Below are 57671 nucleotides of genomic sequence, written 5' to 3'. Positions count from 1 at the left end.
TATCCGCTTTCTCAATCGTCGCTTGCAGCCCATTTTAGATGTTTGCGATCGAGCGATCGACGCTCCAAATCGTTCCAGCGTACCCAAAGATGAAATTAGTCGCTTATCTGATGCTTTTTTTAGTATGGTAAACCGACAGAATTTGCTCTTAGAGGAACTGCAACGAACCAACGCCCAGCTCATAGAGTCAAATCGCCTTAAGGATAGTTTTCTTGCCAATATGAGCCACGAACTGCGGACGCCTCTCAATGCTATCTTGGGCATGACGGAGATACTGCAAGAGGAAGTCTTTGGTACGGTCAACGATCGCCAAATCAAAGCCTTAAAAACCGTCGAGCGTAGCGGCTACCATTTACTGGAATTGATTAATGACATTCTCGATATTGCCAAGATCGAATCAGGTCATCTAGATCTCGACCTCACCTCTATTTCCGTAGTTCCCCTATGTAGATCTAGCCTAGAATTGATCGAAAAACAAGCTCTCAAGAAGAACATCCAACTAGAGTTCAAACTCCCAGACAATTTGCCCAACATCTATGGGGATGAGCGCCGCATTCGCCAAGTCTTGCTCAACCTGCTCAACAATGCCGTCAAATTTACACCAGAGGAAGGACGGGTTACTCTTGAAGTTAAGCCGACGACTCTCTGCGATCGCTTAGATGGGTCAGAGAAAAAGCCAGAGAGGTCTGCCGTCCAATTTGCCATCACCGATACGGGCATTGGCATTGCACCCGAAAACATCAGCAGACTCTTTCAGCCCTTCATCCAAATCGATAGCGCCCTCAATCGCAAATATGAGGGCACTGGTTTAGGGCTGGCTTTGGTGAAACGAATCGTCGAACTCCACAGGGGGGAAGTGAGTCTGAGTAGCGAGTTGGGGGTAGGCAGTTGCTTTGCGTTCGTCCTTCCTTGCGATGCTGCGGCAACCACCATGCCAACGCAAGAAACCCAACCTAACCTCAAAGCGAGCCAACCTCAACCAGAGATATCCCCTCTGGTCTTGATAGTAGATGACAACGCCGCCATTATCAGTTCAGTTGCGAGCTATCTTACTGTCAGAGGTTATCGCATGGTTTTGGCAAAAAATGCACGGGAAGCCATTGATTTAGCGAAAACTCAGCCTCCCAACTTGGTTGTCATAGACGTGCAAACCCTAGGGAGGGATGGAATGGATGAGATCGAAGCGATCGAGCAGTTCTGTCTTGACCTCGATCTAGACAATTTCCCGATCGTTGCGCTTATAGACCCAAACAAGGAAAGCGATCGCGATCGCTGCTTAGAAGCAGGTGCTAGTGAATACCTGACAAAACCTGTAAAGTTAAGAGAACTCGCAGCCACCATTCAGAGGCTTTTAAATTTAGTCCCATAAGCGGAGGATGACGTCCCATGGCTCAAAATATTTTGGAACGGAACAACGTCAAGGTAAGCGGACAGGGAACTCAGCCCATGCTGTTTGCCCATGGCTTTGGCTGCGATCAAAACATGTGGCGGTTTGTCACGCCTGCTTTTGAGGCTGACTATCAGATCGTGCTCTTTGACTATGTGGGTTCGGGCAAATCAGATCTGCAAGCCTACGATCCTCAACGCTACACAGAACTCACGGGCTATGCCCAAGATATTCTCGATATCTGCACTGCCTTAGATTTAAAAGACACGATTTTAGTGGGGCATTCTGTCAGTAGCACGATTGGGATCTTGGCAGCGATCGCCTCGCCACAATTTTTTGAACGGCTAATTTTGGTTACCCCATCTCCCCGCTATATCAACGATCCGCCTGATTATGTCGGTGGGTTTGAGCGATCGGATATCGAGGGATTGCTGGATATTATGGAAAAAAATTACATTGGCTGGGCAAATTTTCTAGCACCTGTAATCATGAAAAACGAAGATCGCCCCGAGCTAACTCAAGAGCTAGAAACGAGCTTTTGTTCGACCGATCCAGTCATTGCCAACCGTTTTGCCAGAGCTACGTTTTATGGAGATAACCGCAGCGATTTAGCCAAAGTTACCTTGCCATCATTGATTTTACAATGTTCTGAGGATGCGATCGCCCCCACCGAGGTAGGAGAATATATGCATCGTCATTTACCTGAAAGTACTTTAAAATTAATGCAGGCAACAGGACATTGTCCGCATATGAGTCACCCTCAAGAGACGATCGCGCTAATGAAAGCATATTTAAACGTGCCCTTGCCACTGTCTTAGCAAACTGTAAACTATCTCAGTGAGCCAGCAGATCGACGAGTTACTCAACCATGCCCCCTGCGGCTTTCTCTCGTTTACGGACGATGGCGCGATCGCGCTGGTTAATTTGACCTTGTCAGAACTATTGGGATATCCACGCGATTTTCTGGCTGGCAAAATGTTGGATGTGATTTTACCGATCGCCAGTCGCATTTTTTACCAAACCCATTTTTTCCCGTTATTAAAGCTGCATGGCAAGGTCGAGGAAATTTACTTCTCATTAAGAGCAAAATCAGGGAATGATATCCCGATGCTCATTAATGCCGAGCGTCGCCAGCAGGGAGAAACCTTTGTTAACAACTGTATTTTTATTCCCATTCGCCAGCGCATTCAGTACGAAGATGAAATCTTAAAAGCCAAGAAAGCAGCCGAGGCTGCCGCTCTCGCTCAAAAGCAAGCGGAAATCGCGCTAAGAGAGCAGTACGATCGCGCCATCCTACTTTCAGGAATCACCCAACGCATCAGGGATTCCCTTAATTTAGCCACGATTTTTGAGATATCCACACAGGAAATTCGTCAGTCGATTCATGCCGATCGCGTCGGCATTTTTAAATTCCAGCCTGATTCCAATTTTAATGATGGTGAGTTTGTTTGCGAATCTGTAGCGGACGGATTTGACTCAGCGATTGCGATTAAAATTCACGATCGTTGTTTTGGCGAACAATATGCCCCATTTTATCAGCAAGGACGCATCCAAGCAGTTGATGATATTTATCACGCGGGACTAACGGAATGCCACAGGGATATTTTGCAACGATTTCAAGTTCAAGCCAATTTAGTTGTACCTTTGCTAAAAGGCGCGCATTTGTGGGGCTTACTTTGCATTCATCAATGTTCTGCGCCGCGCCAATGGCAAGCAGTTGAGATTGATTTTATTCAACAAATTGCCAATCAATTAACGATCGCGATTCAGCAAGCCAATTTGTTTAACCAGTTGCAGGCAGAATTAGTAGAACGGCAGAAGGCTGAAGATAGGATGGTAGAAGCAAATGCGCAGCTTTCAATGGCAAACCTCGAATTGCAACGAACTAGCGCTCAACTAGAAGCTACTAACCAAGAGCTAGAATCTTTTTCCTATTCTGTTTCCCATGACCTACGCGCACCATTACGGGCGATTACAGGGTTCAGTCAAATTTTGTTGGAAGACTACGGCGATCGCTTTGATGACGACTGCAAGGATTACTTCGATCGCATTAGTCGGAATATCCACCGCATGGAAGCCCTGATCGATGACCTGCTGCGCCTATCGCGGATCTCCAGAGCGGAAATTAACTATGGCAAGGTCGATCTCAGCGAAATGGTGCGGGAAATTGCAGGCGATCTCCAAGCTTCGCAACCGCAAAGAGTCGTGGAATTTCTAATTGAGCCAAAGGCAATTGCCTATACAGATAGAAATCTAACCCTTGTTGTCTTGGAAAATCTTTTGCAAAATGCTTGGAAATACACCAATCGTCATGCTACTGCCCGTATTGAGTTTGGCATGGCAACCGATATCCATCAAACCTTAGGACAAACCACCTATTTTTTGCGCGATGATGGTGCAGGGTTTAATATGGAAAATAGTTCCAAGCTGTTTGGTGCATTTCAACGATTGCATAGTGCCAGTGAGTTTCCTGGAACTGGTATTGGTTTAGCAACTGTGCAGAGGGTGATTCGCCGCCATGGGGGCAAAATTTGGGCAGAAGCAGCGATCGAACAGGGGGCTACTTTTTACTTCACCTTACCCGATCCACCTTAAAAAAACGATCGCTCGTTTCGGAAAGTAAGTTCTATTCACATCACGCCGCAAACCGTTATGTCTACAACCACAACGACACTCACTCAAACCGAGCTAACATCGGCAATCGTGCGCAACCCTTTGGTGGTGACTGCCGAAACTACTGTGATGGAAGCGATCGCCAAAATGAGCGAGACAAGGACGATCTGTGCCTCCGATCGTTCAGGCGACTCAGATAACGTCCACCTCGAAGCCAGATCGAGTTGCGTCTTAGCGATGGAAGGGGGAAAAGTTGTCGGCATTCTGACCGAACGCGATATCGTGCGTCTCAGCGCCCAGCAGCGATCGCTTGATACTGTGACCTTGCGCGAGGTGATGGCATCCCCTGTGGTGACGCTCAGGGAGGCTGACTTTACCGATCTATTCTCGGCAGTAAATCTGCTTCAGCAACGCCGCATTCGCCATATGCCTGTTTTAGATCGCAACGATCGCCTCTTGGGCATAATCACCCACGAGAGCTTGCGACAACTGGCGCGACCTGTCGATTTATTGCGCTTGCGCTTGGTGTCTGAGGTGATGACTGCCAAGGTAGTCTGTGCCGATCCATCGACATCGATGCTGGCGATCGCCCAAATCATGGCAGAGCGTCGCGTCGGCTCGGTCTTGATCGTGGAAACCCAAATCGATCCAGAGGGCAATTCCTTGCAAATCCCCTTGGGCATCACCACCGAACGCGATATCGTGCAATTTCAATCCCTAGGGCTGCAATTAGAGCGGGTGGAAGTGCAGGTGGTCATGAGTTCGCCTGTGTTTGCGGTGCGTCCTGACGACACCCTGATGGTGGTGCAGCAGGTCATGGAGCAGCGATCGATCCGTCGCTTGGTGGTGACAGGCGATCGGGGCGAACTGCTGGGCGTCGTGACCCAGACTAGCCTCTTGCAAGCCCTCAATCCTTTGGAACTCTACACCCTATCCAAGATTTTGGAGCAAAAGGTTTCGCAGCTAGAGGCAGAAAAGTTGAAGCTGATGGAAAATTACACGGCTGAATTAGAGCAGCAGGTAGCGCAGCGCACAGCCGACCTTCATGCTAAGTTCGAGCGAGAGCAATTAATCGCCAAGATTGCGGCAAAGATTGCGGCTTCGTTAAATTTGCCAGAGATTTTAGCAGCTAGCGTACAGGCGTTGAGATCGTTCCTCGGTTGCGATCGCATGTTAATTTGGCAGTTTCAACCCGATTGGACAGGGGCGATCGTAGCTGAGTCTGTGGGTGCGGGGTGGCGAGCGGCATTACATGATGTGATTGACGATCCCTGCTTTCGCGGAGATATTGCGCTGAGGTATGGCGAAGGTCGCACGATCGCGATCGCCAATATCCACACTACTGGCTATCCCGACTGTTATATCCAGTTACTTGAGACCTATCAGGTCAAAGCCAATCTCGTCGTTCCGATTCATGTCTCAGGAAAATTATGGGGATTGTCGATCGGACATCAGTGTGACGATTATCGGGAGTGGCAAGATGCCGATCTGCTCTTGTTAAATGAGATGGCAGTGCAGATTGCGATCGCGATTCAACAAGCGGCAGCTTGTCAACAGGCACAGAGCGAACTGGAAGAGAGACAGCGTGCCGAAGTTGCCCTGCGGGAGAGCGAACAGAAATTTCGGGCAATTTTTAATCATTCGTTCCAATTGCTCGGGCTGTTGTCACTGGATGGAACCCTGCTTGAAGCCAACCAAACTGCCTTGAGAATCGGCGGCATCTTGTATGAAGAGGTCGTGGGTCGTCCCTTTTGGGAAGCGTATTGGTGGCAGATTTCACCTGAGACTCAAGAGCAATTACGACAAGCGATCGCCCGTGCCGCCCAAGGAGAATTTGTGCGCTACGAAGTCGATGTCTGGGGCGTAAATCAGACGATTATCCCGATCGATTTCTCATTGCGTCCCATCTTTGATGACTCAGATCGGGTTGTACTGTTAATTCCTGAAGGTCGAGATCTCAGAGAATCAAAACGCCGCGAACTGGAACTAAAACAGAGCGAACAACGATTTGAGTCGCTGGCTGTTGCTGCGCCTGTAGGCATTTTTCGCACCGATGACTTAGGTAATTGTCTCTATGTGAACGATCGCTGGTGTGAGATTGCGGGACTTACACTTGAAGAGGCAGAAGGCTTTGGCTGGGTAGATGGCATTCATCCTAGCGATCGCGAGCTGGTCTCTACGGAATGGAATGCCTCTGTTGAGGAAAACCGCCCATTTAGTTTAGAGTATCGGTTCCAAAACAAATCTGGACTAGTTACTTGGGGATATGGTCAGGCAGTCGCCGAACGCGATGCATTGGGTGAAATCATCGGTTATGTGGGCACGATTACGGATATCAGCGATCGCAAATATGCCGAAGAACAAGCCCAGCATCGTCTGGATATTCTAGAAGCTGCAAGGGATATCATTGCCTCTACGGATAGCACAGGAAAAGTCACCTATCTCAATCGGGCGGGGAAAGAGCTATTAGGCATTGCCCTAGACGAAGACGTTTCTCAGACCCATATCCCCGACTATCATTCGCCCCAAATAGCTGATTTTATTTTGCAAGAAGCGCTCCCTCAGTGCGTACAGAATGGATTTTGGACAGGAGAAACCCGATTCCGACGGCGGGATGGTAACGAGTTTCCCGTCCTACAGACGATCGTCTGCCATCGCCAGCAAGATGGTGCTATCAGCCATTATTCTACGATCGCAAGGGATATTAGCGATCTTAAGCAAGCTGAGGTAGCTAGGTTACAGACAGAAAAGTTGCGTCTAGAGCTAACCCTGCTGGAACAGATTCTCGACAATATCTTGGCAGGCTATTGGGATTGGGATATACCCAACAACTATGAATACCTGAGTCCGGGCTTTAAGCGCATGTTTGGCTATGCAGATGATGAGATGCCCAACTCGCCTGAAAGCTGGCAAGGCATTATCTTTGCGGAAGACTTACCCCATGTATTCGACTGTTTTCATCACCATGTCCAAAGTCGCGGCGAAGTTCCCTTTTACAACGAAGTCCGATATCGTCATAAGCATGGCTCTACAGTTTGGGTGATCTGTTCGGGGCGGGTTATTGAGTGGGATGAGGGGGGTAATCCCATGCGGATGATTGGTTGCCATATCGACATTACCCAACGCAAACAATTAGAAATGCAATTAGTGCAGCAGTCTGCTGCACTACAAGCCAGCGAAGCCACCAATCGCGCCACTTTAGAGGCGATTCCCGATTTATTACTGCGACTGAGGCGCGATGGCGCCTGCGTGGAATACATCAGACCTGGAATACGAGCAGATAATTTTATACCCGTCGAGAAGCATATTTCAGAAGTTTTGCCCCCAGAATTGTTGCAGAACCAGTTGCAAATTATCGAGCAGGCAATGCTCACAAAGGAATTGCAGGTTTACGAGCATCAATTTCGCAAACGCGATCGCATGGTTCACGAAGAGATTCGGATCGTAGCCATTAACGATCGAGAGGTTTTGGCAATCGTGCGCGATATCAGCGATCGCAAGCAAGCCGAAGAAGCCTTAAGAGAAAGCGAAGAGCTTAAAAAACGGATTCTGGAAAGCAGTAGCGACTGCATTAAATTGATCGACTTAGAAGGTCGGCTCCAGTATATGAATGTGGGGGGGCAGTGCATTATGGAAATTGACGATTTTTCGCTTTGCCGCAATGCTGATTGGGTCTCTTTATGGCCAGAATCATCTCGTTTGGATATGGAGGCAGCGATCGCGGCGGCTAAGACAGGTCAAACAGGTAAATTTCAAGGCTTTTGTCCGACAGCAAAAGGAACTCCAAAATGGTGGGATGTTGTCGTTACGTCCATCCTAGACGAATCGGGACAAGTCTCACAACTTTTATCGGTTTCGCGAGATATTAGCGATCGCAAGCAAGCAGAGGTAGCAATCAAAGAAAGCGAAGCGAGATTCCGATATTTGGCAGACCATGCCCCCGTCTTAATTTGGATGTCAGGTCGAGATAAACTCTGTTTTTACTTTAACAAGCCTTGGCTAGAGTTTACTGGGCGGACGATAGAGCAGGAATCAGGTAACGGTTGGACAGAGGGGGTTCATCCCGATGACTTTGAATTTTGCGTGGATACCTATCTCAATGTTTTTGATACGCAGCAAAGTTTTTCTATGGAATATCGTCTCAAACGATTTGACGGGCAGTATCGCTGGTTGTTATCTACGGGAATACCGCGATTCGATCGAGATGACGAATTTCTCGGTTATATCGGTTCCTGCATTGATATTAGCGATCGCAAACAAGCCGAACAAGAGATTTTGGAAAACCAGCGATTTATTCAAAAAATTGCCGAAGCATCGCCCAACATCCTCTATCTCTACGACCTACAAGAACATTGCAACGTTTACAGCAATCGCGAGATTGCATCCGTGCTTGGCTATACGCCCGCAGAGATTCAAGCGATGGGATCGGCACTATTCGCAAACTTGATGCATCCCGAAGACCTTACGAGAATACCCGACCACTATCAACAAATCGAGGCTGCTCAGGAGGGAGAAATATTTGAAATTGAATATCGGATGCGTCATGCCAATGGCGAATGGCGATGGCTCTACAGCCGCGACACAGTATTTAGTCGAGACGATCGCGGAAAGATAAAGTTGACCATTGGGACTGCACAGGACATTAGCGATCGCAAACAAGCCGAACTCACCATTCAACAAACTGCCGCCCAGTTAGAAGCCTCTAATCGAGAGCTAGAAGCTTTTGCTTACTCGGTTTCTCACGATTTGCGATCGCCGTTACGCGCGATCGATGGCTTTAGCAATGCCTTGATCGAGGACTATGGCGATCGCTTTGACGATGATGCCAAAGATTACTTCGATCGCATTCGCCGTAACATACAGCGCATGGGTATGCTCATTGATGACCTGTTGCGGCTCTCCCGCGTGTCGCGATCGGAAATGCAATTTAGCCCTGTCAACCTCAGTACGTTCGTGCAAGAACAAAGGGATGAAATGCAAGCATCGGAGCCAGAACGGCAGGTTACATTTGTGATTGCCCCAAATATCGTCGTCACAGCCGACCCGACATTGATGCACGTAGTTATCAGTAATCTAGTGCAGAATGCTTGGAAATTTACCAGTCACCATGCCACTGCCCTGATCGAATTTGGAGTATTGCAACAAGATGAGCAACTAACCTATTTTGTACGCGATAATGGAGCAGGCTTTGATATGGCATTTGCCAAAATGTTATTTGGTGTCTTCCAGCGTTTACATAACACCAATGAATTTCCGGGCACGGGTATTGGTTTAGCAACTGTCCAACGAGCAATTCACCGTCATGGGGGGCAGGTTTGGGCAGAGGGAGTTGTCGAACAAGGGGCAACCATTTATTTCACAGTGCCCAATACACCAATCAGGACAGGAGCTTAGATCGTGACTCTACGTGAAATCTTACTAGTTGAAGATAACCCCGATGATGAAAGACTAACTTTGCGGGCGCTCCGAAAGGGTAAAGTCACCAATGAAATTCGCATCGCCCGTAATGGTGAAGAAGCCTTGACGATCGTGTTTAATGCCGATCCACTACCATGCGTCGTGTTACTAGACCTAAAGTTACCCAAAATCAACGGATTAGAAGTCTTGCGACAGATCAGAGACAACGAACGTACTCGTTTGTTACCAGTGGTCGTGCTGACATCATCGAGTGAAGACCGCGATATCGTTGAGAGCTATAGCTTGGGGGCAAATAGCTACGTCAGAAAACCTGTGGAGTTCGATCGCTTCACGGAGGCAGTGAGCCAACTGGGGCTTTACTGGGCGTTGATCAATCAACCATTGCCACAAGGAATGAATAAACCATGAGCGAGCCTCTACATGTCTTGATCGTTGAAGATGCTGAAGACGACGCGCTTTTAACCCTGCGAGAACTGCGGCGCGGTGGGTTTAATGTGGTCTACGAAAGGGTAGAAACGGCAGAAGCACTCCGCGTTGCCTTGGTAAGCCAACCTTGGGATGCGGTACTTTCAGATTACAACCTCCCAGGCTTTAATGCCCCTATGGCACTCCAAATCGTCAAACAAAGCCAGCCCAATCTTCCCTTTATTGTGATATCGGGCACAATTGGTGAGGCATCGGCAGTGGAGTTAATGAAATCTGGAGCCCATGACTACCTGATGAAAGGCAACCTAACTCGACTGCCAGAGATGGTGCGGCGCGAAGTTCGGGAAGCTCAGATGCGATTAGAACGTCGGCAAGCTGCGATCGAACTCGAGCAAACTCAGGAACGCCTACAACTCGCGATCGAAGGCTCTGGCATCGGCTTATGGGACTGGTCGGTTCAGACTGGAGCCATGACGATCAACCAAAGATGGGCAGAAATGCTGGGCTATACCCTAGAAGAACTGGAACCGATTGGCATTGACACTTGGCAACACAATGCCCACCCAGAGGATTTGCAGAAACTAAGCATCGATTTGGAAAGCCACTTTCGCCAAGAAACCAAAATCTACGAACGCGAGCTGCGAATGCGCCATAAATCAGACGCTTGGTTCTGGATATTATGTAAGGGAAAAGTTGTCGATTGGGATGCTGAGGGTAAACCCCTGCGGATGATCGGTACGCATCTGGATATCAACGATCGCAAGCAAGCCGAACTGCGATTGGCATTGCAAAATTCGATTTTAGAGCGCATTGCCAAAGCAGAACCTTTGCCAGATATTCTTGATGCGCTGGCGCTGGCAACGGAGGATCAAACGGAAGGGGGACTCTGTTCGATTTTATTCTGCGATCGAGAAGGAAAACTACACTATGGTGCGGCTCCCCATTTGCCCGAAGAATATAATCAAAACATTGAAGGGATAGCCATTGGCGAAGGAATTGGGCCTTGCGTGACAGCAGCTTTTCGCAAAGAGCCTGTGATTATTCCCGATATTGCTACGGCTCAACTCTCACAGGACTATAAAGATTTAGCCTTAGCCCATGGGTTGCGAGCTTGCTGGTCAGTACCCGTATTCGCCAGTGACGGTTCGGTGTTGGCAACCTTTGCCGTGCAATACCGAGAGCTTCATCATCCGCAGGAGCGAGAGTTAAAAGCGATCGCCCTCGTGACCAACCTCGTCAAAATTGCGATCGAGCAGGAACTTGCCACGCAAGCCCTAGAGCAGCTAAACCAAGAACTCGAAGATCGCGTGGCACAGCGCACCGCCGCTTTACAGCAGAGTGAAGCCAGTTTGCGCGAGGCACAACTGATTGCCCATCTCGGTAGTTGGGAATTAGACGTGCAGACCAGAAAAATTACTTGGACTGCTGAGATTTTTAGAATCTTTGGACTCGATCCCAATTCGCCAGAGCCAACTTACGAGGCACTACTCGGATATTTCCCGACCGACGATCGCAATCGTTTTATCCATCTCATAGATAGAGCAATTCAGCTTGGAGAACCCTCCGAAACAGATCTGCAAATTATTCGAGCCGATGGTTCCCTTGGGTATATTTTTGCCAAAGCAGAAGTTATCTGGAATCAGGATGCGCAGGTGACGCGATTGTTTGGCATCACCATGGATATTAGCGATCGCAAAGCCATCCAAGAAGCCCTTAAACGCAGCGAAGAACGTTCCCGTGCCACACTTTTAGCCCTGCCCGATTTAGTGTATCGGGTGAACCGTAAAGGTCAATATATCGATTTCTTGGTATCGCCCCAGGGTAGAAATTTAGTCGAGCCACAGCAGGTAATTGGCAAATATCTTCCCGAAGTCTTACCCTACGACATCGCCGAATCTCAATGCTCTTTAATTCAGCAAGCACTTGCCACTCAAACAGTTCAGATTCAAGAACAGCAAGTTCAGCTTGATGGCAAACAGATTTATGAAGAAGTTCGCGTTGCTCCCTGCGGCAATGATGAGGTTGTCTTTTTTATTCGAGATATTAGCGATCGCAAACAGGCCGAAGCCCAATTGCAACAGACAAACCAAGAACTCGCCCGCGCCACTCGCCTCAAGGACGAGTTCCTTGCCAATATGAGCCACGAGCTTCGCACTCCCCTCAATGCAATCTTGGGCATGACGGAAGGGTTAGAAGATGGCGTTTTTGGTAGTGTGAGCGATCGCCAACTCAAAGCATTTAAAACCATCGAGCGCAGTGGCAATCATTTACTAGAACTCATTACTGATATTCTCGATGTTGCCAAAATTGAATCAGGCAAGATCGAGCTAGAATGCGCTCCCATCGATATAACGCCCCTCTGTCAATCTAGTTTGACATTTATCAAACAACAAGCTCTGAAAAAAAACATCCAGATAGAGAGCAGGCTACCACCCAATTTGCCCGAATTATACGTGGACGAACGGCGCATTCGCCAAGTCTTAATCAATCTGCTCAGCAATGCCGTCAAATTCACTCCTGAAAATGGACGCATCACCCTAGAGGTCACGCGAATTACATCTTCCCCGATCGAAAAAGAATCTGGGTCTGCTCTGAGATTGGCGAAGGAGAAGAGAGCTTTTCTACAAATTGCCGTCATCGATACGGGCATTGGTATTTCCCCAGAAAACATCAAGAAGCTATTTCAGCCCTTCATTCAAATCGATAGCGCCCTCAATCGCAAATATGATGGCACTGGTTTAGGGCTTGCCCTCGTGAAGCGTCTTGTCGAACTCCACGGCGGCGAAGTGGGTCTAACCAGTGAAGTGGGTGTGGGCAGTTGCTTTACGATCGCACTTCCCTGTGTTGCCTCCGCAACCTCCTCGCTTAAACCAGAAGCTCAAACCGAACTTAGAACTGAATCTAGTCAACTCGAACCCAAAGCATCCCCCTTAATCTTGCTGGTTGATGACAATGAAGCCAATGTGATAACAGTTTCGGGCTATCTAGAAGCCAAGGGCTATCGCATCATTTCGGCGAAAAACGGAAAAGAGTCGATCGCGTTGGCACAATCGGAAGATCCCGATCTGATCCTCATGGATATTCAGATGCCTGAGATGGATGGTCTAGAGGCTATACAGCAAATTCGGCAAGTTCCCAATTTAGCCAATAAACCAATCGTGGCGCTCACGGCGCTGGCGATGGCAGGCGATCGCGAACGATGCATCGAAGCAGGAGCCACTGAATATCTCGCCAAACCTATACGCATGAAAGAGCTATCCCAGACGATCCAAACCCTTTTAGCCCAGTAGACGGGGGATTTATGAAAACTACTGCAATTCCACTCACCCAAATCGACCTCCAGACTGCGATCGCCCGCACCCCCTTTGTTGTTGCGCCCGATGTCGCCTTGCAGGAAATTATTGAGAGTCAGCCAGATCGCCTCAATGGACTGGCACTGGTGGTGGAAAACGAGCAGGTGGTCGGTATTTTGACGGAAAGGGATCTATTGTGCCTGATAGTACGCCTCAATGCCCAACAGCGATCGCTCGATACGATCGCGGTGCGCGAGGTGATGACATCGCCTGTCTTGACCATGCGCGAGGCTGATTTTACCGATTTCTTTGGTGCTATAAATCTGATGCAGCAGCATCGCATTCAGCATTTACCGATTGTGGACGCACAGGATCGTTTGGTGGGGTTAGTGACTCATGAAAGTCTGATCGAGGCGATCGACCAACTGGAGCTATCTAAACTTGCAAAGGTCTCAGATTCCCACGATCTAGCGGGTGATGTGGAAAATCTGAACGAGAGTCGCGATCGCGAACCACCAGAGTCCCTTCTCCGCAAGTACGAGCGGGTGTTTTCTGCCACCAACGATGGCATTGCCCTCGTCGATCGCAACTATGTGTATCAGTTGGTCAACCATATCTACGTGCATCGGCATGGAAAAACAGCGGAAGAGATGCTCGGATGTACGATCGCAGATCTACATGGCGAAACGATTTTTCAAAACAAGATTCGCCCCTTGGTCGATCGCTGCTTCACAGGCGAACCCCAACAATGTCAGACTTGGTTTGACTATAAGAATGGTGGACGTCAGTTTATCAGAGCCACTTTCCATCCCTATTTTGAGCTAGATGGTACGCTTACAGGGGTAGTGATTACGACCCACAACCTGACTGCAATCAAGCAGGCAGAAACCACGCTCCAAAACCTGATTGAAGGCACTGCCACCACCACTGGAGAGGACTTTTTCCCTGCCTTAGTGAAACACCTCACCAAAGCTTTGAATGTTCCCTATGCCCTTGTTTCTGAATTAGCAGATGACGAACTTCATACCCTTGCCTTTTGGGCAAACGATACCCTGCAACCCAATTTTTCTTATGCTTTTGCTAAAACACCCTGCGAACGGACATTACAGGACGGCAAGTTTTATTGCGAGTCCTTAGTTCAAGAGCAGTTCCCCGACGCTCTAAACTTGGTTGAACTGCAAGCACAGAGCTATCTGGGCATAGTTTTGAATGATATACATGGTAATGCGATCGGCAATCTATGCATCCTCAGCAAGCAACCTATCCAAAACCTACAGCAAGCTGAAAACATCCTGCGCGTTTTTGCTGCCCGTGCTGCGGCTGAACTAGAGCGAGAACGGTCAACACAGGCATTGGAAGCGTCAAATCAGGAACTGGAGAGGAAAGTAGAGAAACGCACGACTGCCTTGCAAGCCAGTGAAGAACGATGGCAACTAGTCCTAAAGGGTACAAACGATGGCATCTGGGATTGGGATCTGAGAACTAATAAAATCTTCTATTCCGATCGCTGGAAGCAAATGCGAGGTTTTAACAGCGATGAGATTGGCGATACCCCCGAGGAATGTCTGAGTCGAGTTCACCCAGATGACTACGATCGCATGATGATGGCGGTTGACGATCATTTTGCTGGGAGAACCGAATTTTTTGAAGTGGAGTATCGAGTGCGGTGCAAAGATGCCTCCTATCGATGGATTTTAGATCGCGGTAAGGCATTGCGCGATCGGGCTGGGCAGCCTATTCGTATGAGTGGTTCTGAAACGGATATCACCGAGCGCAAACGGGCAGAACAAGCTTTGCAAGAGAGCGAAAGTCGCTATGCTACCCTAGCCAATGCAGCTCCAGTGGCGATTTTCCGATTTGATGCGCCGTTAAATTGTACCTATGTCAGCGATCGCTGGAGCGAGATGACAGGCAGACCAGTGGAATCTGCCTTGGGCAGAGGGTGGATCGAGGCTTTGCACCCAGACGATCGCGATCGTCTTGTAGCCTGTTGGAGTGGAGACTACGAACGCGTAAAGCCAGGCGATCGAATTCTCGAGCATGGAGAAGGTAGACATTTACGACCAGATGGCAGCATCAACTGGTTTTACGTTCAGGTAGCACCAGAAATCGATACGAATGGTTGTGCGGTTGGCTTCATCGGTACTTTGACAGACATTACAGAGCGCAAACAAGCCGAGGCAAGATTAGGGGAATTGAATGCCGCCCTACAAAATGCAGTAGATGGGATCTCTCGCCTTGATAACGATGGATGCTATCTCTCGGTGAATCCTGCCTATGCCAATTTGTGCGGCTTTACCCCCCAAGAGATGATTGGGATGCCTTGGTCTCAAACAGTCCATCCGGACGACATCGCTCTGTTAGAAGCTGCCTATCAAGAAATGCTCGATACTAACAAGGTGGAAGTAGAGGCAAGGGGTATTCGCAAAGATGGATCGGTTTTTTATAAGCAAGTCAACATGATTTCTGCCTATGACGAAGTCGGTAACTTTACAGGGCATCACTGCTTCATGAAAGATATTAGCGATCGTAAAGCGATCGAAGCAGCATTAGCTGACAGTGAATCGAAATTTCGACGCTTGGTGGAAGGCGCTAACGATTTGATCTGGTCAGCCGACAAAGAGGGTATGCTCACTTATCTCTCACCGCAATTTAAAACGCTCTTTGGTTGGGAACCCAGTGAATGGATTGGCAAGTCGCTGATCGATCTTTTGCATCCAGACGATCGCAAATTGGTGGCTACTACGCATAGAGAGGATATCGAATCTGGCAAAAAGTCGATTAATCCTGAGTTCAGACATCGTCACCGAGATGGTCGCTACATCTGGATGAGAGCCAGCGCCACACCCATTATAAATTCGCAAGGGGAAGCGATTGGCGCGCAGGGGATTTTGTCGGATGTCAGCGATCGCAAACAGATTGAGATCGAATTAGCCGAGAGTGAAGCCAAATTCCGTCGTTTGGTAGAAGGCGGTAATGACTTAATCTGGTCGTCCGATCGCAATGCCTTATTTAACTATCTCTCGCCCCAATTTAAAACGCTTTTTGGCTTTGAGCCCGACGAATGGATCGGCAGATCCTGTATAGATCTCGTACATCCTGAGGATTTTGAGTTAAAGTTTGGAGAATATTTGGAGACGGTTCGATCTGGGCAAAAGTATAACAATCTTGAATTTCGGCATCGCCACCACGATGGCCGCTATATTTGGGTGAGTGTCAACACCACACCGATCTTAGACTCCGAAGGCATCGCGATTGGTGCTCAGGGGATTTTAACGAATATCAGCGCACGAAAACAGATTGAAGCGCAACTACAAACTGCGAACGAGCAACTAATGCAATTTTATGCCGAACTAGCTCGCACTGTTGCTAACTTACAAAGGAGCAACGCGCTGTTAATAGCTCAGCAAGAAGCCTCTTTTGATGGCATTCTCGTAATTGACGAAAATCGTCAGGTTGTTGGCTATAATCAGCGGCTTCTGAGTTTATGGAATGTTCCTGAAACCTTATTGATAGATGGAGACGATCGCCAACTCGTTCCCTTTGCTTTACAGCAACTCACCCATCCTAACGAGTTTGTAGAAAAGGTCGAATACCTGTACGAACACCCTCAGGAGGTCAGCCGAGATGAAATTAGCCTCCTTGATGGACGAACCTTCGATCGCTATTCTAGCCCCATTCATTCGGCTGACGAGTATTACGGTCGGATCTGGTTTTTTCGCGACATCAGCGATCGCAAGCAAGCTGAACTGGCTTTGCAACAAGAATTGCTGCGGCGAGATGCAATCTTTAATGCATCTTCAGATGGCATCCATATTTTAGACTTGGAAGGCAACTTGATTGAGTTTAATGACAGGTTTGCTCAAATGCTGGGCTATACATCTGCTGAAATGACTGGCTTTAATGTTACTGACTGGGATGCCCAATGGACTCGCGAAGAACTTTCCGAAATCCTTAAAGATAATTCGTTGAACGAATCTACTTTTGAAACGCTCCATCGTCGCAGAGATGGTTCCATCTTTCCTGTTGAGATTTCTCGACGAGCGATGGAATGGCAGGATGAATTGGTTCTTGTTAATATTTCGCGGGATATTAGCGAGAGGAAACGACTCGAAGCCGATCGCAAACTGGCTGAGGAAGCATTGCAAGCTTCAGAAGCTGAACTGCGCGGTTTATTTGTAGGGATGGATGATGTCGTCTTTGTGGTAGATCGAACTGGAACATACCTAAAGATTGCCCCCACAAATCCCGCAAAACTATATCGACCACCTGACATTTTGCTTGGCAGAAAAATTCAAGATTTATTCTCGCCCGAACAGGCAAATCAATTTCTATCTACGATCTGGCAGACACTCGAAACGCAACAGACACAGGAGTGTGAATATACGCTTGCAATCCAAGATACTGAATATTGGTTTGGTGCGAGGTGTTCTCCTCTGACGTCGGAATCTGTAATCTGGGTGGCACGCGATATCAGCGATCGCAAAGAATACGAGCAACGGCTAGAGCAAACCAATGCCGAGCTGATCCGAGCCACTCGCCTCAAGGATGAATTTCTCGCCAATATGAGTCACGAACTGCGTACCCCCCTCAATGCGATCTTAGGCTTGAGTGAGGCGCTGCAAGAGCAAATCTTTGGTAGCATCAACGAGCGGCAACTCAAATCCTTAAAAACCATCGAGCGTAGTGGCAATCATTTGCTAGAGCTAATTACAGACATTCTCGATGTGGCGAAAATTGAATCTGGTCAATTTAATCTAGATTGCGCTTCCGTTGCTGTCGCGAACCTCTGCCAATCGAGTCTGACATTCATCAAGCAGCAAGCCCTCAAAAAAGGCATCCAACTTGAGACGAAACTACCCCCCGACCTGCCCCATCTATATGTGGATGAGCGTCGCATCCGTCAAGTTTTAATCAACCTACTCAACAATGCTGTCAAATTTACACCAGAGGGAGGCCGCATCACCCTAGAGGTAACGCACAAACGACAGACAGAGAACTCCCCTCTCACCGAGGGAGAGGGGCTGGGGGAGAGGTCTTTCCTACGAATAGCGATCGGCGATACAGGCATTGGCATTGCCCCAGAGCATATCGACAAACTGTTTCAACCCTTCATTCAAATTGATAGCGCCCTCAATCGCAAATATGAAGGAACAGGCTTAGGGCTAGCCCTTGTCAAACGCATTGTCGAACTTCACGGTGGTGAGGTGGAGCTAACAAGTCAGGTGGGCGTGGGCAGTTGCTTCACCATTGAGCTTCCCTGTACTACGGCAACATCCATTCCTGAAATCGAACCCCCACCTGACTCTGATGCCGTAACTATCCCACTGAAACAGGAGACATCTCCCCCGATCTTGTTGGCAGAAGATAACGAAGCCAATGTGAATACAATCGTAGACTATCTGGAAGCTATGGGCTATCGCGTGATTGTGGCAAAAAACGGGCATGAAGCGATCGCTTTGGCACAGGCAGAACATCCAGCTCTGATTTTAATGGATATTCAAATGCCTGAGATGGATGGGTTAGAAGCCATGCAACAGATTCGTCGCGATTCAAGCTTGGCAAACGTGCCGATCGTGGCGCTCACCGCCCTAGCCATGGCTGAAGATCGCGATCGCTGTCTCGCGGCGGGAGCCAATGATTACATCGCAAAACCGATCAAGCTCAAGCAATTGGTGGTGACGATGCAACAGCTTTTAGCAGTAACATAATAAAACCTGAGTTCGGGTTAAGGATTTCGGAACAAAGCAAGCTAACTTGCTGGAACCGAGGGGTTTGATCCCCCTGCCCTATCGGGCATCCCCCTTGCAAAAGGGAAGTGAGTTCTCCCCCCTTTTTTCAAGGGGGGCTGGGGAGGATCCTTGGGATGTATAGCGTTTCAGGTTTTCCTATCCCGAACTGACGTTAATAAAACACAACGAGGGTTTCCTCGCACAAGAGAGTGGGCATGAACCAGTTTTCCAAACAGATATCTAGCGACACGGTGAGCGACACACTGAGCGAATTTGAACCCGTTAACCTCACCAATTGCGATCGCGAACCCATTCATATTCCCGGCTCCATCCAGCCCCACGGGTTGCTGTTGGTACTGAGCGAACCCGATCTGCAAATTTCACAAGTGAGTCAAAACACCCAAGAGATCTTAGGAATTGCACCTGCTGATTTGCTCGATCGCCCCTTAGGAGATTTTATTGCCAGCGATCGCCTTGATGCTGTTCGCGGCTGCCTCGATCTCAGTTTCGAGCATATCAACCCTCTCCCCCTTACCTTTGCGATCGGGGATAATGAACCCTTGTCGCTTAACGGCATTGTGCATCGCGCTCAGAGCGGCGAGATCGTACTAGAGCTAGAGCCCTTGGTTCCCGATGCCGAGCAAGATTTTTTTCAGTTTTACCGCCAGATCAAGGGCACGCTCGCCAAAATTCAGATGGCTGAAAATCTGACCGAGCTATGTAATCTAATCGTGCGCGAAGTCAAGCAGATCGCAGGCTTCGATCGCGTTATGGTTTACCGCTTTAACGAGCAGGGCGATGGCACTGTGATCGCCGAAGATAGGCAACCAGATTTAGAGCCTTTTCTGGGAATGCACTATCCTGACTCCGACATTCCCAAGCAAGCAAAGCACCTCTATACACTCAATTGGTTGCGCCTAGTTCCTGATGTCAACTACCAAGCGATCGGTTTACTGACTAGCGCAGCCTCGCTTTCAGAGGAGCCTCGATCGCCCTTAGACATGAGTCATTGCACCTTGCGATCGGTCTCTCCCATTCATATCGAATACCTCAAAAACATGGAAGTTGGAGCGTCCATGTCGATCTCTCTGATTCAGCAACAAAAGCTGTGGGGACTGATTGCCTGTCATCACCAAACCCCAAAATTTATTCCCTACGAAGCCCGTACTGTCTGTGAGTTTTTAGGGCAGTTAATGTCCACAGAGCTGGCAGCCAAGGAAAACAACGAAAACCTCGATTACAAACTGCAACTCAAGGACATCCAAGGGCAATTTATCGAACGCCTAAGCCGAGCCACGGACTTTGCCGCAGAGCTGACAACTGCACCTGAAATGTTATTAAATCTGACAGGTGCTCAGGGAGCCGCCGTTTGCCAAGGAGAAGATATCGAACTCATAGGGCAAACCCCGACCAAAGAAGATATCTCCACCCTGCTTGCTTGGTTGGGCGACAGTACGAATTCCGCGCTCAAGGAGGAAATAGAGAATCGCTTTGAACGCGACCTGTTTGTTACAGATGCCTTAGCCAAACTCTATCCTGAAGCAGAGGCTTACAAAAGTGTTGCTAGCGGTCTGCTGGCGGTTGCCATCTCTAAGATTCAACGTCGCTATATCCTTTGGTTCCGCCCTGAGTTTTTACAGACTGTTACTTGGGCGGGCAATCCCGACAAACCCAAGCGGATGGACGCAGATGGAAGCTTGACGATTTTTCCGCGTCAGTCCTTTGAGGCATGGCAGGAAATAGTGCAGTGCAAGTCTAGTCCTTGGTTACCCTGTGAAATTGAAGGAGCGATCGAACTGCGACAAGCGATCGTCGATATTGTTTTACGACAAGCAGACGAGCTTGCCAATATCAATTTAGAATTGGAACGCAGTAACAAAGAACTCGATGCTTTTGCCTATATTGCTTCCCACGATCTCAAGGAACCTTTGCGCGGCATTCACAACTATGCCACCTTTCTGTTGGAAGACTACGAAGATATCCTGCAAGCAGATGGGGCTGAGAAACTACATACCTTGGTGCGTCTGACCAAACGCATGGAATCCTTGATCGAAGCGCTGCTCAAGTTCTCGCGACTGGGGCGGCAAGAATTCCAAATGCAACGGATCGATCTGAACCAATTGCTCCAAGACACCAATGAGATGTTTCATATGAATCCTCAATGGGCGGAATGTACCATCCGCATTCCCAGACCCTTACCGATCGTTTGGGGCGATCGCATCTTAATCGAAGAGGTTTTTACCAACTTGATCGCCAATGCCTTTAAGTACAACGATCGTCATGAAAAATATGCAGAAATTGGCTGGATTGAGGACAGCAAGGCGGTTGATAAAATGGTCGCACTTTACGTTCGCGATAATGGCATTGGCATTCGCGAAAAACATCTGGACGCCATATTTCGCATCTTTAAACGCTTACATGCCCCTGGAAAATATGGTGGTGGCACTGGGGCGGGCTTGACCATTGTCAAAAAGATCGTCGAGCGCCACGGGGGTAAAATTCTGGTTGAATCGATTTATGGAGAAGGCACAACATTTTTGTTGACATTACCCACAGAAGCTCCCCATGCACTCGCAACCTAACTTCGCACATCTCTTATTCACCATCAGTCGTCGACATCAGTGACATGCCTAGCCTTCTAGAATCCCCATGGAATAATGATGAAACCCGCCCCATTATTGCGATCGTTGAAGATAATGATGAAGATTTTTATGCCTTTGTTCGCGCCATTCGCAGCCAAGAAGCCTTGAGGCAAATGCTCTCTAACTATACATTTCTGCGGTTCCATGATGGGGATGAGGCATTGGACTATCTGATGCGGGGCGGAAACTATGAGGGACTCAAGGCTCCCTTACCCATTTTTATCTTGCTCGATCTAAATCTTCCAGGAACCGACGGACGCGAAATCATCCGTCAGGTGAAGCAAAACCCCAATCTTCAGATTCTACCTATGATTGTGCTGACTAGTTCTGCAAGCCCTAGCGACATTCAAACTTGCTATCGCTATGGTGTAAATAGTTATTTACTGAAGCCCATGGGTGTTTCTACCATGCAGCAGACGGTTCAGACGCTTTTTCAATATTGGTTCCAATTTGCCGTCTTACCCAGCTATGGGCAAGTCCCTATTTGAGCCTCAAGGATTTAACAATTTTTCGCCAAATTGAATTACTTCATAAAAATCTCATAAAGATAAACTACGGACTTCAGAGATAAGATAAAGAGAAGCCCTTTTTTATGATTAATAAAAATTTTTTTAAACATGGGGATATATGGAGATATAGGTAAAAAGTGAAGAACGTGCAGACAACCATTCTGATTGTTGATGATTCAGAGGTCGATCGCGCCACCTATATTCGCTATCTCCATGTAGATCCAGAACCGTCCTATCGCATCCTCGAAGCTGAAACATTGGCTGAAGGGCTAGAGCTATGGCGATCGCAGCACCCCGATATCGTTCTAGTCGATTATTTGCTTCCCGATGGCGATGGATTGGACTTGCTCAAAGCGATGGGAAATGGCTCCCCAGATATTCCCCAACACGCGATCGTGTTAACTGGGCATGGTGATGAACGGGTTGCCGTGCAGGCAATGAAGTTAGGAGCAGCCGACTATCTCGTCAAGGGGGATATCACAGCGGTGTCTCTCTCGATTAGTATCGCTCGGGTACGCGATCGCCTCGCCCTTGCCCACAAGTTGCAGCGATCGCGACAGCAGGAGGCGATGATTGCGGAAATTGCACTTCAAACCAGAAAATATATCGATGTCAGCTCAGTTCTGAAGGCGAGCGTCTGGGAAGTGCGTGAATTTTTGGATGTCGATCGCGTCATTATCTACCAATTTAACCCCGACATGAGCGGGACAGTCGTAGCCGAGGCGATCGCCTCTCCTTGGTCTCCCTGTCTAAATGCTGAGATTACCGACACTTGCTTTCAGACGCATCTCACTGGGGACTATCAAGAGGGTAGAGTCTTTGCTGCCGCCGATATCTATGCGGCGAACCTCACCCCCTGCCACATTCAACTGCTCGAACAGTTTCAAGTGCGGGCAAATTTGGTAATACCCATCGGCGAGCTGCAATTTCTCTGGGGATTTCTGATTTTGCATCAATGTTCTGGCACAAGACAATGGGAAGTGTCAGATATCCAGCTATTGCAACGGTTATCGATCCAGTTGGCAATCTCTATTCAACAGGCAGAGCTATTTCAATCGCTCCAAGTTCTCAACAAATCTCTAACACGAAAAGTTAAGGAACGCACGCGGTCGCTCAAATTTAGCGAAAAACGCTTTCGTTCCATTTTCGATCGGATGTTCCAGTTTGTAGGATTGTTGGCGATCGATGGTACGGTCTTGGAAATGAACCAAGCCATCCTAACAGCGGGTGGAATTAGCGCTGAAGAGGCGATCGGTCTTCCCCTTTGGGAAACCCATTGGTGGCAAATTTCATCTGAAACCCAAGCTCAGTTGCAACAGGCGATCGCACGAGCAGCTCAAGGGGAGTTTGTGCGCTATGAAGTGAACATCTGGGGCAAAAATCAAACTGTAATTCCCATTGACTTTTCTTTGCGTCCCACTTTTGATAAGGCGGGGCAGGTCGAGTTCTTGATTCCCGAAGGACGGGATCTGACTGAAGTAAAACGGCTAGCACTGAGCCACAATTAATTTTTACACCTTCCTCACGATCTCTTCATTTTTATAGAAGAGAATGCATCGTACTACCGAGATATCTTGAAGGTACAAGGCTGGAGCAACTGATGTGAAGATTTTATTGGTAGAGGACGACCCCTATGCGGCTTCAGCGTTGGCAGTGGCATTGACAGGGCATTACTACACGATCGATGCCGTGGATACGGCTAAGGCAGCTTGGGCGCAGATCGAAACCTATGTCTACGATCTGATCGTTTTAGATGTGATGCTCCCTGATGGCAATGGGATCGGTCTATGTGGCAAATTACGGGCTGCGGATTACAAACTGCCAATATTGCTGTTAACGGCTAAAAATAGCACGAGCGATCGCGTCAGGGGGTTAGAGGCAGGTGCAGATGATTATGTGGTCAAACCCTACGAAATTCAGGAACTGATTGCCCGTATTCGCGCCCTCTTACGCCGCAGTCAAGCCAATCCCGATCTCGATAGATCGGAAGTGTTTACTTGGGAGCAACTTCGTCTCGATCTCAGATCGGGAACGGTAAGCTATGACGACAAACCCCTACGCTTAACGCAAAAAGAATATGGGCTGTTAGAGGTTTTGCTCAGACACCCCAAGCAACTGTATAGCCGCAGTGCTTTGCTCGATCTGGTGTGGACAGCGGGTGAGTTTCCGGGCGAAGAGTCGGTCACGACGCACATTAAGGGATTGCGGCAAAAACTCAAATCTGCGGGAATGGCTCAAGATCCGATTGAGACAGTTTACGGTTTGGGATATCGATTGCGCGACCTTTCGGAGGGAATGCCCGCACCTTTAGAAGCTGAATCTTTAGAAGCTGAATCTTTAGAAATTAAAGCAGTCGAGCCGATAGAGGCGGTGCCATCTGTCAGTGCTGCGGAGGCAAAGGAGCAAACCGTGATCGCCAAGATTCGCCAAAAAGTGTTAGCTAGCCTGCCAGAGCAGATCGATCTGTTCGATCGCGTGGTAACAGCGATCGCCCATGAGAACCTAGACCCAGATTTACGGGATCGAGCATACCTGCAAGCCCATCGCCTGATTGGTTCGCTGGGTTCATTGGGTTTTCCCGCAGGCTCAGCGATCGCGCGCCAGATCGAGCAATTTTTAAAAAGCGATGCGCCTCTCGCACCTCCAGATGCGGCGATCCTAAAGCAACTGATCGCTGATTTGCAGGCAAGTACCAGTGATTTTCCTGCGATCGCGGTTTCGCCCTCAGTACCAAATTCCCAGCCCCATGGGTCCAAAGCCCCTCTATTACTGATTGTGGACGATGACGATGTGGTTGTCCAAGATATTCAAGAAGAGGCAGAAACCTTAGGAATGCGCGTGCAAACGGCTTACGATCTGGTAACCGCCAGAGTCAAGATTGCCCAAGAGACACCCGATGTGATTTTGCTAGATCTGGTCTTTCCCGAACATACTGAAACTGGACTGACCTTTTTAAACGAGCTGGCACAAAGGGAGCTAAAAATTCCGACGGTGATGATGACATCTTCTAGTGGGCTGAGCGATCGCGTCATAGCGGCACGCAATGGCGGATGTGCGTTTATCGAAAAGCCTGCCTTGGCAGAGGAAATTCTCAATACGATCGCGCAGATACTGCACCAACATCATCGCGATCGCCATAAAGTTATGGTGGTCGATGACGATCCCCATATTCTCCAGCTCATGCAAACCTTTTTAGAGCGTTGGGGGCTAGAGGTGACAACCTTGCAAGATCCCCATCAGTTTTGGCAAGTCCTCGAAGCCACCTCACCCGACCTGCTGATTCTCGATCTGATCATGCCCGACTATAGCGGCATCGATCTGTGTCAGGCAGTCCGCACGGCTAGTCTGTGGCACGATTTGCCGATCGTGTTTTTGTCTGCCCACAGCGATCGCGCCACGATTCGACAACTGTTTGCCGCAGGAGCCGATGACTATCTCAGCAAACCGATCGGCGAAGAAGATTTACATACGCGCATTCTCAGTCGGTTAGAACGCAGTCGCCTATCGCGACATACAGCCGATTTTGACGGGCTCACGGGCGTATATACCCATCGTCGCGGCATCCAAAATCTCACGCAGCTTTTGCGGCTGGCAACGCGCAACCATCAGACCCTCTGCGTGGCAATTTTAGATCTAGATTTGTTTAAACAGGTGAACGATCGCTATGGGCATAGCATGGGCGATACGGTGCTCAAGCAATTTGGCAGTCTTTTACAACAGTACTTTCGCAGTGAGGATGTGACCATGCGTTGGGGTGGTGAAGAGTTTGTCGTCGGTTTGTATGGAGCCGATCGCCAGCAGAGCATAGAGCGCCTGACGAAATTGCTGGAAATATGGCGACAGCAACAATTCTTAACGGATGGGGCAGAAATCTTTTACGTTACTTTTAGTGCAGGTGTGGCCGAATACCCCACAGATGGTAATAATCTAGAGACGTTGTACCGCAAGATGGACGCCGCACTGTATCGAGCTAAAGCGGCAGGCAGAAATCAGGTCGTTGCAGTCAGCGAAGTAAAAGGGGAGGTCAGCCAAGATGGATCCAAACCCTAACCTCAGTTTCCCAGATTTAGGAAGTACTAACTTTCCCGATCGCCAGCCATCAACCATGACTGTTTTGATCGTGGATGATTCTGAGAGCGATCGCGCCACCTACCTTCGCTATCTCCAGTCAGTGCCAGAGCGGTCTTATCGCATCATCGAAGCCGAAACGCTAGAGGAAGGTCTAGAAGTATGGCGATCGCAGCATCCAGACATTCTATTGGTGGATGTATATTTGCCCGATGGCAATGGTTTAGAACTGCTAGAAGCCATCGGCACAGACTACCCCGATGGCAAGCTACCTGCGATCGTTCTGACAGGATATGGAGATGAACGAATTGCCGTGCGATCGATGAAATTAGGAGCGTCAGACTACATGGTTAAAGGGGATATCACTGCGGTTTCCCTCGCACTCTGTGTCAATCAGGTGAGCGATCGCATCGTCCTGATTCGTCAGCTCCAGCGATCGCAGCGACAGGAAAGCTTAATTGCAGAAATCGCGCTTCGCATTCGGCAATCTCTGAATGTAGAAGAGGTTTTGAACACCATTGTCCGAGAAGTCCGAGCGTTGTTACATGCCGATCGCACGGTCGTTTACCAGTTCAATCCCGATATGAGCGGAGCGGTTGTTGCCGAGTCGGTCTTACCCCCTTGGGAAGCCTGTTTCCACAGACAACTGAGCGATGCTCACTTCCCTGAAACCATGGGGGGAGCATACAGAGAAGGAAGAATTTTTGCCGCATCGGATGTTTATACGGCGAATCTCAGCCCCTGCCATCTGGAGTTGCTAGCAAGCTTTCCCACAAGGGCAAGTCTAATCGTGCCAATTTTGCGCCCAAACGACGAAACTAACCCACTATGGGGCTTGCTATGTACCTATCAATGTTTTGTGCCACGCATTTGGGAAGAGACCGATATTCGCTTGCTTCAGCAGTTATCCGTGCAGTTGGCGATCGCGATTCAACAGGCAGAACTCTATGAAGCACTTCGGCTCTCAAAGGAACGCTATCAATATCTCTTGACGGCTAGTCCCGCCACGACCTATAGCTGTAAAGCAGATGACAACTACGCAGCGACCTTCATCAGCGAGAATGTGCGAGTTAGCCTGGGCTACGAGCCAGAGGAGTTTTTAGAAACCCCTAACTTCTGGGCAGACCACCTTCACCCAGATGATGCCACTAGGGTTTTTGCCGAATTATCCTCGCTATTTGAACGGGGTATCCATCGTCATGAATATCGATTTTTGCATCAGGAAGGTCGCTATATTTGGATCAAGGATGAAATGTATCTCGTGCGCGACGATCGCGGCAACCCCATCGAAATTATCGGCTATTTTGTCGATATTAGCGATCGCAAGCAAGCCGAATTCGCACTTCAGCAAGCCAAAGCCGAACTCGAACTTCGCGTTGCCGAGCGTACCGCCGAGCTTTACAAACGCCAACAGGAATTTCTTGCCCTTGTCGAAAATTCGCCGAACGTGATCGCAAGAATAGATCGCCAAATGCGCTACCTCTATGCCAACCCTGCCTCCGAGAAAAGGTCGGGACTCTCCCCCATTGAGTTAATTGGCAAAACAGCTTGTTCGATGGGCTTCCCTCAAAACAATATCGGGCTGGCGCAAGCTGCTGTCAAAAAGCTGTTGGAAACAGGCGAAGAACAACAGTATGAAGTCGCACAAGTCTTACCCAAGGGAGGGGGAATGGGATATTACCGAGCGCATATCATTCCCGAATACGATCTTAATGGTGAGATTGAAACCATGCTCATGGTTTTCTACGATATTACATCCAACAAGCCAATACCTTCGCCAAATCAAAGGGTATCTGCAAACGAAGGAATAGGGTGGATAGCCCCTAAATTAGCAACTTTGGAAAAAATAGATGCTAATAAAATAGGGTCTGGTTTTTGCGGAAGTAATTTCAGGACTTCCTGCACATACTTGAACCCACGAAACCCTGCCTTCAAATCCAGAATACTCAAGTCCTGATTGGTATGGCGAAAATCTTGTAAGAGACGGAGAGAGAGACTCACCATAAAAAGCGATAAATTAGCGGCATTGGTGACACCAACCTCAGAGGTTTGCATAAAATCTTCCAACCCCCAAAACTGCTTTGCATCACGAAAGTTAAATTCAATCTGAAAACGCAGAGAGTAATAGTCAATCAGCTTTTGGTAAGAGAGTTCAAGGTGATTAGAGAACAAAATAACGTGGGCTTTGGCTTGCGTGTTAAGTTTAGTTTTGAGCAGGATCACAATATTTAACGGTTGAGAAAATTTCTGATGCAGAGCTTGCACCTGATAAACATCGGTTTGAATCCCATCCTCTATAGAGGAGTGAACCAGATGGGTATTGCCGATCTGTTGAGGATTGAGACGAGCACCATATTTACACTTTTTGTCTGAACCTGAGTAGGGTAGGTATAACTTCGAGTCATGTCGGAGTTTGGAGATCAGAAACAAACCTACTTGCTGCGACATTTGCAAGGCATGATTGTTGCCAAAATGCCCATCCAGCACTAGATAACTCAGTGGGATTAGTCCTCTGAGCAAAGCCAACAGGGCGATAATCATACCTTTGATGCGGAGTAACTCTGGAGTCAGAGTAACCTGCGTTTTATCCTTGTTTTTTGAACCTTGAGGTCGTCCCCGTTTCTGTTTGGGGGTAGATGATGGACGGATTGCTTCTGAGGTGAGTGGGTTGCTAATCACTTTCTCAAGACTTATGGGAAATGCTTTGCGTTCCTCGATACTCACCAACGCAAGGCTAAAGAAGGCTAGACCAGAAATCGGATGGTCATACAGACTGGAAAAGAACCGTCCTACCCCATGGGTCTCCTTCCCTGCTTTGCTCACGACTACTTCATCACCAACTAGTAGATAGGTGTCTTGAACCCGCCAACAGTGATGCCGAAAAAATTCCCAGAAGAGTCTTGCCCAAGGCAACTGCGTTGCAAAGAATCGTTGCACGGTTCGATAACTACCTCCTTTCCCAGCCCATCGCGAAATACCCAACATTGTCATCCGTCCACTCATCGCTAACATTGCGGTGATAATGATGCTCATTTGACGCGTTGTTGTGTCAGTAATGTAGTTGGACAGACAATACAGCAGTGGTAGGATGTCAAACATGGGCTTTTGAGGGAGATTTTGTTCTGATTAAACTCAGTTTCCTCCAAAAGCCCTCTTGACTAAATGCTATTTTTCATCTATCGGTTTGGCATAGGTGTTGACAAGCTGAACGAAATTGCTCTCACTGAAGCAAACCGTCGTTGGCAATCTTTGCTCGATAACGTGCGCCTGATTGTTGTCGGTCTAAATCATGCAGGAAAGGTGGAATATATCAATCCATTTTTTCTCACTACCACAGGCTACAAACTAGATGAAGTTCTAGGCAAAGATTGGTTTTCTAACTTTCTACCCCAGCAGGAACAAGAGCAAGTCAACCGTGTTTTCTTGGACATTCTGCAAGAAGACTTCTATCCCCACTATCAAAATGCCATTTTGACCAAGGCAGGGAAGGAAAGAGTCGTCGCTTGGAATAACACCTTATTACGCAACCAAGCGGGTGAGATTATTGGCGTGATCGGCATTGGCGAAGACATCACCGATAAATTAAAAATTGAGCGGGTAAAAAGCGAATTTATCTCAATCGTCAGTCACGAACTGCGAACGCCCTTGGCTTCTATTCGCGGGGCATTGGGACTGCTTGCCTCTGGCGTGTTATCGCAAAAGCCTGAAACTGCCCAGCACATGCTGGATATCGCCGTTTTTGATACAGAAAGGCTCGTGCGCCTCGTCAATGACATTCTCGACCTTGAGCGGCTAGAGTCGCATAACGTCTCTCTAGATCGACAATGGTGCGATGCTGCCGAGTTATGCCAGCAGGCTCTAGAAACCATGCAGGCGATCGCTACCGAAAATCAGATCGAACTGTCCTTTGAGACGCAATCTATCCAAATTTGGGTAGATCGCGATCGCATCGTGCAAACCCTAGTCAACCTGCTCAGTAATGCCGTGAAATTCTCATCGCCCCAGAGCAAAGTGCAGCTTGCCGTAGCATCGCAAGCCGATGGCGTTGTTTTTCATGTCAGCGATCGCGGTCGTGGCATTCCAGCCGATCTGCTAGAGAGCGTCTTTGAGCGATTCCATCAGGTCGATGCCTCTGACTCTCGCCAAAAAGGCGGAACGGGTTTGGGCTTAGCCATCTGCCGCAGCATCGTGCAACAGCATGGTGGCACGATTTGGGTAGAAAGTGTATTGGAGCAGGGCAGTACCTTCTCATTTACAATTCCCCATCGGGTCAGTTAGCAAATGTTCTTATATATAGGAGGTTCCACTCGTGTCTGCTAAATCTATTCTACTAATTGATGATGAACCAAACCTCTCTGAGGTAATTGCGGTTTGCCTACAAAGCTTTAAAGGCTGGACTGTAAGCTTGGCAAATTCTGGGCGAGAAGGATTTAGACTTTTGGAAACCGTGCAGCCAGATGCCATTCTATTGGATGTGATGATGCCTGAGATGGATGGCATTACCGTTTATCGCAACCTACAAGAAAATCCAGACACCCAAAATATTCCCGTGATTCTCTTAACTGCAAAAGTGCAAGCCAGCGATCGCGAAAAGTTTACTCAATTAGGGGTAGTAGGGACGATCGCCAAGCCCTTCAATCCAATCACCCTTGCCGACCAAGTTGCTCAATTGTTGGGCTGGTAGGTATTTTTCCTCAGATTGTCCTCATTTTTGTACGATATTATGGAGCTAATCGCGATCGAGGATAATTTCTGACCGAAAGCATGAATACGACCAACACCGATAAAAGGCTTCTATTTATTGATGATGAAGAGAACATTCGCCAAATTGTGGGGGCTTGTCTAGAATATTTTAGCGATTGGAAACCCACGATTGCCGCCTCAGGGAAGGATGGATTAGAAGCGATCGCAGAATCTAAGCCCGATGCGATTTTGCTAGATGTCATGATGCCCGATATGGATGGATTTACCTTTCTACAAGAGCTGCAATCCGATCCAGCCCTTGCTGATATTCCCGTCGTCTTACTCACATCTCGCACCGATCTCACCGAACCCCACAGGATCTCTCAACTCGGCGTTAAGGGAGCGATCGCCAAGCCCTTCAGCTCCGTTAAGCTGGTTCTGCAAATCGCCAAGATCTTAGGTTGGTAGTTGCGAATTCCCTAATTCTCGATCGGAAGGTTTATCGATAAAAATAGAATCCCCTCATTATCTGACCAATGAACCTTCTAAATCCTCAGCAATACTCAATAATTCAGCATAAAGCTCTTTGGTTCTCGTTTTTGGGCGAGATGGCGCATCTAGTGGAAATCTCTCTAAAACCCCACGAATTATCTTGGCTTTGCGATCGGGGGATGACCTCAGCAAAATCGCAATAAATCTTCTATACACATTTTCTTCGATATATGGGCTTCCTTGGTATCGATAGAAAAAATGCTCTACCTCAAAACCACAATATTCCAGATAAAACTCAGTGAGCGTTTGAGGGGTAAAATCCCCAAGCACGAAATCTTCAGACAAACCAATATATTGACGAAGCAAGCTCAAGACTTCTTCTGCTTTCAAAGTAAATCACCCCCCCCTTATCATGCTAGTTGGAGAGATAAACTTTCTAGTCCTTCAGCGACACCTAATAATTCTGCATAGAGATCTTGGGTTCTCGACTTTGGGCAATGAGATGGCGCATTTAGCGGAAATCTCTTTAAAACCCCACGGATGATGTCTGCTCGTTGATCGGGTGGTGCAGAGAAAAAAATAGCAATAAATTTTTCATGCACATTTCTGCCGATGTATCGAAATATGTGCGGATCTAACTCAAAACCACAATATTCTGGATAAAACTCAGCAAGGGTTTTGTCATTGAAATTCCCAACAGAGAAACTTCCAAATCCTCCAATGTATTCATCCAGCAATTGCAGAATCCCTACTGTTTTCACAACCGTTACCCCTAAATTCATGTATTACAGTTCAAACTAACGGCAAAAAATGAGGGAATTCTGTGGTGCGGGTAATTTTTTAGTTGGCGTGACATTTTTAGTAAACCTTCGCCTAAAACTAACGTCAGTTCGGGATAAGAAAACCTGAAATGCTATACATCCCAAGGATCCCCCCAGCCCCCCTTGAAAAAAGGGGGGAGAACTCACTTCCCTTTTGCAAGGGGGATGCCCGATAGGGCAGGGGGATCAAACCCCTTGGTTCCAGTAAGTTAGCTTGCTTTGTTCAGAAATCTTTAACCCGAACTCAGGTTAAATCAAAACCATCTATTCCATCTCTAAATATAGGAGAGGCAATTTTCTTGAAAGATTTTGCTGGTTACTGTATTGACATCCATCGGTTTTCCCAAAAAGTACCCTTGAAAGAATTCACAATTTAAATTTTTTAGTTGTTCCAATTGCTGGGCGGTTTCCACCCCTTCTGCCGTCACCGTCATACCTAAATCATGGGCTAAATTTACGATCGTGCGCACAATTCCTAAGTTATCTTTACTGACTTCCATGAGGGTGATAAAAGAGCGATCGATCTTTAAATTTTCCACCTTTAAATGATGTAAATAACTCAGAGAAGAATAACCCGTACCAAAATCGTCAATACTGACATGAATTTGACGAGTTTTAAGCTCGTCGAGCAGTTTGAGAACGACTTCACGCTGTTGCATGAGAGCATTTTCAGTAATCTCTAAGGCAAGGTTTTGGGTATTGACTTGATGGATTTTGATGGTTTTGTCCAAAAAGTCTAGAAAATCTGGCTGAGTTAGCTGCTGTGCGGACAGATTGACTTGCATGCGAAACAGAGGACTCAATCCCTGCTTTTGCCATTCTCTAAGTTGGGTACATGCCATGTCGAGCACATAGCGATCGAACTGAATAACCAAACCAGTTTCTTCTGCCACAGAAATAAATTCCCCTGGCATAATCAGACCGCGCTGGGGGTGTTGCCAGCGGATAAGTGCTTCCACCCCTTTGATCGTATTCTTTCTTAAAGAGGCGATCGGTTGGTAGACGAGATAGAGTTCCTCGGCTTTAAGAGCCTGATGCAGTTCGTTCTGAATCTCAAAAAAGGATAGAGCGCGATTGTGCATCGCCGCATTAAACACTTGAATATTTGCCTTTCCTGCTGTCTTTGCCTGATGCATTGCCGTATTTGCATCTCGCAATAGATGCTTGGAGTTTTTGTACGCGCGATCGCCTTGAACGATGCCAATACAAACTTTAATATGGATGAGGTGACCGTCGATACCAAAGGGCAATTGGGTCTCTTGATAGAGACTTTTGGCAATTCTCATCGCTTCGCTCATCTGCGGACAGTTCTCTAACAAAATCGCAAAGGTATCATTGCCACAATGGGCTAAGAGCGTTCCCGATTGCAAACAACTCTCCAAACGTCGTGCAATTGAAACGATCAGGCGATCGCCTGCTTGATGGCCGAGAGAGTTGTTGATCGATGGCAGTTGATCGCACTCCAGCAAAATCAAGACAAGGCTTTCATCGATCGCCTGTCGATTGCGATCGAAGATTTGCATGAGTCGTTGGGTCAAAAAAGTACGGTTGGGAAGATTGGTGAGCAGGTCATGCATCGCAACATGCAACAATTGATTTTGGATGCGCGTGCGCTCCGCTATTTCCATTTCTAATTGCGCCGTGCGCTGGATCACTCGAGCCTCTAGTTCGCTATTCAGCTTTTGAATTTGCTCTTGGGCAAAGCGCAGATCGAGGTGGTTTTTAACCCGTGCCAAAAGTTCTTCTGCTTGAAACGGTTTGGGAATGTAATCGATCCCCCCCATACCAAAGGCTTTGACCTTATCACTCGCACGATCTAAGGCACTCAGAAAAATAACTGGAATTGGTTGTGTAACTGGATCGAACTTGAGCCTCTGACAGACCTGATAACCATCCATCTCTGGCATATTAATGTCAAGTAAAATCAAGTCGGGTCGCACTGCCTTTGCCACCTTTAGCCCCGTTTTTCCATTCAGGACACTCCGCACCTTATACCCCTGCTGCGTGAGAATCGTCGTTAATAATTCAAGATTTTCAGGGACATCATCTACGATCAGGATGTCTCCCTTGCTGCTATTGACTTGAGCTGGCGTAGGTTGAGATGTCATTACATTTACTGCACGAAAGGTTATGCCCAAAGGCATGGATACTTTTTTGGGATTCTACACTTTCTATAATCATCCGCGACTTTTACGGGATGATATCGATTAAATTTAAAATAATCTTAGAGTATAAACATAAAAAATTGCCTACAATCGCATTAAAGTCACGATTGTTGAGCGATCGCGGCTTCTGCCAAGTCTGAGATCGTATCGCAGCGAAAGGTTTTGACCAGTTTTAACAGGGCGATCGCGAGTTGAGGCTCAGTATCAGAAATTTCCGCCACCAATTGGCTTATCCTCTCTGCATCAGCAAAGGTAGCGGCTTCGTAGAGTTGCTTTATCCAGCTACTTCGCAACAACGTCATACTTTTTAAGATTTGAGCATTACTATCGGACTGAGCGCGATCGCTTGGGGTTGATGTGCGATCGTCTCCGGCATAGATATATTGCACGCCGAGGTGTTCGCGGATCTTGTCAAAGATCAAATCGTCACGAAAGGGTTTGCGCAGGTAATCGTTACAACCTGCAGATAAGATTGTGGCTTTCTCTTGCTCTAAGGCACTCGCTGTCAAGGCAATAATGGCAGGGGCTTGTCCTTTGACATGGGCGCGAATCCGCTGCGTCGCCTCATAGCCATCCATCACGGGCATCCGCATATCCATCCAAATCAAATGAGGTTGCCAATCTTCCCAGATTTTTACGGCTTCTTGACCATTTTGAGCTTCGCGCACATCAAAACCCATCGGTTCCAATAATTTCACCAGCAGGGTGCGGCTTTCCCATTTGTCCTCTACGACGAGGATGCGATAGGTAGGCTGATCGGGAGCGAGTTTGACCACAGAACGATAGGTTGGAATGCCTTCAAGCGCGATCGGCGCGGCCATTTTGAGGGGTATGTCAAACTGGAACACACTACCTTGCTCTGGCATACTAGTGACAGAGAGTGTACCACCTAATAGTTCTACAAATTTTTTGCTAATGGTTAATCCCAGACCAGTACCAGTCTGAGACTTTCGTCCGGATGAAGTTTGATAAAAAGGCAGAAACAACTGTTTGAGTTCTTCGGAACTGATGCCCAATCCAGTGTCTTGAACAGCAAATGTGAGGGCTTGGTTGGCAGCACTCACCCGTAAAGTAATGCTCCCTGTAACAGTAAATTTGACGGCATTTCCCAAAAGGTTAATCAAGATTTGGCGAAGCTTTGCCTCATCCGTTTCCACATACTGGGGTACTGTGGGCATGCGTTCAAAGATCAGCATTAAGTCTTTTTCTTGGGCTTTGAGCCGAAACATCTCTTCGAGAGATTGGAGCAACCCATATAGATTGAAGGCATGGAGATGGATCTCCATCCGCCCCGCCTCGATTTTATCCATATCGAGCACATCGTTAATCAGAGAAAGCAGATGTTCGCCACTATTCTGAACGATTTGCAAATTTGCTGCTGCCGATTGTTGAAAAAATGCTGGATCGCGTTTGAGGTCGCGTTGCATCACTTGAGTAAAACCCAGAATTGCGTTGAGGGGGGTGCGCAGTTCGTGACTCATATTGGCAAGAAAGCTGCTTTTGGCTTGATTGGCAGATTCGGCTGCCTGCTTAGCCGCTTCCAAATCGAAATTCTTCTGGGCTAATTCTTCTTCCGATCGCTTGCGATCGGTGATATCAGTTCCCAACGCAAGCAGTTCTACAACACGACCGCGACGTCGAAAATAGCCTTAACAAGCCAAGTCAGCCAAAATTGTTGGAGATCGGAGCTAATGTGTTGCCCATCCTTCATATAGACCATTTCAGGTTGCAGACAAAACTGCTCGATCAGCATTTCAAGATTTTTAGGCGTAAATTCACTTTCTGTTGTAACTTTGTCAAAAATCGATCGCCCAATAATTTCTGATTCGTTATAGCCAAAGAAATCTAAACCGTATCGATTGAGGAAGAGGACAATACCCTCTACATTTACGCGCATAATAATACAGTTGACAGTCTGCACGAGATCGCGATACTTTTGTTCGCTTTGTCGCAAAATTAGTTCTGTTTGTTTGCGCGAGGTGATATCCTCACCCACCACCAGTAGGTGTGGCTTTTCATTTAGCTGAATAATCTCACCACTAAAGATAGCGTTGCGAAGTTCTCCCGATCCCGTGAGATATGAAGTCTCAAAATTGCGCACCAATCCATTCGCATTCAGTTCGCGATAGAATCGCGTGCGATCGCCCTCCTCGCTCCAAAAGCCAATCTCAAGGGTTGTATAACCAATCACTTCTTCACGACTGCGTTCCGCATATTTCAAAAACGTGTCGTTGACATCTAGATAACGGCTTGTTTCTAGAGAGACGATCGTAATCGCCAATGGGCTGCCATAAAAGGCTGAGGCAAACTTTACTTCTGACTCTCGCAGTTTGGCCTCGCTCTGGCGGAGTTTCTCTTCGGCTTCTTTGCGATCGCTAATATCTAAGATTACCCCATCTAACCATTGCACCGTCTCGCCATTGGCATAGTAACCACGCCCTGTTCCGCAAACCCAGCGAATGCTGCCGTTGGCATGGATAATTCGATAGTCGATCGCATAGGAGCTTCTTGAGGCAATTGCTTTGTGCGTTTGCTGCATCACTTTTTTCACATCCTCTGGATGCACGATATCTCGCCAGAGACGAGAACCACTGATAAAGGACTCAGGGGGATATCCAGAGATCTCATCGACTCCATGACTGAGGAATACGACCGTCCAATTATCATCGCAAAGACAGCGATAAACGATGCCAGGTACATTGGCTACGAGCGCTTGAAATTTCTCCTCGCTCTCGATTCGAGCCTTCTGTTCTTTTTTGAGCGTAGTAATGTCATGTTCGGTAACCAAAAAATAGTCTTGCCCTTGCAGTTGAATCGCCTCAATGGAAAGAAGCATCGTTTTGAGACCTGTCTTGAAACGCAGGCAAGCCTCAAAATCACGCACATATCTTTCGGTTTTTAACTGCTGATACATCCGATCTCGTTGAGCTAGATCGATCCAGAGATTTAAGTCTAGGTCTGTGCGACCAATCACCTCCTCGCGGGTAAAGCCAGAGTGATAGAGAAAGGCTTCGTTCGCATCAACAATTTCCCCATTCTCTAATTCGAGAATATTTAAGGGTGTGGGGCTATAGTAAAAAGCCTTGGGAAACTTTTCTTCGGCAGTTTGCAAAGCCTGCGCTGTGGTTTGGCATAAAAGCTCTAGCTCTTCTAGTCGCTGGGTTTGTTCGATCTGCTGATTTTGGAGCGATCGCAGCTCGATCTGCGTCTCAACTTGAGCCAACACTTCCCGTTTGTGGAAAGGAGCCGTCAGATAGCCTATGCCTCCAGCCTCATACCCCTTATCTTTGTCGGCGATCGCTGTTTCCCCAACTAGGAAAATTACGGGAATATCGGCGATCGCTGGCATAGCTTTGAGCTTTTGGCAAATCTCATAACCGTCCATGTCGGGTAGGGTGAGATCCAATAAAATCATGTCGGGTGGGGATGATGAGATAATCTCTAAAGCTGCTGAACCCGTGCTTGCAAATTTAACCCTGTAGTTGCTCTCATTAAAGATCGTCGCAAGTAGGTGACTTTGCTGTTGCTCGTTGTGGGCGATCAGAATGGTTGCCTTAACAGATGCTGTATCGAAGTTGCTCATGGAGACTCCTAGGGAATGGCAGCAAGTCCCTAAATTATAGGAGGTTTTCAGCCATCGGTCTATTTCCTTCTTAGGAAAGAATTGCTTAGGAGTGCAACTTGAATCCTTTATTATTTCATTAGGATGACGAAATAAATCTCTTTTTGTTCCTTGGTCGATCGCAACAACAAAGAAATTGGAATTTACACGATTTACTAACAGAAAATAGTCTACCTATCCTTTATATAGATATAGTTTCAGTAAAAACAATATCCGTGTGTCGAATGACATACTTCTAAAGACATAGATAACAAAGCCCACTTTTACTAAACAAAAGAAAATAGAATTCTTGCCAACAAATTTAAAAAATCTTGGGAACAACATCAAAAACTATCAAGTCAATAGACTCGTGTTTAGCAGGAAATACCCAATATGAATTCTCTTACCAAATTATCTATCCCTTTTGCCCTTGGTCTTGTTGCAATTACCGCGATCGCCTCATCTGCATCAGCTGACGAAGTCGTAGGACAACCTGGTAGCTACTTAGGCGCAGGTGTCTCGCTCAATGCCCTTGCAACTACCCCATCTGCTTTAGGTGCAAATATTACAGGTCGTCTAAAGTTTGACAATTCGCCCATCTCACTTCGCAGTACAGTTCTATTTGGCAATGGTGGAACCTCTGTAACTCCCACGGTTTCCTATGACCTACCTGTTAGCGATCGCGCCAGTGTATATCTAGGTGCTGGTGGTTCCTTTAACTTAAATAATAACAATACGCTAACAGGCGATCGCCAATCCTTTGTGCTCCAACCGGGCGCAGAAGTTAGTGTCAGCAAACAAGTGGTTCTCTATGGTAATGCGATCGTTCCCATCAGTGGCTCGACCATTGGCTCCGCTGGAACTTCCGTTCAAGGCGGTGTTGGCTTCCAATTCTAAGTTCGACCTCTAAATCTTAGTTTATCTACCTCGATGCCTCCTTCCAAAATGGAAGGGGGCTTTTTTAGCCATTATGGTAGGCTGAAACTGCAATCGGCGATCGCGTTACAAGGTGTCAGTTCCTGAGAGCTGCTTAAACTCCTACAAAAAGAGAGACATTAAACTTCCGTAAGTATTTCTTGAAGTATTAGTGCCACATCCTCTGATTTTTCCATTGATTGACTACAACACAACCGAACTCTTTCATGGTATTTTTTATTCGCGATAAGTAACCATCTAGCTGCTTTTTGAATAATTTGATTGACCAAAAAATCTTCACTATTTTCGATACATAAGGCTGATATGATACGGTTCACATATATTTCAGATCCAGTTGCTATAAAAGATGCCCATAAAATATCTAAAACATTTGGATAATCAATGGGTATTTTGTCAATTTCTGGAGGGGACATTGACAAAAGCCGATCGATTAACATTTTTATTTCTGGATCGCCATTTTGAGATAAATAAGCTAGATATTCCTTTGATTGGTGATTATTTGAAATCCAAAGCGATCGAACGAGCGCTTGTCGATCTAAGATAGACAAATCATTTAATTGAGAAAACCATTCAGCTATTTTAGTTGGATTATCTCGAAAGATAAAACTCAAAAAAAAGACTATTGGTTCTTGAGTTAATTCGTTAGTTAGATAACCTTCTTTGTGAAACGTAAAAATTGCTCTGGGTATAAGATCGGGTTGAGGATTGTCATAGTAGAAACTCATCCATGTTTCTAGTTGTGACAAAGACAGAGCTTTCATAAATAGAATGTCAGAATTATTGTCTAGCGCTACTTATTTTAATTTTTTAATGCAAATTTTAATGCAAAAATGATTTCTTACTAAACATTAAAGTATTAGATGTTCAGAAAAAATTAGGCTCTTAATTAATCAATGAGAGTAATTTGAGTCATAGATAATATCCTTGGCTTTTTTTCAATGCCTGTACTTCTAACATTAACTTTATCTCCTATTTTCATCTCTCTACCTAACTCTTCAATGATTTGCTTTTCTTTACCTCTAAATTGAATTTTTTCTCCTAATTGAAAATCGCAATTTTCATAAACAATTTCATCATCTTTTACGGTAAAGAAACACATGTATTTAGGATTATGTCCGCCTTTGTCCACATCAGTTTTAGAGATGCTTTGCACGGTTCCTTTAACTGTAATCACCCATCCATTACTTATAACTGGCATTTGCTCTTTTTGCTCCAAGCTAGATTTACCAAGAGCTCTCTGAATCCACGATGCTAGTTTGTTTATCATTTTTTCCCTAGATAGCCTTACCTACAACTTTCAACTGAGAAAAAGTAATTTTCTACTTACCCTTTTTCTTTTTTCCACCTCCTAGTTCTGGACCAATACGTTTTTGCATAATGTCCCCAACCAATAAAGATGTTTCTCCTCTTCCTTTATTAAAATTCTTTTCAATACTCTTATATAGGGAGTCAGGAATGCATACGTTGCCTATACCTGCGGATGGTGCTGGTTTACCAGCACTTTCAACTGCCTCTTTAGCAAATGTAGTGCAGTTATAGAAGAACACTGAATACTGGGCATTTTTCTTCGATTCTGCATATTGTAGGACGCTATCTACTTCTTTACGAGTTAGATCGTAAGATTGCGTGGCTTTTGCATTATGCATATAATCTGGATGAAGGACTTGTCCAGCTACATATGATTTAAACGGATTTGGGCTATAACCTACTGCATCAGCGGCACGTAACTGAATTCCACCCCAAGTTAGAGCTATATCTACATCAGATTGTATTACCTCGTCTCTCATATATTGTATGATTTCTTCTCGGGGAGCGTCAGGATACCTTTCTAAAAGATCGGCGAAAGTTTCATCATAAGTCTCCTTATTATCTATCAAAAGCTGTTTAAATATTTCTGCCTCCGATAGACCTCCATAATCCTTCCACTCAAATTTATTGGGCCAAAATCCGAATGGATCGCCACCAGTTTTAAGTTGGTTCTTATGAGCATCAGGCAAATCATCTGGTATGTTAGTAGGATCTTTCCATTCAAGCTCGACCCAAGTATGACCAACACTTCCCGAATTAAGTTGTTTTAATAAGTTCATACCAGGAGCGTCAAGATCGGCATGCATATGCAGTTTTGCCACTGGCAAAATTGCATCCAAATCCGGCGCTTCTGTGGTTGCATTACTTCTCCCACGATTAGTTTGTATTAAAGAACGGTTGACCATAGATTGTGATTGAATAGCCGCTCCATTCTGCTGCACCACATGGGTCAACTCATGAGCAATTAGCTCCTGCCCCTCTCGACTGCTCGGATCGTAGGCTCCCTGCCTAAAGAACACATCCTGATCCGTCGTGAATGCCTTCGCCTGTATAGATTTGTTCAGCTGGTCAGACTTCGCATCCGTATGCACCTTCACGCCGCTAAAATCTGCTCCCATTGCCTCACCCATCTTTGCTTGCAGATTGGGATCTAAAGATTGACCGCTACCCCGAGCGCTTTGAATCGATGACTCCAAATCTGCTGATGCTTCGCCCCCAGCTAAAGTGTCTCGTCTTTGCACCAAAGACTTTGCCTGCAGTTCTTCCTCTTCCTCTGGCATCCCTTCTCTCTGTATTGCCTCGGAGAACGGTTTCATCTGAATTTCCTCTTCCTCCTCAGGATCGCGCTGAATTGAGGAGATTGCAGGCTTCATCTGGAGCTTCTCTTCCTCTTCTGGAGCTTCCTCCCGTTGAACGCTTTCTGGCGCATTGATCTTTTGTACGACTTCCGATGCGACGCGATCTGCCTCTTGTTCGTAGCGATCGCCCACTGCCCCGATCGCTAACTTAGCCTGAATCGTTTTTGCTTGATTTTCTTTATACCGTTGTACCATTTCCTGATGTTTTCGCTGCATGATGCGCTGTGACGAGCCGCGTACGGGCGTATACCCATAATTGGGGTCAGATGCTGCGTTTCCTCCCTCCATAACCCTTTGCCGCATCTCGTCCAACTTGCGTTGCATGATATTCTGTGACGAGCCGCGTACTAAGGCATATTCATGATTGGGCATCGGTTCTGCGTTGCCTCCCTCCTTAGATCGCTGAACGATACCCTGCCATTTTCGCTGCATCACGCTCTCAGTCGAGCCTCGGTTATCGTTACCAGAGAAGCTCAAATCTGTATAGTAAAGATTTTTTTGAGAAGATTGTTTTTCCTGACTTTCTAAGTCTCTTTCTGCTTGAGAGGATTCCGCGTTTTGTGGTGCAGCAGATTGCTGGACTTGAGAAGGTGCAAAGGGGCGCGTTTGAATTTGTACGGCAGGTGGAACAAATGATGATTGGGCTGCGGGCTTGCTTACATATTCGCTCATGATCGAACACCTCTCTTTGAATATTACCTAAATTTCAGGTTAAGCTGCAAACAACAAGACTTGACAAAAATCCATAAGCTCCTCATAGAAAGGATTTAGAGATGTTTGCGATCGCTATAAAAACATCGGCTTTTTTGCAATGAGCATATTTTAGCCGAAACTCCGCTTAGAGTGCGAGTTTTTGTAGGGATACTCGAAGAGTCTCTTGAGATCGATCGCGGCTAATAACTTAGCGTAATTTTTATAGACGATCGCTGCTTAATTCCTTAAAAATATCCAAATGGGCGATCGCACCAGTTAGGAGGTGGGGTTTCATGCTTCAATTCAGCCGACAAGATTGGCGATCGCTAATTTTATTGCATCAGTAAGCCTTCTCCCGAATAACTTGGAATAGCATCAGGAATTGACCTAAAAATATTTGAATCTTACGTAGATGGTAAAGCTTGTAAGCTAGATTTATCAACGGGATTGACGGGGCTCGAACCCGCAACTTCCGCCGTGACAGGGCGGTGCTCTAACCAATTGAACTACAATCCCTCGTAGTCACTTAATTTGTTTATTTTTAAGCGATCTCCATTTTGCTTATTAAAGCAATATTTGTCAATCATTTTCTAAAAATAGGTTTGCCATGCCCCTTATTGCCATATCCACAGAGGTATCCCACTGGTCTCAACCTCAAATTGCAAGCGCGTAAACGCCTCATTACCGCCAGGAAGAAACCGACTGACCAAAGACTTGGGTGGCTCGATCGCGTGAAACTTGGTTTTCTCAGGGTCGAGCCCCACCAATTCGGCAGCCCATCGCCGCGCATCATTCTCCGTGCCGAGGCGATCGACGAGTCCCAGTGCCAAAGCTTGTTCGCCCGTGAATACGCGCCCATCGGCAAACGATCGCACCACATCTGGACTGAGTTTGCGTCCCTCTGCCACCGTCTGCACAAATTGGTTATAGCTGCTGTCGATCAAGGCTTGCAAAATCTCTTTTTCAGGCTCGGTAAGTTCGCGATCGAAGGCAAGAATATCTTTGTAAGGCCCTGATTTAATGACTTTGAAAGAAACGCCAACTTTATCTAGGAGTTTCTCTAGGTTGTTGCCGCGCAGGATCACGCCAATACTGCCCGTAATCGTGCCGGGATTCGCCACGATATAGTCAGCCCCTACGCCAATATAGACACCACCACTTGCCGAGATATTGCCAAAGCTGGCGACGATTTTGATCTTCTCTCTGGCGCGCTTCAGGGCATCATAGATTTCTTGGGAGTCACCCACCGTCCCCCCGGGGCTGTCAATGCGTAACACCAAAGCAGGAAAGTGGTTTTCTTGGACAAATTCTAAAGCTTTGAGAATGCGGGTGCGGGCTTGGGAGGCGATCGCACCCGTAATTTCAATTTTCGCGATCGTTTTTTTAAATCTGCGGTTGAAGGGCCAAATCATTTGTTTTTCGTTATCAGGTATGAAGTTCTTAAAAAAGCCGAACGCTAATTGCTTAAGTTCTTCATCCATTTTAACTCGACTAATTAATCGGTTTTCTCAATAAGAGACGGCGAGGGCTGCCCATGAGCCATTGGCTAAGTTCTGGATCGAAGCGGTGAAAGTTATAGCCCATATCATCGTAAAGCGATCGCGCGGCAAAGTTATTCTCTAGGGCATGCATATATACCTGCGAACATCCCCAACTTTTAGCGGTTTTTTCGACGGACTTAATCAACAGTTTTGCTGCCCCTTTGCGCCGCCAGTCTGGATGCACGGCTAAGTTAAATAGGTAGGGATATTGGCGATCGCTATTCCAGTTAAATAGGGGGAAAGAAGACGAACCAATGGGAATATGACGCAAGCAAATCTCGGCACTGGCAACGATGCGATCGGGTTCGGCGTCTGGAGTCACCACAAAACAGGCATAGTGGGGAGTAAGATCGAGAAGGCGATTGTTTAGATCGACAGAAATTCCCCAACGGATAATCGGGTAAAAACAGTTGGTGAGAAATGTCCAATTTCCTTTGCGATCGCAGTAAAAGCTTATTGCTAAAACTTCAGCGACTCTGGCAATATCCTTATGCTGTGCTAGCCGAATATCAAACAATGAGTTTTTCAAGAATGATTCTGCCACGACCCCAACAATAAATGTCTTAAATTCTATCCTAATGTTGTTAACGATCCGTCCGCGCAAACAGTTTGGTCAGCATTGGCTGCGAAGTGACAAAGCCCTCAACAAAATCCTACAGGCATCTCAACTCAGCGAAAGCGATCGCATTTTAGAAATTGGTCCCGGTACGGGCAATCTGACGCGTCTGTTGTTGCCTCGGGTTAAAACCGTTACCGCTGTCGAGATCGATCGCGATCTATGTCAGCAGTTGCGCCAAAAGTTCGCCAAAGATTTATTCCCCAAAAATTTAACCGAGTCCGCTCGATTAGAACTGATCGAAGCCAGCATTTTAGAAATTCCCTTACCTGCTTACACCAATAAGGTGGTTGCGAATATTCCTTACAATATTACGGGCGAGATTTTAGAAAAGTTACTGGGTAGCATTGCGCAGCCCCAGCCGCAATTTGAGCGGGTCGTGCTGCTCGTCCAAAAAGAAATTGCCGATCGCCTTGTGGCAAAAGCAGGGCATAAAGCCTACGGGGCTTTGAGCGTGAGAATGCAGTATCTCGCCGAATGTCAATTTGTTTGCGATGTGCCCGCCCAAGCCTTTTACCCCGTGCCCAAAGTTAACTCAGCTGTCGTTTGCCTCTTACCGCGATCACCAATTCAACCCGCCTCCGATCCCAAGGCTTTAGAAACCCTGATCAAAATGGGATTTGCCACCCGCCGCAAAATGCTACGCAATAATTTGATGTCGCTGATTGATCGAGATCGCCTTGTGGTGCTTCTAGAAGAAATGCAGATCGATCCGCAGGTGCGTGCTGAGGATCTCAGCGTGGCTCAATGGGTGAGCTTAAATGAGGCGATTCTTGCAATGTAAGAACGCAATATTTGGGCATAAATCTTCGCAATCGCATGAAGCTTTGATTAGTTACACTTTGATGCGATCGCAATTTTCCTAGGCAAGAACTGTTCACTAATAACTATTCACCGATCCCTGACTACTCTAAGCTCCAAAATATTCATAGAAAGTTCTCAAGGTTAGCCGTGCAGATTACAAACTACGATCCAGGTGATTTTTACGATGAACTGTTTATCACCGCAGGTCAGCCCCGCCCTGAAGCAACACAGTTGGTTGAAAAAATTAATGCCTTAGGCGAAGGCGAACTAATTCAGCGGCAGCAGGCGGCGAGTTTGGCTTTGTTTAAACTAGGCGTGACTTTTAATGTCTATGGCAGCGAGCAAGGTACAGAAAGGGTTTGGCCGTTTGACATCATTCCACGCATTATTCCAGCACAAGAGTGGTTGGCGCTCGAAAAAGGCTTAAAGCAAAGAATCTACGCGCTCAATTTGTTTTTAGCCGATATCTATGACACTCAAAAAATTGTTAAAGATGGCATCATTCCCTCAGAACTGATCGAATCTGCCTCTGGCTTTCAACGGGCTTGCATCGGACTCAAACCGCCCAAAGATATCTGGTGTCATATTACGGGTACTGACCTCGTCCGCGATCGCGCGGGTTCCATGTATGTACTTGAGGATAATCTGCGTTGCCCTTCGGGAGTTTCCTACGTGCTAGGCAATCGCCGCATTATGAAAAGTACGTTCCCACAGGTGTTTAGCAAAATGGATATTCGCCCCGTCGAGGAATATACCAGTCACTTGTTAGAATCTCTGCTCAATCTGGTGGATGATGGCATTTCCGATCCCAATGTGGTCGTTCTTACCCCGGGAATCTATAACTCCGCCTATTTCGAGCATTCCTTTTTGGCACAACAGATGGGTGTGGAGTTGGTGGAAGGACGAGATCTGGTGGTTATGGATGGCTACCTCAAAATGCGAACCACCAAAGGATTTCAAAGGGTTGATGTGATCTATCGCCGCATTGATGATGACTTTATCGATCCATTAGCCTTTCGTCCAGATTCTCTGTTAGGCGTTCCCGGCTTGATGGAAGTTTATAAGTCGGGTCGGGTGGCGATCGCCAATGCCTTAGGAACGGGAGTCGCTGATGACAAGGTGATTTATTCCTTCGTGCCTGAAATGATTCGCTATTATCTCGATGAAGAACCCCTCTTAGCGAATGTACCCACCTATTTATGTTGGGAAGAGAAGCAACAAGCCCATGTTCTCGCCAATCTCGATAAGCTCGTAGTCAAAGCCGCCAATGAATCGGGTGGCTATGGCATGCTGATCGGGGCTCATGCCACAGAGGCAGAACGTCAGGAGTTTGCCGTCAAAATCAAAGCGAATCCTCGCAACTATATTGCCCAACCCACACTCTCCCTCTCGCGCGTTCCAACCTTAATTGACGATTGCCTCGAAGGCTGTCACGTTGACCTGCGCCCCTACATTCTTTACGGCAAAGAAATCTTTGTCAACCCTGGTGGGCTGACTCGCGTGGCACTCAAGCGCGGTTCGCTCGTCGTCAACTCTTCCCAAGGTGGCGGCAGCAAAGATACTTGGGTACTCAATTCCTAGTCATTTCTTAGCCATTTCCTAGCCTAAAATCCAGCATTGAAAACATGCTCAAAGCATTCACAATGCAAACACTAGACGTTACTAAATTAAAGACTGTAATCTGCGCGGAACCCCAAAATCGAGGCGATAATTTCTAATTATAGAAGGCGATCGCGCCGCATGAAGCACATCAAACCTACAGTTATGTTCGATCGCCTTCTATAATAGGTTTAGTTCAAGTCCAGTAAGAATTTTAGATTATGGTTTCAGTTGTGGTAAAGCCAAGTGATATTCTGCATCAGGCCGATCCTGAGCGTTTACATCGTATTCGTCACACTTGCTCTCATGTGATGGCAATGGCAGTACAAAAGCTATTTCCAGAGACAAAGGTCACGATTGGCCCATCGACTGACACTGGCTTTTACTACGATTTCGATCGCGCCGAGGCATTTACGCCTGCCGATCTTAAAGCCATCACCAAAGAAATGAAGCGCATCATCAAGGCAAATCTGCCCCTCGTGCGCCAAGAATTCGATCGCGCCACCATCAAAGCCGAGATCGAAAAACTCAACGAGCCTTACAAATTGGAATTGTTGGATGCGATTCCCGAAGGTGAAATCATTACACGCTACACGATTGGCGACCCTGCTGTTGCCGCAAAGCCTTGGTGGGATCTCTGTGCGGGGCCGCATTTAAACACAACAGGCGAGATTAATCCCGATGCCTTTGAACTAGAGAGCATTGCTGGAGCCTATTGGCGTGGCGACGAAAAAAACGCGATGTTGCAGCGCATCTATGGCACGGCTTGGGAGACCGCCGAGCAGCTAGCCGCTTATAAAGAACAAATCGAAGAGGCAAAACGCCGCGACCATCGCAAGATTGGTAAAGATTTACAGCTATTTAGCATTCAAGAAAAAGCAGGTGGTGGTCTCGTATTTTGGCATCCACGCGGCTCGACCATGCGGAACATCATCGAGAGCTTCTGGAAAAATACCCACGTTGAGAATGGTTACGAACTCGTCACAACACCGCACATGGCGAACCTCGATCTGTGGGTAACTTCGGGGCACAACGACTTTTATCGCGAAAGTATGTTTCAACCCATGAAAGTGGAAGAACAGACTTATCAAATCAAACCGATGAACTGTCCTTTCCATATTTTGATTTACAAAGATTCTCTGCACTCCTATCGAGAGCTACCCATACGCTGGGCAGAGTTGGGAACGGTTTATCGCTACGAGCGTTCTGGAACCATGCACGGTCTAATGCGCGTGCGCGGCTTTACCCAAGATGATGCCCATATTTTCTGTACGGAGTCACAGATGGCCGAAGAGATTTTGGGCGTTCTGAATCTAGCTGAGAAGATTTTAACGACCTTTGGGTTTGAGAACTACGAGGTGAATCTCTCTACTCGTCCTGAGAAGTATGTCGGTTCCGAAGAGATTTGGGATAAAGCCACCAATGCCCTGCGTCATGCCCTCGACCAAAAGGGTTGGGCTTATATCGTCGATGAGGGTGGTGGTGCGTTTTACGGGCCCAAAATCGATATTAAGATCGAAGATGCAATCGGGCGGCGTTGGCAATGTTCCACAATTCAGGTGGACTTCAATTTGCCCGAACGCTTTGATATGGAATATGTGGGAGAAGATGGCAATCGCCACCGTCCTATCATGATTCACCGTGCTCTGTTCGGCTCCTTAGAGAGATTTTTTGGCATTCTCGTCGAAAACTTTGCAGGCGACTTTCCCTTGTGGTTAGCTCCAATTCAAGCGCGAATTATTGCTGTGTCCGATCAACTGCTAGACCATGCCAATCAGGTTGCTGCCCAAATGCAGAAGGCTGGGTTGCGCGTGCAGGTCGATAACAGCGGCGATCGCATGGCAAAACAAATCCGCAAAGCCGAGCTAGAAAAGATTCCTGTAATGGCAGTGATTGGCGCGAAGGAAGTTGAGGCGAATACGCTCAGTATTCGCAGCCGCAAGCATGGCGATCTGGGTGCGATCGCGCTTGAAGAAGCGATCGATAAAATGCTCGCCGCCGTTCAAAATCACGGTTGGTTTTGATTTTGCGAATTAGCTAGGGCACTCCCCCTGTGGTTGTCCTAGCTCTATTCTCCTAGATTACACCTCAATTTATTAGCTGGATGGAAGGGTGCGATCGCATTCAAAAAAATCTCGATAATAGCGATCGCAATTGACCGCGAAGTGAGACTTAACAAACTCTTGCTTTAACTGTAAAGTCTCTTGTTCGTATTATAAAATCGTTTCAACTGGCGTTAAGATTAAGCTATATAAGCTCAAAGAAAAACCTTATGAACTTAAAAGATAGCCTACTAAACCGTATCACTCAAACTGCTGGACAATGTGGCGGTCGTCCTTGCATTCGGGGAATGCGAATTCGTGTGACTGATATTTTGGAGATGCTAGCTGAAAATGTTAGCGCTACTGAGATTTTAGAAGATTTTCCCGATTTGGAACTTGCTGATATTCAAGCTTGCCTAGTTTTTGCAGCACGACGTACTGATTTCCCTAGACTGACTGCATGAAAATCTGGATTGATGCTCAGTTGCCTCCAACTCTGGCGGATTGGATAACTAGTAATTTTGGAGTAGAAGCTACATCTTTGAAGGAACTAGCGCTCCGAGATGCGAAGGATATCGAAATCTTTGAAGCAGCAAGATTTGCAAATGCAGTGATTATGACAAAGGATAGTGATTTTATCGATTTGGTTTGCCGACTAGGAACGCCTCCTCGAATTTTATGGTTGACTTGCGGTAATGTTACCAATCGTAATTTACGAAAGCTTCTCAGCACTACTTTGCTAGATGCTTTAAAGCAATTGGAGCAAGGAGAAGCAATTATAGAAATTAGTAGCGATTCATCGTAATTGATTTGGGGAATTGTTTGACAATTATGTTTTTATTTAATGGACAAACCCCAATCATTGAAGAGGTTTGACATGCTATTTCCATACCTCTCGCAGGTTTCTAGCATCTTCTATAGTCATCATATAGTCCTTCATCTTCTGGTGCGTAGCTCTTTAAGAAGGCATCGTGAGAGCGCTCGGCTACAAAAGATTTTGGCTGAATCGTAATAAGCCATTTACCTTTTCCGATTCCTTCAACAATAGAGCTGGGAAGTGTGAGTTTCTCTCCATCTTGAAGTTCTATCTCGAAAGCTAATTGTAACAACTGGCTTTTCATATAGTACAGATATCTAAATATTCAAGATCCTATCACAGAGCTAAGTGTAACTTTACGCGATCGAGGAGTGCGATCGCGTGAAGTCCAATACAAAAAGGCTAGAACTGGGTTGTTTTTGGGTTTTGACTTTCGCTCAAGCACTCTATGGGCTTGCGATCGCATTCAAAAAAATCTCGTCAATGGCGATCGCGATCTCGGCGAAACTTTCAAGGGTTATAACTTCGCCTTTTGTGTATTGCTTGATATCCTGATAACCTGTCTCGTCGGATTGTCGATAGACTTCTAAAGTCTGGGCTTCTAGGTTGGCAATCCAGACTTCGGGGATGGTGGCTTTGGCATAGAGTGGAACTTTGATCTCGCGATCGTACTTTAGGGTGGTGTCTGAGACTTCGATGAGCAAAAAGATATCGGCGGGGGTAGGATGGCTGTTGATATAACGACTGCTTGGACGTTTCACAAGGGCGATATCGGGTTGTGGCTCGGAGCGATCGCTTAAATGAACTGGATTTTGTTGGCGAACGTGGGCAAAATGGATTGTTTTTGTGGTTAAGATTTCTGAAATATCGGAAACACAAATCGCGTGTTTGGTTCCAATTGGTGACATTTCAATAATTTCTCCTTCGATGAGTTCTGTTCGTTGGGTTATGTCTAAAATGCCAACTTCTGCCATTTTGTAATATTGCTCGACGGTGAAGCGATGGCGTGTTGGGGTGTAGTTTTTGGTGGGTATTGTGACCATGACTTACCTCGATTTTGGGTTTAGTTGGTATGGCGGAGGGAAGCGATCGGTAATAAAAGCTCGTCTTCAATCTGCTGTCTTGTCTCACGACTGACAAGACATTCTGTATTTAAGCATTCTACGAGGAATTGATTCCCAAGATGATACTTGTGCAACTCATCGATTTGTGTGGATGTAAATTGGAACTCGCGACCAATATTACAAGATTTAATCATCTGCTCTTTCAGCTTTTCTGCCAATTCTTTCCACTCTTCTTTCCACAGATTACATGACCCTCTATCGTCATTCCAATTTTGACTTAAATCACGTGCCTTAATCTGGAGATTTTCTAACTGATTATAGAGTTCTGAATAATTACTTATTTTATTCATTTTTAGAGCTATGTCAGTAGCAGATTTAAACTTCCTGATAGAATCAACAACCCATGCAATATCATCTGAACGTGAACGATCACAGACAATTTGAAGATTATGAATAATTTGCCTGATAGCAGCTAGAACTCGATCAAGAGTATAGTCAAGATTTTGAGTTTTAATATGATCGAGATCATAGTTTCGATCAAGAACACAGATAAATTTGAAATTCTTTTTAAAATCTTCAGCCAGATTAAGATCTTTATGAAGGGCAAGAGCACGGGAAAGAGCAAGATAAAAGTAATAGGCTCGAATTGCTACAGGTTTATAAGGTTCGTTCACTGATCGCGATTTTTCATCAATCCATTGTAAAAAAATCTGTAAGTTCTCATCTCCTGTTAATATATTATCAATTGCATCTTTCATCCCTATTAGCAAAACATTGGCACTATTTTTAGGTGACATTTCTACACTCAATAAAAACACCTCACGCCATTTTTTGTCGTTCAAGTGAGAGATTAGTTCAGCCAAAACTTTAGGAGAGGACTGGCGTACCCTAACAATCTCGTATGCAGTTAGATATTCATGAAATGTCAAATGAGAAAAAGAATAAAACCCGTCAAATCTTTGAGTTAACAGTCCATGTTGAGATTCTATAGAGGTTAAAATTTCTCTTCCATTAGTTAATAATGCTTCGCGATCTCCGATTTCGTATCGCAAATCCTTAATATATTCAGCAATTGTATTTGCCGCTCGATCTCGTCGAAATACCAATAGATTCTCTTGAAATGTCTCGAATGCTAATTGGCTTAGCATTTCTTCTTTTCGCTGGGTTGAGAGTCTTTTATAAATTTCGTCTCGTTTCTTGCTACGACTATTATCCCAACGTTCCATTAATAGTTCAATTCCTTTTTCATAGAGTAAGGCACGACTTTCATAAAAGTCATTTCTTTCAGCAAAAATGAGGCATAAAAGAGTAAGCAGTAGAGGATTAGGAGCTTGGTGGTTAATGCGAGGACGCTCGTTTAACTTTGCGAAAAACTGGTTTGATTTCTCTATATCGTTAGCAAACCATTTCTCAACGAAAGAACGTATTTGTGCTTCATCAAATTCAGCTACCTGTGCTACTTTAAACCGAGGGAAAATATACTCTTCTGCTGCAATCCGACAGGTAACAACAATACGAGTTTTCTCATATGTATTAGCAAAGCTCTCAATTTCACGAATCATATCCATGCGACTCTCGCGAAGAACTTCATCCAGTCCATCAAGCAATACCAAAGCCCGACCCGCTCTTAAAATCGACTCTAAAGCATTAGGGGTATTGATATCACAGGCTTCCCATTGTTTATCGATAAATTGAATCAGAGATCCGTTTTCTCCTGCATAGTACTGTAAGGTGACAAAAATTGTTGCATGGTCTGGTTCAAATTCTCCTGCATTATTCATGATTGCTAGATACTTGAGAAATGTAGTTTTCCCCGAACCTGGTCTACCTAAAATCATTAATCTTTCGGCTTGACTGACCGCTTTTAATCCATCTATACGTGGCTTCTTCAATTCAAGTCCTGCGTAACCATATTGTTCCCAATCTCTTGTTCCTACTTCTTTGAGATATTCTTCTTCAGTAAGAAATTGTCTGATTGAAGATTGCTTAAAGAACCTAACGTCAGTGTAGATGTCTCCCAATCCAATTTCTTGGGACATCGATAAAACGTGCATTATTCCACAGCGCTTGCGAATATCAGCCTCACATCTTTCCCGCGCCAGTTGCACTAAGGCATCAATATCTAGCGAATCATTCTCTTTTTCATTGATAGAAGATACTATTTTTTGTCCTGTCACCTCTTCCCATTCCAGATCCAGCGCATTGCAAATCTGTACAAAAAACTGACGATCTACTGGCTTACCTGTAAAGAAGTTTGAGACGGTCGCTAGCGCTATATCCAATTCTTCCGCAAATTTCTTTTGGCTTAGTGCTTTTCCTATCAAAGCTTTCCTAGCGATATGAATACCTATTTCTGTTGCAGTTAGCGATCTGTTAAGCATTGCAAAAATCTCCTACAAGCTTCAGTAAATTTACACCTTTTCGCTCATTTTGAGCAAGTGATTCAAAGTCATACACAACTCAGTCATAACTCAGTCATCACTCAAACCTTTATTGGGTAGATGTTTCAGTAGATTAAATCTACGCTAATCACATCGAATTCAATCAAGATTTATGGAAAGCCAACAAGCTACAACTACCCAACAAGCTACAACTACCCAACCTGCGACCATTACAACTCAACCAGCGCCGATCACTGTGGAAAGGCAACAAGCTACAACTACCCAACCTGCGACCATTACAACTCAACCAGCGCCGATCGCCAGCGTACTTACTCCAATTTCGTGGGCGATCGCAGCCGCAATTGTCCTTGCAGCATTGGGAGCATTTCTTCGCGACCTTGGTAAAAAGTGATGCCAAGGCTAAAGCGCTGGAGTTGTTGTCACCAAGCAAAAACTCTAGCGCTAACCACTCGATCTAAAAACCTTCTATCCGTGCAAACTCCCCCAGAGAGGCTAAAATTCTCATCTATAATGGAGTTTCACCTATCTAAAGCGTGAAGGGAAAAAGCTAAAATGATTACCTTAGAAACCGCGATCGCCAAAATCAAAGAATTCCCCCCTGAGCAGCGACTCGAAGTGATCAAATTTGTTGAGTTCTTAGAATTTAAGATAGGCAAAACCAATCAAACTCAGCAGACTGTAGAGTCAAAGCAAACAACGATTTCTTTTACCGAAGCCGCAAAAGAGTTTATCGGTTGCCTCGATAGCGATCTAGAAGACTTATCTCATAACTCCAAATATATGGAAGGCTTTCGATGAACCTCTCCCTCCCAGCCTCCCTCTCCTAATAGGAGATGGAGGAGCAAGAAAATACAAGGTTTTTAAGCCCCTCGCCTTGCAGGAGAGGGGTTGGGGAGAGGTCAAACAAGACGCAAGAGAAGCATTAGAAATTCAGAATTGTGGTGGAATTTCCTGAGTCTGCCGATCGCTACGATTCAAATGTATTAAAGCACTTGCTCCGCCTAGAAATAGCAGCCAAACAAAAACGATCGCCCAATGGACAAACGCGATCGCCCAGAGTGAACCTGTGAGCTTGTACACTACCGTACAGGCAACACCCAACAGTGCCGCCAGCGACAAAAAGACGGGATGAAAGAACGTGGGATTCCCTGCGCGAAAATAGGTGACTGCCTCAAAGGGATGGTAAACCACAAAAGCCATAAGGCTAAACGCTGCCCAAGCCAGCCAAACCGAGAGCGACACGCCTTCCGTGGGATGGGGAAGCAACCAGACGCGAAACAGAACTTCTTCAGAAATTCCTGGAACCAAGAAGACTTTGAGGGCAAAACCAGCGCGTTGTAGCCAATTTAGACTGATGAGATAGGCAATATCCCAATGGATAAATTTGGTATAGAAGCCGATCGGTAACGCGATCGCACCATAGATCGCAAGGACTCCCAAGGTCAGCAACCAATCTTTAAAGGAGGGCATCGCCCCGAAAGCTTCAAATAGTCGCGAGAAGGTAGAGGGAATGACGTGATATTGCTCTAGCAGTTGGGTTGGAGCCAACGGCAAAATATCGGGATTCCAGCCTCCTACTTGGTTTGTACGCAACACCCATACCTTCGCACCCCGTTCTAAAAACAGCATCGCGATCCGATCGTGTGCCACCCGTGGAAGTACCGTGCGCCAGCTCAGAAGTTGCGTCCAGAGGCTATCCTCACGGGCAAAGTTCTGCTGGCGTTTAATTCCCACCAAGATATCGGAATTTTGCTGCCAATCCGCTCGGACAATGCCCAAGGGAGCGAGTTCCCTCTCGATCGCTCTGCCCAGATCGACCAATTGCTGAAAGCGCAGCGTTTGCGGATCGTTGGGATGCGATCGCAGCCATGTTTGAATTATTGCCGAGTCGCGCACCTGTTGCTCGATGCGTTTGATCGTTCTAAATACCGCTTGACTAGCATCTTGGACGCAAGACAGAGCAGGCTTGACCAGAGCCGCACCCGTGCCATCGCCGATACGATAGTGGGCGATTGTAATATTGAGCTGCTGCTGCAATTCCCGCACAGGCGAAAGTACAGTTCCGTCAAAGTTATAGTCCAGCAACACAGGATCGAACTTAATCAGCGTATCGGAGACAGGACGAGTTCCCAACCAGCCCCTTTGCAAACTGCCCATATACTCAGCCCAAGTCAGGGTTCCTGCCACGATGCCATTGGGGTTGTGGGCATAGACCTGTTGATAGCGAATCTCAAACCGCAACGCCTGCGTAAACGGATCGCGAATTACTTCCGCCCATCCATAGCCAAAATGTCCTGTCACGGTTCCTGGAACTGCAATTGGTTCTGCCAACTTCCCACCAATGCCACCAAATAGGTGTAAAACGAGGGCGCGATCGCCTTCTTTCCAATGACTCAGTGCCGTTTCTGTTGACTCCTCACTTGGATCTAAAAGCACTTTTTGCAGCGTTCCCTTGCGATCGGGCATCTTGTGCCAACTGCGTTGCTTGAGGAAGTTGATACCAGCCTCTTCTCCAAATAGAATTTCATCAGGCTGTAGTTGTAACAGCGAACGCGGTGCGATCGCTTGTACGACAAATCTTCCCTGTCGATCTTTCGCACCGTAAATGTACCAACCCTGACCACCCGCAGGCGATCGCTCCAATTGTCTCGGCGTCGATTGAAACACCCCATCTCTACCTGCAAGGACTTGGGGAATCAGCACGACTTCCTCAATGCCATCAAATTGCTGCGTGGCGGGGTTGTAGTGACGCACGCGCATTAAAGAACTGGGACAGGGCTGTGACTCAGGACATTGAGCGGGAATCTCCCCCCCCGTTACAGGCGACAGAATTTGCACGAGGGCATAAAACCTACCTGAGATTTGAATGGGTTCTTGGCTGATTTGCAAGAGCGGCTGACCTGCTTCCACGCTCACCGTGACTTGCTCTAGCGTTACCACCATGTCATCTTTAGGACGCACTCCTGCCAGCGATCGCAACGCCCCCACCTGCTGTTGGCGATCGAGCCGCGTAGGATGGATATTGCCCGTGCGTTGACCTTCGATCGCATCGGCAGTAAAGTTCACATCTTTGGTAACCGCTTGCAGATAAGCCCGAAGCTCAGGGCTATCGTTCCATGTTAATTTCACCTTCTTGCCAATCAACTCGCGATGTGCCAAGGGCGTCTGCCAAACCTCAAGCCAAACCCAGTCTGTCCCATCTTGACGTTCTGATATCTCTGGCAAGATCAACCGTCCTTGCCATTCCCCCACCGAGCGATACAGGCTTGAATCCACACTTTGCTGAATCGGAAAATTCGTGGGATCGTTAAAGGCAGATTGCGATGCGATCGCGTAGTCAGAAATGCTATCGGGTGGGCGATCGGCAGGTTTCCCCTGTAGATTGAGCCGCGTAAAAATCACCAGAGCAGCCGCACCAACTGCTAACAGGAAAAATATCCACCGACGCCGCTGAATCAGATGCACCACGTAAAACTTCTATGCGCTGTGTTTAATCAACTCTTATGAGGATTTATACCACTCTCAAAACAATCTACGACATAGATTGTTTTGAAGACTTCGCCTAATAAGGAATTTGTGCGGCAAGCTGCTGCACAATTGGCTCGTCAACATATGCTTCAGCAAAAGACTGCATATATTTCAAGTTGCGGGATGAAAAGCCCTTGATATCAGGAAACTCTTTCTGTAGGTCTTTAGACAGACTATCAATGACTTGTGTACCCAGCGCTGTTGCTGTTGGCGGGTAAGGATGTCTCTGCCGATTTGCCAATAAAGTAGCGCCAGTTCGCGAATGACGGCTAAAGCTGCCCGTACCTTTGCCGAACTGTTTCAAATCGCGTAGAAAGTTGTCGTAGTCGTCGCCTAGCTTTAGCAAGTTAACTATCATAGGAAAATTGTATTGGTTAGGAGGCAAAAACTGCTACGAGTTATTAACTTGGCAATAATAGAGCGTCCATTTTTTAGGTAGCAACCCTTGAAACAACGGGATCTCCCTTAATATCTAAGGTTGCCGGGTTAATAAGTGGGTTTTCTGAATCCTACTTTTCTTTTCCTCTAGCTGTTGTTCGAGTTGCTCTAGCAGGGCTGTGCCGCGATCGCCCATTTCTTCTAGGCGGTGGCGTAGGAGTTTTAGTGCCATGGGTGAGAGTTGGACTTTGCGGTTTTCCCAGCGATTGATTGAGGCGAAGGTGACGCCTAGTTCGGCGGCGAGTTGTTCTTGGGTTAAGCCTAGGCGAAACCGTAGTTCGCGGACTAATTCTGCTGATTAGATTTCATTGGTGGCGAACATGGAAAGATCGAGGATTATCACAGATATACCCATGTTATCTTGATTTTCGAGAGAATTGAGCTGCCAACATAACGGACAGATTAGTGATGCACCTTGTCATATTGAATACGGTAACGGACTTTACTAAGTTACTGACACATTTCACAGGGTTTCATCCGATCTCTTAACTTTACGTTTTGCTTTCAATAACTTAACCTTCTCTGGGTCAGCATCCTTACTCCAAACAATTCGATGCCCTTGGAGTTCAGCACAACGATCGCGCAGGGTTTGTTGCCAGCTTTGAAAATGGGCAATTTCCTTTATGGGCATCTCTAAAAATACAAACAAGAGTAGGAAGGGATTTGAGGAAAATG

38 protein-coding genes, 1 tRNA gene and 3 pseudogenes (1 of these 42 running past the window's edge) are annotated in these 57671 nt (G+C 46.6%); 23 read left to right on the top strand and 19 right to left on the bottom strand.

The genetic code is table 11. The annotated features are described in order from the left end of the window. The 12 genes and pseudogenes from V2H45_RS06260 to V2H45_RS06205 all read left to right on the top strand — a co-directional run. Positions 1-1369 carry the 3' portion of an ATP-binding protein gene (locus tag V2H45_RS06260; RefSeq protein ID WP_330482764.1) on the top strand. 1034 nt of this gene lie to the left of the window's left edge, so 1369 of the gene's 2403 nt are visible here — the last part of the coding sequence; its start codon lies off the left edge, out of view; its stop codon occupies positions 1367-1369. 17 nt (positions 1370-1386) lie between these two features. Further along, on the top strand, positions 1387-2205 hold the full coding sequence (locus V2H45_RS06255) for an alpha/beta fold hydrolase (protein WP_330482763.1): 819 nt from the start codon (positions 1387-1389) through the stop codon (positions 2203-2205). Positions 2206-2224: 19 nt separating this feature from the next. Then, on the top strand, positions 2225-3982 hold the full coding sequence (locus V2H45_RS06250; RefSeq protein ID WP_330482762.1) for a GAF domain-containing protein: 1758 nt from the start codon (positions 2225-2227) through the stop codon (positions 3980-3982). Positions 3983-4039: 57 nt separating this feature from the next. Further along, complete coding sequence (locus tag V2H45_RS06245; protein WP_330482761.1) at positions 4040-9394, top strand: PAS domain S-box protein; 5355 nt, start codon at positions 4040-4042, stop codon at positions 9392-9394. Beyond that, positions 9395-9826, top strand: coding sequence for a response regulator (locus tag V2H45_RS06240; protein ID WP_408648739.1), 432 nt, complete (start codon positions 9395-9397; stop codon positions 9824-9826). Beyond that, positions 9823-13134: a response regulator gene (locus V2H45_RS06235; protein WP_330482759.1), complete on the top strand. Its 3312-nt coding sequence runs from the start codon at positions 9823-9825 to the stop codon at positions 13132-13134. The genes V2H45_RS06240 and V2H45_RS06235 overlap by 4 nt, the downstream gene beginning before the upstream one ends. An 11-nt stretch (positions 13135-13145) precedes the next feature. Next, positions 13146-18848, top strand: a complete 5703-nt coding sequence (locus tag V2H45_RS06230) for a PAS domain S-box protein (protein WP_330482758.1) — start codon at positions 13146-13148, stop codon at positions 18846-18848. Positions 18849-19084: 236 nt separating this feature from the next. After that, complete coding sequence (locus V2H45_RS06225) at positions 19085-21451, top strand: ATP-binding protein (RefSeq protein WP_330482757.1); 2367 nt, start codon at positions 19085-19087, stop codon at positions 21449-21451. A 44-nt stretch (positions 21452-21495) separates the two neighbouring features. Next, positions 21496-21999 carry a response regulator gene (locus V2H45_RS06220; RefSeq protein WP_330482756.1) on the top strand — a complete coding sequence of 168 codons (504 nt, stop codon included), beginning with the start codon at positions 21496-21498 and terminating at the stop codon, positions 21997-21999. A gap of 158 nt (positions 22000-22157) precedes the next feature. Next, the gene (locus tag V2H45_RS06215) at positions 22158-23528 is read left to right on the top strand and encodes a response regulator (protein WP_330482755.1); all 1371 of its coding nucleotides are present in this window, start codon (positions 22158-22160) and stop codon (positions 23526-23528) included. Between the two features lie 94 nt (positions 23529-23622). After that, positions 23623-26070, top strand: coding sequence for a response regulator (locus V2H45_RS06210; RefSeq protein ID WP_330482754.1), 2448 nt, complete (start codon positions 23623-23625; stop codon positions 26068-26070). Then, positions 26054-27841: pseudogene (locus V2H45_RS06205) on the top strand (PAS domain-containing protein); the annotation flags it as partial. The gene V2H45_RS06210 and the pseudogene V2H45_RS06205, both read left to right, overlap by 17 nt. Before the next feature lie 29 nt (positions 27842-27870). Here V2H45_RS06205 and V2H45_RS06200 read toward each other — a convergent pair. After that, positions 27871-29187: a transposase gene (locus V2H45_RS06200; protein ID WP_330482753.1), complete on the bottom strand. Its 1317-nt coding sequence runs from the start codon at positions 29185-29187 to the stop codon at positions 27871-27873. A 63-nt stretch (positions 29188-29250) separates the two neighbouring features. Here V2H45_RS06200 and V2H45_RS06195 point away from each other — a divergent pair, with 63 nt between their 5' ends. From V2H45_RS06195 to V2H45_RS06185, 3 genes are all read left to right on the top strand, one after another. Then, the gene (locus V2H45_RS06195) at positions 29251-30366 is read left to right on the top strand and encodes a sensor histidine kinase (protein WP_330482752.1); all 1116 of its coding nucleotides are present in this window, start codon (positions 29251-29253) and stop codon (positions 30364-30366) included. A 31-nt stretch (positions 30367-30397) separates the two neighbouring features. Further along, the gene (locus V2H45_RS06190) at positions 30398-30772 is read left to right on the top strand and encodes a response regulator (RefSeq protein WP_330482751.1); all 375 of its coding nucleotides are present in this window, start codon (positions 30398-30400) and stop codon (positions 30770-30772) included. An 80-nt stretch (positions 30773-30852) separates the two neighbouring features. After that, positions 30853-31239 carry a response regulator gene (locus tag V2H45_RS06185; protein WP_330482750.1) on the top strand — a complete coding sequence of 129 codons (387 nt, stop codon included), beginning with the start codon at positions 30853-30855 and terminating at the stop codon, positions 31237-31239. Between the two features lie 57 nt (positions 31240-31296). Here the strand turns inward: V2H45_RS06185 and V2H45_RS06180 are convergent, their stop codons facing one another. The 5 genes from V2H45_RS06180 to V2H45_RS06160 form a co-directional block, all read right to left on the bottom strand. Beyond that, the gene (locus V2H45_RS06180; protein WP_330482749.1) at positions 31297-31653 is read right to left on the bottom strand and encodes a hypothetical protein; all 357 of its coding nucleotides are present in this window, start codon (positions 31651-31653) and stop codon (positions 31297-31299) included. Between the two features lie 20 nt (positions 31654-31673). Next, on the bottom strand, positions 31674-32045 hold the full coding sequence (locus V2H45_RS06175) for a hypothetical protein (RefSeq protein WP_330482748.1): 372 nt from the start codon (positions 32043-32045) through the stop codon (positions 31674-31676). 314 nt (positions 32046-32359) lie between these two features. Continuing rightward, positions 32360-34192, bottom strand: a complete 1833-nt coding sequence (locus V2H45_RS06170) for a two-component system response regulator (RefSeq protein ID WP_330482747.1) — start codon at positions 34190-34192, stop codon at positions 32360-32362. Positions 34193-34350: 158 nt separating this feature from the next. Further along, positions 34351-35856, bottom strand: coding sequence for an ATP-binding protein (locus V2H45_RS06165; protein ID WP_330482746.1), 1506 nt, complete (start codon positions 35854-35856; stop codon positions 34351-34353). 11 nt (positions 35857-35867) lie between these two features. Next, positions 35868-37832: a PAS domain S-box protein gene (locus V2H45_RS06160; protein ID WP_330482745.1), complete on the bottom strand. Its 1965-nt coding sequence runs from the start codon at positions 37830-37832 to the stop codon at positions 35868-35870. A 411-nt stretch (positions 37833-38243) separates the two neighbouring features. Between V2H45_RS06160 and V2H45_RS06155 the strand changes: the two genes are divergently transcribed. After that, entirely contained in the window at positions 38244-38747 is a 504-nt protein-coding gene (locus tag V2H45_RS06155) for a porin family protein (RefSeq protein WP_330482744.1), read from the top strand. Between the two features lie 158 nt (positions 38748-38905). Here V2H45_RS06155 and V2H45_RS06150 read toward each other — a convergent pair whose 3' ends face one another. The 6 genes from V2H45_RS06150 to V2H45_RS06125 form a co-directional block, all read right to left on the bottom strand. Beyond that, a complete protein-coding gene (locus tag V2H45_RS06150) occupies positions 38906-39547 on the bottom strand; it encodes a hypothetical protein (RefSeq protein ID WP_330482743.1) in 642 nt (213 codons plus the stop codon). A gap of 125 nt (positions 39548-39672) precedes the next feature. Next, positions 39673-40053 (bottom strand): hypothetical protein, encoded by a 381-nt coding sequence (locus tag V2H45_RS06145; protein ID WP_330482742.1) that lies wholly within the window; start codon positions 40051-40053, stop codon positions 39673-39675. A 52-nt stretch (positions 40054-40105) separates the two neighbouring features. Further along, on the bottom strand, positions 40106-42124 hold the full coding sequence (locus V2H45_RS06140; RefSeq protein ID WP_330482741.1) for an eCIS core domain-containing protein: 2019 nt from the start codon (positions 42122-42124) through the stop codon (positions 40106-40108). Between the two features lie 463 nt (positions 42125-42587). After that, positions 42588-42661: transfer RNA gene (locus V2H45_RS06135), tRNA-Asp, on the bottom strand. Positions 42662-42759: 98 nt separating this feature from the next. Further along, the gene (gene sppA / locus V2H45_RS06130; RefSeq protein WP_330482740.1) at positions 42760-43557 is read right to left on the bottom strand and encodes a signal peptide peptidase SppA; all 798 of its coding nucleotides are present in this window, start codon (positions 43555-43557) and stop codon (positions 42760-42762) included. A gap of 79 nt (positions 43558-43636) precedes the next feature. Next, complete coding sequence (locus tag V2H45_RS06125) at positions 43637-44230, bottom strand: GNAT family N-acetyltransferase (RefSeq protein WP_330482739.1); 594 nt, start codon at positions 44228-44230, stop codon at positions 43637-43639. 34 nt (positions 44231-44264) lie between these two features. On the opposite strand from V2H45_RS06125, the gene rsmA reads away from it, so the two are divergent. The 5 genes from rsmA (at position 44265) to V2H45_RS06100 (ending at position 49552) form a co-directional block, all read left to right on the top strand. Then, on the top strand, positions 44265-45086 hold the full coding sequence (rsmA, locus tag V2H45_RS06120) for a 16S rRNA (adenine(1518)-N(6)/adenine(1519)-N(6))-dimethyltransferase RsmA (RefSeq protein ID WP_330482738.1): 822 nt from the start codon (positions 44265-44267) through the stop codon (positions 45084-45086). A gap of 167 nt (positions 45087-45253) precedes the next feature. Then, a complete protein-coding gene (locus V2H45_RS06115) occupies positions 45254-46687 on the top strand; it encodes a circularly permuted type 2 ATP-grasp protein (protein ID WP_330482737.1) in 1434 nt (477 codons plus the stop codon). 239 nt (positions 46688-46926) lie between these two features. Next, on the top strand, positions 46927-48729 hold the full coding sequence (thrS, locus tag V2H45_RS06110) for a threonine--tRNA ligase (protein ID WP_330482736.1): 1803 nt from the start codon (positions 46927-46929) through the stop codon (positions 48727-48729). 248 nt (positions 48730-48977) lie between these two features. Next, a complete protein-coding gene (locus V2H45_RS06105; RefSeq protein WP_330482735.1) occupies positions 48978-49211 on the top strand; it encodes a DUF433 domain-containing protein in 234 nt (77 codons plus the stop codon). Continuing rightward, positions 49208-49552: a DUF5615 family PIN-like protein gene (locus V2H45_RS06100; RefSeq protein WP_330482734.1), complete on the top strand. Its 345-nt coding sequence runs from the start codon at positions 49208-49210 to the stop codon at positions 49550-49552. The genes V2H45_RS06105 and V2H45_RS06100 overlap by 4 nt, the downstream gene beginning before the upstream one ends. A gap of 100 nt (positions 49553-49652) precedes the next feature. Here the strand turns inward: V2H45_RS06100 and V2H45_RS06095 are convergent, their stop codons facing one another. The 3 genes from V2H45_RS06095 to V2H45_RS06085 form a co-directional block, all read right to left on the bottom strand. Then, entirely contained in the window at positions 49653-49868 is a 216-nt protein-coding gene (locus tag V2H45_RS06095) for a hypothetical protein (protein WP_330482733.1), read from the bottom strand. A 142-nt stretch (positions 49869-50010) separates the two neighbouring features. After that, positions 50011-50607: a Uma2 family endonuclease gene (locus V2H45_RS06090; protein WP_330482732.1), complete on the bottom strand. Its 597-nt coding sequence runs from the start codon at positions 50605-50607 to the stop codon at positions 50011-50013. Positions 50608-50627: 20 nt separating this feature from the next. Next, the gene (locus tag V2H45_RS06085; RefSeq protein WP_330482731.1) at positions 50628-53009 is read right to left on the bottom strand and encodes an NACHT C-terminal helical domain 2-containing protein; all 2382 of its coding nucleotides are present in this window, start codon (positions 53007-53009) and stop codon (positions 50628-50630) included. Positions 53010-53181: 172 nt separating this feature from the next. Between V2H45_RS06085 and V2H45_RS06080 the strand changes: the two genes are divergently transcribed. Beyond that, entirely contained in the window at positions 53182-53421 is a 240-nt protein-coding gene (locus V2H45_RS06080; RefSeq protein ID WP_330482730.1) for a hypothetical protein, read from the top strand. Between the two features lie 161 nt (positions 53422-53582). Next, positions 53583-53828: a hypothetical protein gene (locus tag V2H45_RS06075; RefSeq protein ID WP_330482729.1), complete on the top strand. Its 246-nt coding sequence runs from the start codon at positions 53583-53585 to the stop codon at positions 53826-53828. A 132-nt stretch (positions 53829-53960) separates the two neighbouring features. Here the strand turns inward: V2H45_RS06075 and V2H45_RS06070 are convergent, their stop codons facing one another. The 4 genes and pseudogenes from V2H45_RS06070 to V2H45_RS06055 all read right to left on the bottom strand — a co-directional run. Next, a complete protein-coding gene (locus tag V2H45_RS06070; protein ID WP_330482728.1) occupies positions 53961-56498 on the bottom strand; it encodes a CPBP family glutamic-type intramembrane protease in 2538 nt (845 codons plus the stop codon). A gap of 97 nt (positions 56499-56595) precedes the next feature. Then, positions 56596-56916, bottom strand: a pseudogene (locus tag V2H45_RS06065) (DUF1016 N-terminal domain-containing protein); the annotation flags it as partial. A gap of 114 nt (positions 56917-57030) precedes the next feature. Then, a pseudogene (locus V2H45_RS06060) lies at positions 57031-57276 on the bottom strand (helix-turn-helix domain-containing protein); the annotation flags it as partial. Positions 57277-57459: 183 nt separating this feature from the next. After that, positions 57460-57671, bottom strand: a 212-nt coding sequence (locus V2H45_RS06055; RefSeq protein ID WP_330482726.1) for a hypothetical protein, incomplete at its 5' end; no start/stop codon positions are given.

The sequence above is a fragment of the Tumidithrix elongata BACA0141 genome, from assembly GCF_036349135.1.
Classification (GTDB): Bacteria; Cyanobacteriota; Cyanobacteriia; order Pseudanabaenales; family Pseudanabaenaceae; genus Tumidithrix; species Tumidithrix elongata.
Note: the sequence above shows the minus strand (reverse complement) of the source record. Positions and strands in the feature narration are given on the sequence as shown.

Excerpts from the sequence above, each read along its gene's own strand:
- V2H45_RS06255 (WP_330482763.1), top strand. The coding sequence starts at position 1,387 with ATGGCTCAAAATATTTTGGAACGGAACAACGTCAAGGTAAGCGGACAG.
- V2H45_RS06245 (WP_330482761.1), top strand. The coding sequence starts at position 4,040 with ATGTCTACAACCACAACGACACTCACTCAAACCGAGCTAACATCGGCA.
- V2H45_RS06235 (WP_330482759.1), top strand. The coding sequence starts at position 9,823 with ATGAGCGAGCCTCTACATGTCTTGATCGTTGAAGATGCTGAAGACGAC.
- V2H45_RS06230 (WP_330482758.1), top strand. The coding sequence starts at position 13,146 with ATGAAAACTACTGCAATTCCACTCACCCAAATCGACCTCCAGACTGCG.
- V2H45_RS06225 (WP_330482757.1), top strand. The coding sequence starts at position 19,085 with ATGAACCAGTTTTCCAAACAGATATCTAGCGACACGGTGAGCGACACA.
- V2H45_RS06220 (WP_330482756.1), top strand. The coding sequence starts at position 21,496 with ATGCCTAGCCTTCTAGAATCCCCATGGAATAATGATGAAACCCGCCCC.
- V2H45_RS06200 (WP_330482753.1), bottom strand. The coding sequence starts at position 29,187 with ATGTTTGACATCCTACCACTGCTGTATTGTCTGTCCAACTACATTACT.
- V2H45_RS06195 (WP_330482752.1), top strand. The coding sequence starts at position 29,251 with ATGCTATTTTTCATCTATCGGTTTGGCATAGGTGTTGACAAGCTGAAC.
- V2H45_RS06185 (WP_330482750.1), top strand. The coding sequence starts at position 30,853 with ATGAATACGACCAACACCGATAAAAGGCTTCTATTTATTGATGATGAA.
- V2H45_RS06175 (WP_330482748.1), bottom strand. The coding sequence starts at position 32,045 with ATGAATTTAGGGGTAACGGTTGTGAAAACAGTAGGGATTCTGCAATTG.
- V2H45_RS06170 (WP_330482747.1), bottom strand. The coding sequence starts at position 34,192 with ATGACATCTCAACCTACGCCAGCTCAAGTCAATAGCAGCAAGGGAGAC.
- V2H45_RS06160 (WP_330482745.1), bottom strand. The coding sequence starts at position 37,832 with ATGAGCAACTTCGATACAGCATCTGTTAAGGCAACCATTCTGATCGCC.
- V2H45_RS06155 (WP_330482744.1), top strand. The coding sequence starts at position 38,244 with ATGAATTCTCTTACCAAATTATCTATCCCTTTTGCCCTTGGTCTTGTT.
- V2H45_RS06150 (WP_330482743.1), bottom strand. The coding sequence starts at position 39,547 with ATGAAAGCTCTGTCTTTGTCACAACTAGAAACATGGATGAGTTTCTAC.
- V2H45_RS06145 (WP_330482742.1), bottom strand. The coding sequence starts at position 40,053 with ATGATAAACAAACTAGCATCGTGGATTCAGAGAGCTCTTGGTAAATCT.
- V2H45_RS06140 (WP_330482741.1), bottom strand. The coding sequence starts at position 42,124 with ATGAGCGAATATGTAAGCAAGCCCGCAGCCCAATCATCATTTGTTCCA.
- sppA (WP_330482740.1), bottom strand. The coding sequence starts at position 43,557 with ATGATTTGGCCCTTCAACCGCAGATTTAAAAAAACGATCGCGAAAATT.
- rsmA (WP_330482738.1), top strand. The coding sequence starts at position 44,265 with ATGTTGTTAACGATCCGTCCGCGCAAACAGTTTGGTCAGCATTGGCTG.
- thrS (WP_330482736.1), top strand. The coding sequence starts at position 46,927 with ATGGTTTCAGTTGTGGTAAAGCCAAGTGATATTCTGCATCAGGCCGAT.
- V2H45_RS06105 (WP_330482735.1), top strand. The coding sequence starts at position 48,978 with ATGAACTTAAAAGATAGCCTACTAAACCGTATCACTCAAACTGCTGGA.
- V2H45_RS06100 (WP_330482734.1), top strand. The coding sequence starts at position 49,208 with ATGAAAATCTGGATTGATGCTCAGTTGCCTCCAACTCTGGCGGATTGG.
- V2H45_RS06095 (WP_330482733.1), bottom strand. The coding sequence starts at position 49,868 with ATGAAAAGCCAGTTGTTACAATTAGCTTTCGAGATAGAACTTCAAGAT.
- V2H45_RS06090 (WP_330482732.1), bottom strand. The coding sequence starts at position 50,607 with ATGGTCACAATACCCACCAAAAACTACACCCCAACACGCCATCGCTTC.
- V2H45_RS06085 (WP_330482731.1), bottom strand. The coding sequence starts at position 53,009 with ATGCTTAACAGATCGCTAACTGCAACAGAAATAGGTATTCATATCGCT.
- V2H45_RS06080 (WP_330482730.1), top strand. The coding sequence starts at position 53,182 with ATGGAAAGCCAACAAGCTACAACTACCCAACAAGCTACAACTACCCAA.
- V2H45_RS06075 (WP_330482729.1), top strand. The coding sequence starts at position 53,583 with ATGATTACCTTAGAAACCGCGATCGCCAAAATCAAAGAATTCCCCCCT.